General features: G+C 42.4%; 62 protein-coding genes and 1 pseudogene (1 of these 63 running past the window's edge). 32 read left to right on the forward strand and 31 right to left on the reverse strand.

Going from position 1 to position 57,671, the window contains the following annotated elements:
• Window positions 1–104: 104 nt before the first annotated feature.
• Window positions 105–299 carry a hypothetical protein gene (locus SLU01_RS13580; RefSeq protein ID WP_308507735.1) on the forward strand — a complete coding sequence of 65 codons (195 nt, stop codon included), beginning with the start codon at window positions 105–107 and terminating at the stop codon, window positions 297–299.
• A gap of 50 nt (window positions 300–349) precedes the next feature.
• On the opposite strand, the gene tatC is transcribed toward SLU01_RS13580, so the two are convergent.
• The 4 genes from tatC to SLU01_RS13600 are packed head-to-tail and all read right to left on the reverse strand — an operon-like array spanning window position 350 to window position 3,896.
• Entirely contained in the window at window positions 350–1,189 is an 840-nt protein-coding gene (tatC, locus tag SLU01_RS13585; protein ID WP_147059242.1) for a twin-arginine translocase subunit TatC, read from the reverse strand.
• A gap of 8 nt (window positions 1,190–1,197) precedes the next feature.
• Window positions 1,198–1,398, reverse strand: coding sequence for a twin-arginine translocase TatA/TatE family subunit (gene tatA / locus SLU01_RS13590; RefSeq protein ID WP_147059243.1), 201 nt, complete (start codon window positions 1,396–1,398; stop codon window positions 1,198–1,200).
• A gap of 18 nt (window positions 1,399–1,416) precedes the next feature.
• The gene (locus SLU01_RS13595) at window positions 1,417–3,129 is read right to left on the reverse strand and encodes a GMC family oxidoreductase (RefSeq protein ID WP_147059246.1); all 1,713 of its coding nucleotides are present in this window, start codon (window positions 3,127–3,129) and stop codon (window positions 1,417–1,419) included.
• 14 nt (window positions 3,130–3,143) lie between these two features.
• Window positions 3,144–3,896, reverse strand: a complete 753-nt coding sequence (locus SLU01_RS13600; protein WP_147059248.1) for a gluconate 2-dehydrogenase subunit 3 family protein — start codon at window positions 3,894–3,896, stop codon at window positions 3,144–3,146.
• 180 nt (window positions 3,897–4,076) lie between these two features.
• On the opposite strand from SLU01_RS13600, the gene SLU01_RS13605 reads away from it, so the two are divergent.
• Complete coding sequence (locus SLU01_RS13605; RefSeq protein WP_246110990.1) at window positions 4,077–5,048, forward strand: PQQ-dependent sugar dehydrogenase; 972 nt, start codon at window positions 4,077–4,079, stop codon at window positions 5,046–5,048.
• A 69-nt stretch (window positions 5,049–5,117) separates the two neighbouring features.
• Entirely contained in the window at window positions 5,118–5,936 is an 819-nt protein-coding gene (locus tag SLU01_RS13610) for a flagellin N-terminal helical domain-containing protein (protein ID WP_147059353.1), read from the forward strand.
• A 42-nt stretch (window positions 5,937–5,978) separates the two neighbouring features.
• Here the strand turns inward: SLU01_RS13610 and SLU01_RS13615 are convergent, their stop codons facing one another.
• Window positions 5,979–6,476 carry a general stress protein gene (locus SLU01_RS13615; protein WP_147059252.1) on the reverse strand — a complete coding sequence of 166 codons (498 nt, stop codon included), beginning with the start codon at window positions 6,474–6,476 and terminating at the stop codon, window positions 5,979–5,981.
• 135 nt (window positions 6,477–6,611) lie between these two features.
• Here SLU01_RS13615 and SLU01_RS13620 point away from each other — a divergent pair, with 135 nt between their 5' ends.
• Window positions 6,612–6,839, forward strand: coding sequence for a YczO family protein (locus SLU01_RS13620; RefSeq protein WP_147059253.1), 228 nt, complete (start codon window positions 6,612–6,614; stop codon window positions 6,837–6,839).
• A gap of 119 nt (window positions 6,840–6,958) precedes the next feature.
• Here SLU01_RS13620 and SLU01_RS13625 read toward each other — a convergent pair whose 3' ends face one another.
• The 3 genes from SLU01_RS13625 to SLU01_RS13635 are packed head-to-tail and all read right to left on the reverse strand — an operon-like array spanning window position 6,959 to window position 8,837.
• Complete coding sequence (locus tag SLU01_RS13625) at window positions 6,959–7,741, reverse strand: ABC transporter permease (RefSeq protein WP_147059255.1); 783 nt, start codon at window positions 7,739–7,741, stop codon at window positions 6,959–6,961.
• A complete protein-coding gene (locus tag SLU01_RS13630) occupies window positions 7,738–8,640 on the reverse strand; it encodes an ABC transporter ATP-binding protein (protein ID WP_147059257.1) in 903 nt (300 codons plus the stop codon). Before SLU01_RS13630 ends, SLU01_RS13625 begins: the two co-directional genes overlap by 4 nt.
• Window positions 8,637–8,837: a PLDc N-terminal domain-containing protein gene (locus tag SLU01_RS13635; RefSeq protein WP_147059259.1), complete on the reverse strand. Its 201-nt coding sequence runs from the start codon at window positions 8,835–8,837 to the stop codon at window positions 8,637–8,639. Before SLU01_RS13635 ends, SLU01_RS13630 begins: the two co-directional genes overlap by 4 nt.
• 288 nt (window positions 8,838–9,125) lie before the next feature.
• Between SLU01_RS13635 and SLU01_RS13640 the strand changes: the two genes are divergently transcribed.
• The 9 genes from SLU01_RS13640 to SLU01_RS13680 all read left to right on the forward strand — a co-directional run bounded on the left by SLU01_RS13640 (window position 9,126) and on the right by SLU01_RS13680 (window position 17,852).
• Complete coding sequence (locus SLU01_RS13640) at window positions 9,126–10,250, forward strand: TIGR04053 family radical SAM/SPASM domain-containing protein (protein WP_147059261.1); 1,125 nt, start codon at window positions 9,126–9,128, stop codon at window positions 10,248–10,250.
• Window positions 10,251–10,253: 3 nt separating this feature from the next.
• Window positions 10,254–11,669: a protoporphyrinogen oxidase gene (hemY, locus tag SLU01_RS13645; protein ID WP_147059264.1), complete on the forward strand. Its 1,416-nt coding sequence runs from the start codon at window positions 10,254–10,256 to the stop codon at window positions 11,667–11,669.
• A gap of 86 nt (window positions 11,670–11,755) precedes the next feature.
• A complete protein-coding gene (locus SLU01_RS13650; RefSeq protein ID WP_308507736.1) occupies window positions 11,756–12,664 on the forward strand; it encodes an EamA family transporter in 909 nt (302 codons plus the stop codon).
• A 102-nt stretch (window positions 12,665–12,766) separates the two neighbouring features.
• Window positions 12,767–13,306, forward strand: a complete 540-nt coding sequence (locus SLU01_RS13655; RefSeq protein WP_147059268.1) for an RNA polymerase sigma factor — start codon at window positions 12,767–12,769, stop codon at window positions 13,304–13,306.
• Window positions 13,299–14,033, forward strand: coding sequence for a hypothetical protein (locus tag SLU01_RS13660; protein WP_147059270.1), 735 nt, complete (start codon window positions 13,299–13,301; stop codon window positions 14,031–14,033). Before SLU01_RS13655 ends, SLU01_RS13660 begins: the two co-directional genes overlap by 8 nt.
• Window positions 14,034–14,170: 137 nt before the next feature.
• Window positions 14,171–14,530, forward strand: a complete 360-nt coding sequence (locus SLU01_RS13665) for a hypothetical protein (protein WP_147059272.1) — start codon at window positions 14,171–14,173, stop codon at window positions 14,528–14,530.
• Between the two features lie 65 nt (window positions 14,531–14,595).
• Window positions 14,596–15,786, forward strand: a complete 1,191-nt coding sequence (locus tag SLU01_RS13670; RefSeq protein WP_147059274.1) for an alanyl-tRNA editing protein — start codon at window positions 14,596–14,598, stop codon at window positions 15,784–15,786.
• Window positions 15,787–15,928: 142 nt separating this feature from the next.
• Complete coding sequence (locus tag SLU01_RS13675) at window positions 15,929–17,146, forward strand: glycosyltransferase (protein WP_147059276.1); 1,218 nt, start codon at window positions 15,929–15,931, stop codon at window positions 17,144–17,146.
• Window positions 17,115–17,852, forward strand: coding sequence for an HAD-IIB family hydrolase (locus SLU01_RS13680; protein ID WP_246110991.1), 738 nt, complete (start codon window positions 17,115–17,117; stop codon window positions 17,850–17,852). The genes SLU01_RS13675 and SLU01_RS13680 overlap by 32 nt, the downstream gene beginning before the upstream one ends.
• Window positions 17,853–18,013: 161 nt before the next feature.
• Here SLU01_RS13680 and SLU01_RS13685 read toward each other — a convergent pair whose 3' ends face one another.
• Window positions 18,014–18,982: a c-type cytochrome gene (locus SLU01_RS13685; RefSeq protein ID WP_147059280.1), complete on the reverse strand. Its 969-nt coding sequence runs from the start codon at window positions 18,980–18,982 to the stop codon at window positions 18,014–18,016.
• 202 nt (window positions 18,983–19,184) lie between these two features.
• Window positions 19,185–20,621 carry a proline--tRNA ligase gene (proS, locus tag SLU01_RS13690; RefSeq protein ID WP_147059282.1) on the reverse strand — a complete coding sequence of 479 codons (1,437 nt, stop codon included), beginning with the start codon at window positions 20,619–20,621 and terminating at the stop codon, window positions 19,185–19,187.
• Window positions 20,622–21,133: 512 nt separating this feature from the next.
• On the opposite strand from proS, the gene SLU01_RS13695 reads away from it, so the two are divergent.
• Window positions 21,134–21,472 carry a zinc ribbon domain-containing protein YjdM gene (locus tag SLU01_RS13695; RefSeq protein ID WP_147059284.1) on the forward strand — a complete coding sequence of 113 codons (339 nt, stop codon included), beginning with the start codon at window positions 21,134–21,136 and terminating at the stop codon, window positions 21,470–21,472.
• 52 nt (window positions 21,473–21,524) lie between these two features.
• Here the strand turns inward: SLU01_RS13695 and SLU01_RS13700 are convergent, their stop codons facing one another.
• Together SLU01_RS13700 and SLU01_RS13705 are read right to left on the reverse strand one after the other, a co-directional pair.
• Window positions 21,525–22,073, reverse strand: coding sequence for a hypothetical protein (locus tag SLU01_RS13700; RefSeq protein ID WP_147059286.1), 549 nt, complete (start codon window positions 22,071–22,073; stop codon window positions 21,525–21,527).
• Between the two features lie 112 nt (window positions 22,074–22,185).
• The gene (locus SLU01_RS13705) at window positions 22,186–23,331 is read right to left on the reverse strand and encodes an MFS transporter (protein WP_147059288.1); all 1,146 of its coding nucleotides are present in this window, start codon (window positions 23,329–23,331) and stop codon (window positions 22,186–22,188) included.
• 217 nt (window positions 23,332–23,548) lie between these two features.
• On the opposite strand from SLU01_RS13705, the gene SLU01_RS13710 reads away from it, so the two are divergent.
• Window positions 23,549–23,974: a GatB/YqeY domain-containing protein gene (locus SLU01_RS13710; protein WP_147059290.1), complete on the forward strand. Its 426-nt coding sequence runs from the start codon at window positions 23,549–23,551 to the stop codon at window positions 23,972–23,974.
• Between the two features lie 297 nt (window positions 23,975–24,271).
• Window positions 24,272–25,552, forward strand: coding sequence for an alpha/beta hydrolase family protein (locus SLU01_RS13715; RefSeq protein WP_147059291.1), 1,281 nt, complete (start codon window positions 24,272–24,274; stop codon window positions 25,550–25,552).
• Between the two features lie 54 nt (window positions 25,553–25,606).
• Here the strand turns inward: SLU01_RS13715 and SLU01_RS13720 are convergent, their stop codons facing one another.
• The 5 genes from SLU01_RS13720 to SLU01_RS13740 form a co-directional block, all read right to left on the reverse strand.
• The gene (locus SLU01_RS13720) at window positions 25,607–28,021 is read right to left on the reverse strand and encodes a heavy metal translocating P-type ATPase (protein WP_147059293.1); all 2,415 of its coding nucleotides are present in this window, start codon (window positions 28,019–28,021) and stop codon (window positions 25,607–25,609) included.
• Between the two features lie 134 nt (window positions 28,022–28,155).
• A complete protein-coding gene (gene copZ / locus SLU01_RS13725) occupies window positions 28,156–28,356 on the reverse strand; it encodes a copper chaperone CopZ (protein WP_147059295.1) in 201 nt (66 codons plus the stop codon).
• Window positions 28,357–28,428: 72 nt separating this feature from the next.
• Window positions 28,429–28,716: a metal-sensitive transcriptional regulator gene (locus SLU01_RS13730; protein ID WP_041072599.1), complete on the reverse strand. Its 288-nt coding sequence runs from the start codon at window positions 28,714–28,716 to the stop codon at window positions 28,429–28,431.
• A gap of 82 nt (window positions 28,717–28,798) precedes the next feature.
• Window positions 28,799–29,740, reverse strand: coding sequence for a cation diffusion facilitator family transporter (locus tag SLU01_RS13735; RefSeq protein ID WP_147059297.1), 942 nt, complete (start codon window positions 29,738–29,740; stop codon window positions 28,799–28,801).
• Window positions 29,741–29,761: 21 nt separating this feature from the next.
• Window positions 29,762–30,061, reverse strand: a complete 300-nt coding sequence (locus tag SLU01_RS13740) for an ArsR/SmtB family transcription factor (RefSeq protein ID WP_147059299.1) — start codon at window positions 30,059–30,061, stop codon at window positions 29,762–29,764.
• 253 nt (window positions 30,062–30,314) lie between these two features.
• Here SLU01_RS13740 and SLU01_RS13745 point away from each other — a divergent pair, with 253 nt between their 5' ends.
• The 4 genes and pseudogenes from SLU01_RS13745 (at window position 30,315) to SLU01_RS18270 (ending at window position 34,853) form a co-directional block, all read left to right on the forward strand.
• Window positions 30,315–30,959 (forward strand): NAD(P)/FAD-dependent oxidoreductase, encoded by a 645-nt coding sequence (locus SLU01_RS13745; RefSeq protein ID WP_147059355.1) that lies wholly within the window; start codon window positions 30,315–30,317, stop codon window positions 30,957–30,959.
• 655 nt (window positions 30,960–31,614) lie between these two features.
• A pseudogene (locus SLU01_RS13750) lies at window positions 31,615–32,739 on the forward strand (IS4 family transposase).
• 254 nt (window positions 32,740–32,993) lie between these two features.
• A complete protein-coding gene (locus SLU01_RS13755; RefSeq protein WP_147059301.1) occupies window positions 32,994–33,857 on the forward strand; it encodes an AraC family transcriptional regulator in 864 nt (287 codons plus the stop codon).
• A 519-nt stretch (window positions 33,858–34,376) separates the two neighbouring features.
• Entirely contained in the window at window positions 34,377–34,853 is a 477-nt protein-coding gene (locus tag SLU01_RS18270) for a transposase (RefSeq protein ID WP_246110992.1), read from the forward strand.
• A gap of 463 nt (window positions 34,854–35,316) precedes the next feature.
• Here SLU01_RS18270 and SLU01_RS13765 read toward each other — a convergent pair whose 3' ends face one another.
• Genes SLU01_RS13765 through SLU01_RS13775 form a run of 3 tightly spaced genes read right to left on the reverse strand, consistent with a single transcriptional unit; the run spans window position 35,317 to window position 38,278 of the window.
• Entirely contained in the window at window positions 35,317–35,667 is a 351-nt protein-coding gene (locus tag SLU01_RS13765) for a YxeA family protein (RefSeq protein ID WP_147059303.1), read from the reverse strand.
• A gap of 3 nt (window positions 35,668–35,670) precedes the next feature.
• On the reverse strand, window positions 35,671–37,524 hold the full coding sequence (locus tag SLU01_RS13770; protein WP_147059304.1) for an ABC transporter permease: 1,854 nt from the start codon (window positions 37,522–37,524) through the stop codon (window positions 35,671–35,673).
• Window positions 37,511–38,278 (reverse strand): ABC transporter ATP-binding protein, encoded by a 768-nt coding sequence (locus SLU01_RS13775; protein WP_147059306.1) that lies wholly within the window; start codon window positions 38,276–38,278, stop codon window positions 37,511–37,513. Before SLU01_RS13775 ends, SLU01_RS13770 begins: the two co-directional genes overlap by 14 nt.
• A gap of 146 nt (window positions 38,279–38,424) precedes the next feature.
• On the opposite strand from SLU01_RS13775, the gene SLU01_RS13780 reads away from it, so the two are divergent.
• Window positions 38,425–39,126, forward strand: a complete 702-nt coding sequence (locus SLU01_RS13780; protein WP_147059308.1) for a response regulator transcription factor — start codon at window positions 38,425–38,427, stop codon at window positions 39,124–39,126.
• Window positions 39,127–39,134: 8 nt separating this feature from the next.
• Window positions 39,135–40,514 carry a sensor histidine kinase gene (locus SLU01_RS13785; protein ID WP_147059310.1) on the forward strand — a complete coding sequence of 460 codons (1,380 nt, stop codon included), beginning with the start codon at window positions 39,135–39,137 and terminating at the stop codon, window positions 40,512–40,514.
• Between the two features lie 121 nt (window positions 40,515–40,635).
• Here the strand turns inward: SLU01_RS13785 and norA are convergent, their stop codons facing one another.
• Together norA and SLU01_RS13795 are read right to left on the reverse strand one after the other, a co-directional pair.
• Complete coding sequence (gene norA / locus SLU01_RS13790) at window positions 40,636–41,799, reverse strand: multidrug efflux MFS transporter NorA (protein ID WP_147059312.1); 1,164 nt, start codon at window positions 41,797–41,799, stop codon at window positions 40,636–40,638.
• Between the two features lie 184 nt (window positions 41,800–41,983).
• A complete protein-coding gene (locus tag SLU01_RS13795; RefSeq protein WP_147059314.1) occupies window positions 41,984–42,523 on the reverse strand; it encodes a YusW family protein in 540 nt (179 codons plus the stop codon).
• Window positions 42,524–42,923: 400 nt separating this feature from the next.
• Between SLU01_RS13795 and SLU01_RS13800 the strand changes: the two genes are divergently transcribed.
• The 7 genes from SLU01_RS13800 to fdxA all read left to right on the forward strand — a co-directional run bounded on the left by SLU01_RS13800 (window position 42,924) and on the right by fdxA (window position 48,082).
• Window positions 42,924–44,378, forward strand: coding sequence for an Msr family ABC-F type ribosomal protection protein (locus SLU01_RS13800; RefSeq protein ID WP_147059316.1), 1,455 nt, complete (start codon window positions 42,924–42,926; stop codon window positions 44,376–44,378).
• 287 nt (window positions 44,379–44,665) lie between these two features.
• A complete protein-coding gene (locus SLU01_RS13805) occupies window positions 44,666–45,193 on the forward strand; it encodes a methylated-DNA--[protein]-cysteine S-methyltransferase (protein ID WP_147059318.1) in 528 nt (175 codons plus the stop codon).
• A gap of 71 nt (window positions 45,194–45,264) precedes the next feature.
• On the forward strand, window positions 45,265–45,915 hold the full coding sequence (locus SLU01_RS13810; protein ID WP_246110993.1) for a helix-turn-helix transcriptional regulator: 651 nt from the start codon (window positions 45,265–45,267) through the stop codon (window positions 45,913–45,915).
• Window positions 45,916–46,051: 136 nt separating this feature from the next.
• Window positions 46,052–46,672, forward strand: coding sequence for a superoxide dismutase (locus SLU01_RS13815; protein WP_147059320.1), 621 nt, complete (start codon window positions 46,052–46,054; stop codon window positions 46,670–46,672).
• A 139-nt stretch (window positions 46,673–46,811) separates the two neighbouring features.
• A complete protein-coding gene (locus SLU01_RS13820) occupies window positions 46,812–47,306 on the forward strand; it encodes a flavin reductase family protein (RefSeq protein WP_147059322.1) in 495 nt (164 codons plus the stop codon).
• A gap of 38 nt (window positions 47,307–47,344) precedes the next feature.
• Window positions 47,345–47,821 carry a DUF1189 family protein gene (locus tag SLU01_RS13825; protein ID WP_147059324.1) on the forward strand — a complete coding sequence of 159 codons (477 nt, stop codon included), beginning with the start codon at window positions 47,345–47,347 and terminating at the stop codon, window positions 47,819–47,821.
• 21 nt (window positions 47,822–47,842) lie between these two features.
• Window positions 47,843–48,082, forward strand: coding sequence for a 4Fe-4S ferredoxin (gene fdxA, locus SLU01_RS13830; RefSeq protein ID WP_147059326.1), 240 nt, complete (start codon window positions 47,843–47,845; stop codon window positions 48,080–48,082).
• 115 nt (window positions 48,083–48,197) lie between these two features.
• Here fdxA and SLU01_RS13835 read toward each other — a convergent pair whose 3' ends face one another.
• From SLU01_RS13835 to SLU01_RS13850, 4 genes are read right to left on the reverse strand one after another with little or no spacing between them, the layout of a single operon-like run.
• Window positions 48,198–49,424, reverse strand: a complete 1,227-nt coding sequence (locus tag SLU01_RS13835) for an ABC transporter permease (protein ID WP_147059328.1) — start codon at window positions 49,422–49,424, stop codon at window positions 48,198–48,200.
• Window positions 49,417–50,349, reverse strand: a complete 933-nt coding sequence (locus tag SLU01_RS13840) for an ABC transporter ATP-binding protein (RefSeq protein WP_147059330.1) — start codon at window positions 50,347–50,349, stop codon at window positions 49,417–49,419. The genes SLU01_RS13835 and SLU01_RS13840 overlap by 8 nt, the downstream gene beginning before the upstream one ends.
• A gap of 8 nt (window positions 50,350–50,357) precedes the next feature.
• Complete coding sequence (locus SLU01_RS13845; protein ID WP_147059332.1) at window positions 50,358–50,891, reverse strand: DUF2812 domain-containing protein; 534 nt, start codon at window positions 50,889–50,891, stop codon at window positions 50,358–50,360.
• Window positions 50,878–51,210, reverse strand: a complete 333-nt coding sequence (locus SLU01_RS13850; RefSeq protein ID WP_147059334.1) for a PadR family transcriptional regulator — start codon at window positions 51,208–51,210, stop codon at window positions 50,878–50,880. The genes SLU01_RS13845 and SLU01_RS13850 overlap by 14 nt, the downstream gene beginning before the upstream one ends.
• Window positions 51,211–51,519: 309 nt before the next feature.
• On the opposite strand from SLU01_RS13850, the gene yiaA reads away from it, so the two are divergent.
• Entirely contained in the window at window positions 51,520–51,990 is a 471-nt protein-coding gene (yiaA, locus tag SLU01_RS13855) for an inner membrane protein YiaA (protein WP_147059336.1), read from the forward strand.
• Between the two features lie 54 nt (window positions 51,991–52,044).
• On the opposite strand, the gene SLU01_RS13860 is transcribed toward yiaA, so the two are convergent.
• Window positions 52,045–53,373, reverse strand: coding sequence for an allantoinase (locus tag SLU01_RS13860; protein ID WP_147059338.1), 1,329 nt, complete (start codon window positions 53,371–53,373; stop codon window positions 52,045–52,047).
• Window positions 53,374–53,805: 432 nt separating this feature from the next.
• Between SLU01_RS13860 and SLU01_RS13865 the strand changes: the two genes are divergently transcribed.
• Together SLU01_RS13865 and cdaS are read left to right on the forward strand one after the other, a co-directional pair.
• Window positions 53,806–54,189 carry a RidA family protein gene (locus tag SLU01_RS13865; RefSeq protein ID WP_147059340.1) on the forward strand — a complete coding sequence of 128 codons (384 nt, stop codon included), beginning with the start codon at window positions 53,806–53,808 and terminating at the stop codon, window positions 54,187–54,189.
• Between the two features lie 141 nt (window positions 54,190–54,330).
• A complete protein-coding gene (gene cdaS, locus SLU01_RS13870; protein WP_147059342.1) occupies window positions 54,331–54,948 on the forward strand; it encodes a sporulation-specific diadenylate cyclase CdaS in 618 nt (205 codons plus the stop codon).
• A 131-nt stretch (window positions 54,949–55,079) separates the two neighbouring features.
• Here cdaS and SLU01_RS13875 read toward each other — a convergent pair whose 3' ends face one another.
• The 4 genes from SLU01_RS13875 to SLU01_RS13890 all read right to left on the reverse strand — a co-directional run.
• Window positions 55,080–56,078, reverse strand: coding sequence for an LLM class flavin-dependent oxidoreductase (locus SLU01_RS13875; protein WP_147059359.1), 999 nt, complete (start codon window positions 56,076–56,078; stop codon window positions 55,080–55,082).
• Between the two features lie 55 nt (window positions 56,079–56,133).
• Entirely contained in the window at window positions 56,134–56,541 is a 408-nt protein-coding gene (locus SLU01_RS13880) for a MarR family winged helix-turn-helix transcriptional regulator (protein ID WP_308507738.1), read from the reverse strand.
• Between the two features lie 184 nt (window positions 56,542–56,725).
• Complete coding sequence (locus SLU01_RS13885; protein ID WP_147059344.1) at window positions 56,726–56,986, reverse strand: hypothetical protein; 261 nt, start codon at window positions 56,984–56,986, stop codon at window positions 56,726–56,728.
• 68 nt (window positions 56,987–57,054) lie between these two features.
• On the reverse strand, window positions 57,055–57,671 hold the 3' portion of the coding sequence (locus SLU01_RS13890; RefSeq protein WP_147059346.1) for an FMN-dependent NADH-azoreductase. Its footprint extends 28 nt past the window's final position; 617 of the gene's 645 nt are visible here — the last part of the coding sequence; the start codon falls outside the window, past its right edge; its stop codon occupies window positions 57,055–57,057.

Raw genomic sequence — 57,671 nt, forward strand, 5'->3', positions numbered from 1 at the left:
GGCCGTTCTTCAATTCAACGAGCCGATGGGCGGCGCACTGCAATGTTTAGTCTCTACCAAATCGGGAAAGTATTTTTTAAGTAGAAAAATAGGAGGTTTCGATGATGAAGAAAAAAATGGCCATGGCTGCTCTTGGTTTGGGTGCGGCGTATTTAATGAGAAACAAGGATGCTAGAAATAAATTGTCCAAGCAATTCGAGACGTTTGGATCCACTCCGATGAGGGGAGAAAAAACCGGGTCTCAGTCGCATTCCCGGACAGCGTCTTCTAAAAAAGGATTGGGCAGTCTTTTCAGCTAAGCGCACATAATAAAGGGAGAGGGCACGCATCTGAATGCGCCCTCTCCTTTTTATTCGTTGACCGCGACATTGCGCCTCTCCATATATAGGACGATGAAGATGCTCGCCTCGTACAGCAAGATCATCGGAACGAGTACGATGAGCTGGCTGACGAAGTCGGGTGGCGTAATCAGTGCCGAGACAACGGCCAAAATCAGATATGACCACTTCCTCACTTTTCGTAAGGTATCTGCTGTCAAGACACCGATTGCGGCTAGAAACATGGCGACGATTGGCAGTTCGAATAGGAGTCCGATTGGCATCGTCGTCATGAGCAGGAATTTTGCATATTCCTGAGCCGATACCATCACCTTGAAATTCATCGCCCCCAAAGAGACAAGGAATCCGTAGCTCAATGGATTGACCACAAAGTAGCCAAACGCTAATCCAGCGAGGAACAAGCAAAACATGACCGGTGAATACAAGCTGAGAAACTGCTGTTCCTTCGGATTTAGTCCCGGCTTTACAAATTGCCATATAAAGTGGCAGAGAAACGGCAGCGACAATCCGAATGCCAATGCTGTCGAGATGGACATATAGAAGACGACAACTTCCATCGGTCCGAGGACGATCAATTCGTGACCTCTTGTGACAATCGGAAACCATAGATTGACGGTCGCGAATACACCGATAAAGAAAGCGATGAATACGATTGCACTTTTTATAAGTTGCTTGCGCAAATCGGTCAAATGCTCGACTAGCGGAGGGTCTCCGGCAATTGAATCATCTGCCTTCACAAACGCCGCCTCATTTGTTTTCTCCACATCGCTCTTTTCAACGGCCTTGTTTTCCGTTATCTCCCTTTTATCAAGCGGGCTTATTATTTTCCGATGATCGCCATAAGGATCCATGTCTTCACCTACTTATGAAGATCCGTCTTATTCGGTAATTCCTTCTTCACTTCATCCTCATCTAAAATATCGCGGGCTGATTTTTTGAACTCCGCCAATGTCTTGCCAACCGCCGACCCGACTTCCGGCAATTTCCGCGGACCGAAAAGGATGAGAACGATGACTAAGATGATAATTAACCCTGGTACGCCAATAGCTGCTAAATTCATTGCGAAATTCTCCCTTTCTTAAACGAGAGACCCTCCCGTTTTGCTGTACTTCTGAATGGCTTCTGCTGTGCGATACGCCAATGCTCCGATTGTGCCAGTAGGGTTATAGCCGCCATTATGTGGGAAATTCCCCGCACCGACGACGAACAGATTTTCCGCGTCCCAATGCTGCAAGTACGTGTTAACAACACTATTGGCAGGATCCGTACCCATAATTGTTCCACCCGTATTATGTGTCGTTTGGTAAGGAACTATGTCATAATCGGAGATCGGATTTCCAGGTACTACGGTTTTTGCGCCCATTTCTTTCATAATCTCCGCAATCCGGTCTGTCAGGTACTTATGCATATTGCGGTCCTGTTCAGTGAAATTGTACGTCAACTGCAATAGCGGCACCCCATATGCGTCTCGATAGTCAGGGTCAAGCGACATGAAGTTTTCTTTATGCGGCATCGAAGCCCCTTGGCCGCCAATCGATAATGTTCGGGTATAATTTTCAATGGATGCTTTCTTGAAATCTGCACCCCAAGCCGGTACATCAGGAGGAATTGGATTTGTCTGAATCGGCCGGTTTCCGGTTTGGGTAAGTGAAATGCTTGCCCCGTGAATGAAATCGAGATCGGAATGGTCAAAACTGTCACCGTTGAAATCATCGATTGTCATTCCTAAAGCACCTGCACCCATAAACACATTCATCTGTTCATCAAAAAACCCGGTCACTCCCGGCAGAATTTGGTACCCATAGTTTTTGCCCAACGTCCCTCTTCCTGTGTCGGGATTATACTGTTCGCCGATTTTAGAAACCATGAGCAATTTTGCATTGTTCATTACATAACTTGTCAAGACGACGACATCGGCCGGTTGGATGAACTCCTCACCGGTTTGCGTATCCACATATCTCACGCCAGTCACTTTATTGCCAGACTTCAGGACCTCTACGACGTTGGCGTGGAAAGTCACATCGAAATTCCCCGTTTTCATCGCTGTCGGTACAACTGTAATTTCCGGGGATGTTTTTGCTCCATACTCACAGCCGAACCGTTCGCAAAATCCACAATATTGGCATGCCCCAATTGTCTGACCGTCCGGGTTTTCGTATGCTTCGGACAAATTGGCGGACGGCAGCATGTATGGATGGTACCCCAAGGACGAAGCGGCGTTTTCAAACTTTTTCAAGATTGGTGTCCTTTTCATTGGAGGCGTCGGAAAATCATTCGATCGTTTGCCCGCGAAAGGGTTTGTATTTTCTCCCGATATGCCTGCCGTCTTTTCGAATTTATCGAAGTATGGCTCTAATTCATCGTACGTAATTCCCCAGTCCTGCAATAAATAATCTGGTGAAAGTTTATTTTTCCCGTATTTTTGCTCGGTCATCGTCTTAATCTGAAAGTCGTACGGTAAAAAGCGGAACGTATGGCCGTTCCAGTGCGTTCCGGCACCGCCAAGATTCTCACCGAGAAGAAATGAGCCCAACTGCCGCATCGGAAGCGCACGCATTTTGCGGTTGTTGCGGAACGTGATCGTTTCCTTCGACAAATCTTGCATGAGCTCATAGCGGATCGCATAACGATATTCGTCATGTATCATTTGATAATCAGCTGTGCTTCGCGCTTTCCCTCTTTCCAGACCACGCACTTTCAATCCTGCTTTCGCGCATTCGGCGGCGATGATGCCTCCCATCCAACCGACCCCGACTGTCACGACATTTACTTTATCCAACGTTTTTGCCACTTGTCATCCCTCCGTCAGTGCTGCATCGTACTAATTGATTTTGGCTCGATTTTTTGAAACTTCTCATCTTCGATCATGTTGATGTAGGCCATTTGATGGCCTGGGAAGCCTTTCATTCTCCAGGCATCCATATTGTTGTTTCCGTTGTAGATTGGATCGGCATATGCGCCTTCCAACGTCGCTTGTCGAAGAACACGGAAAAAGAATTCCGAAGAAACGCCTTTCATCTCGACTTCATTTTTTTGGAATGCAGTGATGATTTCATCCATTTGACCTCCATCCAAATCGACAAACGGTTTTTGATAGCGTTTTTGCGCCTCTTCCTCCATCTTGGCAATCCCTTGTCTGAACATTTCAGCACGTGTCAGTCTGCTCTGGTAACCTTGCGTCGCTTCTCCTGCGAAAAACGGGCCTTGCATATATTCCCGTGTATTGTTGCCATAACTACCGGCCAATTGGTTGTCTATGAAATAGGGCACGCCGAGACCGATAGCTCCTGGTCCGAGGTCATCCTCCGGGAATATCCGCTCAACCGCCTGGGAGAGCACATTGAAATCAGCATGATTCGTAAAGAACATCAAGCCTTTGACCGAAGTTACATCATGATCCTCCGCATTCTTAGTTCCACTCTTCGTTTGAACGCCGTCCTTATTGACATTGTAGCCAACAAGACCTCCAATCAGCCCTCCTCCTACCAATGCTCCAGTCGCGATTCCTGTCGTTTTTAGAAAATCACGTCTCGACAATCCTTTTTGATCATCAGCCATATTATTTCCTCCTCCCTGTATATGCCAACTAGCATGTCCGTTTCCGTATGCATTTCATACAAAGTGAGCAATAATTATCCAATTACGATATATTGTTTGAAACAAGGCTTTTGAAAGGAGTTTTTTCTACTGAAACGTTTTGTTTTTATCATGACTCTCGTTATACTGTCTGGTTGTTCAATGAACGAAAAAACAGCTACCACTGCTACGATTACGAAACTGGCCACAGACTTGGAATCCCCTTGGTCCATTGCTTCGGACGGAGAGCGATTTTTCATTTCAGAACGGAATGGGGCGATTGTCAGGATTGAGGCGGATGGCAGTGCAATTCGGGAGGATGTGCATCTTTCCGAACCATTATCTAATGCCGCAGAGGCGGGGTTGCTTGGGTTTGTTTTTCAAGATGATTTTGATGCTTCGGGACGCGCCTATGCATACTACACGTACGACTCGAACGGGGTTCCCGTTAACCGGATTGTAATGTTGCAGTACGACGGCGGAAAGTGGAGGGAGACGGATATCCTTTTGGATGGGATTGAGTCGGGGCCTTTCCATCATGGCGGCAGACTTGCTCTGTCCCCGGAAGGAATTTTATTTGCCACAATTGGGGACGGGGCTGTACCGGAAAATGCACAGGATCCAGACTCGCTAAACGGCAAGATTTTAAAACTTCAGGTGGATGGCAGTTTTAGCATTGTCAGTTTGGGACACCGGAACCCCCAAGGGCTTGCCTGGAATTCAAAGGGAGAACTTTATGCTTCAGAGCATGGGCAGTCCGCAAATGACGAAATTAACCGGATTGAAGAGGGCAGGAATTACGGGTGGCCGTTGATTGAAGGTAAAAAGAAGTCAGAGGGAATGGAGACACCTTTACTCACTTCAGGGAAGAATGAAACGTGGGCACCATCCGGAATGGCATTTTACTCTGGACTTCTGTATGTTGCTGCATTACGTGGAGAGGCAATTCTAGTGATCAATCCGGAAGACATGAAAATAATTGATCGAATCGAAGGCTATGGCCGCATCCGAGACGTCTATTCCGATGGCGAGTCTTTATTTTTCATTACGAACAACACGGATGGCCGTGGAAGTCCTTCGGAGATGGACGACATTCTCTATCAATTGACTTCCTTTCAAGTTCGTAAAGAATAGCGCGTTCCATTAACTTTCTCCAAATTTTTCCGATAGTAACAATAGAGAATGGAAATGGGGTGGAGTGGCTTGCTTGGCAATTGGAATGCGATGGGGTTGAACATTCTTCGAAATATGGGGATGCATAATAATCAGGTGATGCGGTCGATGGAGCGGCTTTCTTCCGGTATGCGCATTAACAGAGCTGCGGATGATCCCGCAGGGTTGGCCATTTCTGAGAAAATGCGTGCTCAAATTCGTGGTCTCCAAGCATCACAACGCAATATCCAAGATAGCATTTCGCTGTTTCAGACGGCGGAAGGCGCGTTGAATGAAACGCACGCTATGCTTCAGCGAATGCGGGAGTTAGGTGTACAAGCGGCGAGTGATACTTTGACGGATGCAGATCGCGAATTACTTGATATTGAATTCCAGGAATTGAAGAAGGAAATCCAACGTACATCGACAGATACTGAATTCAATACGATCCCTTTGCTCGACGGATCACGCACTTCATTCAAAACGCAGGCGGGGGCAAACGCCGGCCAATCCATCGAGTTTTCCATTGGAGATATGGGCGTTGAATCGCTTGGGTTAAAAGATTCATCCATTGCTACGCGTGAAGCTGCCGACAAAGCGATTGGAGAACTGGACGGGGCCATTCAAAAAACTTCATCTGAACGTTCCCGGATGGGCGCGTATGTCAATCGATTGGAGCATGCGTATAATAACGCACTGACGATGGAGGAGAATTTGACTGCGGCCGAGTCACGCATCAGGGACGTTGACATCGCAAAAGAAATGATGGCATTGACGAACGCGAATATTCTACTTCAAGCAAGTCAATACGTTCTTTCATTGCATATGCAACAGGCTCAATCCGTCCTTCAGCTGCTGAAACAATCTTGAATAAAAAACGGGCTGTCTAGAAAGACAGCCCCAGTTCCTGGTTTACAGATTTTCGGTGTTGATCCGTGGAACGGAATCTCCATATTCATCTTTAGGTTTTAAAATATCGTCTGCAGGCAGCATTGTTCTTCGATCAATCATGGTTGCACCAATATCCCTTTCCGTATCTTCAACCTCTCCGCTGCCGCGTCCTTCATTCGGAACATCAGGTTCCACGTTATCGACAAAAATAGCAATTCCGCCATACTTCATGTCGTTATAAATGTTTTCTGCTTCCTCCCTTGAAAAACCCATCTCTTCGAAGTGTTTTGCCTGCTTTGGTCTGTCATCGAGAAAAGCCCCTTTAAAACGATCCAGAAAACCTTCTTTTCCTTGTCCATCCAAAGAAACAAAAGTTTGTCTGCGCAATTGCGCAAAGTCGTCATCTGTATTCGCAATGGCGGTAATTTGATCTTCCGAATAGCCAAGTGAAGTCAATTCCGTAATCTTATACAATGCTGCATCAATTTTATTTTGCGTACCAACGTACCGTTTTTCCATTTGTCAAAACACTCCCTTTTTCGCCTATTTCCCTTACTTTACCCTTACTTCCAGTGGAAAACACATATGTTTAGCTTCTTTTATTAACGTGAATATAAACAATAGAAGACCATGGAAGAAAGGAAGTGATTTCTTTTGAATAAGAAGAAACCTTTTACTTCAGAAGATCGAAAAGACGCACAAGGACGCTTTATGGACAACCCGGAGAATTTACGTACTGATAAGGAAAGCATCTACGATATGCACGAAGACATGCAGACGGTCGACCCGATACCATTGGAAGATTTGAAGATGGAGGAACATGAAGAAAAACATCACCATGAAACGAAAAACAATTCATCCAGCGAAGAAAAGTACAAATGAAAAGCAATGCCTCATCTACTTTCAAGAGAGAGGCATTGCTTTTTCCTTCGTCGTTCCCTGTCGATATTCCCCGGGAAATGTATTATTTTGTATTTATAAATTAAAAAGAAACGTTGCATTCATACAGTAGTTTTTGCCGCATTTCGTTTTGCAGAATTGATTCCTAAAAACATAAGTGCGCCGATAAGAACGACCGTAACGCCGATGCTCATCCAAAATCCCGATTGGTTTGAAATAGAAGAGAACATCATCGTGGCATACGTACTAACCTTCCATGGCGAAACAGTCCAAAAAGCGCCAATAACCGAGTCAATAATTTGGAGAATAAGCAAGACAACAATAGAAAGCCCCGCTGCTGCTCCTGTCGACAACCATGCACTAAAAAAGAGAACGACTGTTACAGCGAAAATGATCCACACACTATAGGTCGCTAAAAAAGCGAATACATCTCCCGCCGCCACCGGGTTGAACAAAATTTGAATATAGTACCATGCCGCGAAAAAACCGAGCCAAACACTGCCTAAAATAATCCCATTGATGACAATCCATTTACTTAGAAAATAACTTCCGAAAGACATAGGACGTACATAAAGAAGTGTTGCTGTCCCGTTTTTACGTTCGCTTGAAATGGTTCCCATAAAGGCAAGGATGATCACTAAGATGCCGATTGTCTGATATTGACTCATCAACGAAACAAAGATATCCTCTCCCTGGAATTGCGGCCAGTTAAATTGCGCCCCATCCGGCAAGTTCCCGACACTCTTCATAATTTCAGGAAGAAAATGATTCGTGACAGGCTCAAGAATTCCAAAAATGACAAACACGATGGGAATCCAATACAGTTTAAAATTGCGTACGTTCTCTCGCAATTCCTTTCGCAATAGCACGCTGAAGCTGTTCATCCTTCCATCACCACTTTCATGAAGATCTCTTCTAAGCTCGCTGTCTGCATTTCCAGTTTTCGTATCGAGAATTTTTTCGAGTGCAGTAATGCCAACACTTCCGATATGCCAACACCCGCTTTAACAGCATCAATAGTAGCCATTTTTCTTACCTTCGTTACCATCCATGGAGAAACCGTCTCAAATCTTACCAATTCTTCTTCAGTTTCAAACTCAATGAGAATACGTGGGTTTTCATACTTATTTCGAATAGAATCCAACGATCCATTTTCCACAAGTGTCCCTTTTCGCAGAAACAGTAATTGGTCCGTCATTTCCTCTGCATCATTCAAAATATGGGTGGAATAAAGGATTGTCGTCTCCTGCTGTAACTCCTTCAATAAATTCATCACTTGTCTGCGTCCCACCGGGTCGAGCGCCGATACGGGTTCATCCAGCAATAGCAGACCTGGTTTATGCACAATTGCTTGCGCCAAACCTAGACGTTGCTTCATCCCTCCTGAAAATGTTCCAGTCCTCTTTTTCATGGCATCTCCAAGACCAACAAACTCAAGCGTCTTCTTTGCATCTTCTAATGCTTGCCTAGCCTCTACACCACTTAACCGCGCTGCCATCTCTGTGAACTCAAGAGCAGACAGCCACGGAAAAAATTTCGGATATTGAGGCAGGAAGCCGATCGAAGACCGAATATCCGTTTTCGGTTGATTTTGGAATAAAATCGTACCATTCGACGGCGTGACAAGACCAGCAAGCATTGACAAAGTTGTCGTCTTCCCTGCCCCATTCGGTCCGATTAATGCAGTCGATGTGCGCTCCTCCAATTCAAAAGAAATGGAGTTTACAACACTTGGTCCCCCGTAAGTTTTTGTCAGGTTATTCACTTGCAATAATTGCGTCATTCTTGCCGCCTCCCGAAAATAAAGTACAAGATTGGCCCAATAAGGCTAGCTAGTAAAATAATAAAAATCCACATAATGAACGGCCCATTCGTCCGCCGATGCCGGATGATATCAATCAAAGCAACCATCATCAAAATAAGCTGGAGTACGATAAGTGGCAAAATAAGATTCCAAGGAATATTCGCTAGTTCAGCCATGCAAGTCACTCCTCTACTTGTTATATACACAGTATAACAAACCTGTTCTAATATGTATATAACAAATATCAACTTATTTCATCTATTTTACTCATTTGTAAACTGGCATAGACCAAGGGAACCTTTTTGAACGCGGGAAAATCTTATTTTAATGCGAATCACCTTTCAGGAGATGTGATAAATATCACAACAAGCATCCGCTATTTTTTTTATGATAGTCAAAGATGATTATCTCGATTACACCTTTTTCGTGTTTGCTTTATACCAATACCTTAAGGAGTGTTTTTCATGAATAATGTTTTATTCAAGGAAAGGAATCTTCAAATAGAACGGGACTATAATAAATATCCTTTCATCGTTATATGGGAAGTTACACGGGCCTGTGCACTTAGATGCTTACATTGTCGGGCGGAAGCGCAGTACAATCCAGATCCGAGTCAATTATCTTTTGAGGAAGGGAAAAAGCTGATTGACGAAATCGCTTTAATGGATAATCCATTATTCGTTTTTACAGGCGGAGACCCGTTGATGCGCCCTGATCTTTTTCAACTTGCCAAATATGCAATTGAAGAAAAGAATCTCCCTGTATCGATGACACCAAGCGCCACACCAAAAGTGACACGTGAAGCAATCCGCAAAGCAAAAGATGTTGGATTGTCGCGATGGGCTTTTAGTCTCGATGGTTCTTGTGCAGAAATTCACGACCACTTCCGTGGCACTCGGGGCTCTTTTGATCGAACAATGAAAGGGATTGAATACTTAAAAGAGCTTAATATACCAATACAGGTAAATACGACGATCTCTAACTACAATCTACATGACCTTGAAAAGATTGCTGACAAAGTGAAAGAAATGGGCGCCGTTCTTTGGAGTACGTTCTTCCTTGTCCCTACTGGCCGTGGCTTAGAAAAAGACATGGTTAGTCCGGAAGAACATGAAAAAGTAATGAAGTGGCTTTATCAGATTCAGCAAAAAATGCCCTATGGAGTAAAGACGACTGAGGCGCCTCATTACCGAAGGGTATTCCTACAGGAAAAACAACGGGCTGTTAGTGAAACAGCTAGACAGGAAACAAAAAGGGAAGACATTTTGGGAAGGGCCCCTCAGCCAGTAAATGATGGAGATGGCTTTGTTTTCATCAGTCATATCGGCGATGTATACCCGAGCGGATTTTTACCTATTGTTTGCGGAAATGTCCGAGAGCAATCCCTTACTGACATTTATCAAAACTCGCCAATCATGAAAGAATTACGGGACAAATCCTTGCTGAAAGGAAAATGTGGTGTATGTGAGTTCAATGAAATTTGCGGTGGATCAAGAGCGAGGGCATATGCCATGACAGGCGATTATTTAGACAGCGATCCTTCTTGTTCCTATATTCCAAAAGCCCTTCGCGATAAGGCCGGTGAATAAAAATTGAAGAAACATATTGTCGTTATCGGAGGAGGTATTTCTGGCTTAACCGCCGCTTACTATCTGAAGAAGCAGGCGGATGAGCAGAATATTGACCTAACCATTCAAGTCATCGAAAAGAGTGACGTATTGGGCGGAAGGATTCAAACAGTTGAACGGGATGGCTTCATCATTGAGAAAGGGCCTGATTCATTTCTTGCACGGAAATATCCGATTAACGAGTTATCAAAAGAGCTTGATTTAGAAGATGAATTGGTCGGCACCAATCCAAATGCAAGGGCAAACTTCATTTACCTCAATAAAAAGCTTCACCCCATGCCGATGGGTCTTGTACTTGGAATTCCGACAAAGATGACCCCATTTCTTAAGACAGGGCTTATATCACCGTTAGGTAAAATGCGTGCCGCAATGGATCTATTTCTTCCAAAGCATAATGGAATGTCTGACGAGTCGCTTGGACATTTTGTTGAACGTCGCCTTGGTAAGGAAGTGTTGGAACATATAACTGAACCACTTCTTGGTGGAATCTATTCTGGAAATGCCCGTACAATCAGCATTAAAGCGACCTTCCCACATTTTAAACAACTTGAACAGAAGCATGGGAGTTTAATCAAAGGAATGATGAAAAGCAAACAGCCAGCCCCGCTAAATAACCAACTGCCAGCTTTTGCAAAGAAAAGTATGTTTTTAACATACAAAAATGGAATGTGTACGCTAATTGATCGACTGACAGCGTCTATGCCTTCTGTTGATATCCTTACGAATTGTGGAGTTGAATCCATTATTCAGGATGGGCATCAATATAAGGTACTGCTCGATTCCAAAGAAACGATAACAGCGGACGGGCTCATCATGGCCCTTCCCGCTTCAGTCGCTGCAAAGCTCTTACCGAATATATCCGAAAACCGGTGGCTCGATAAGATCCGGTACGTTTCTGTTGCCAATATTGCGTTGGCATTTGATGCGGCTGCAATTTCCTATCCGTTGAACGGGACAGGTTTTGTCATCCCTCGTAAAGAAGGGCTCGATCTCACCGCGTGTACTTGGACTTCGTCAAAATGGTTACATACAGCCCCTATGGGAAAGGTTCTTTTGCGATGCTATGTGGGGAATGAACAGGCGCAAGACTGGGTTCAGTTGACCGATGAGCAGCTAATCCAAAAAGTTCGAGCTGACTTGGAAGAAATCATAGGTATTTCCGCTGAACCGCTGTTCAATGAAGTGACGAGGGCGATTAAAGCTATGCCCCAATATCCCGTTAATCATGTGGAAGAGCTTGCCCGTGTCAGGGAAGCGATGGCAGTGAAAAAACCAGGCGTCTTCCTTTGCGGGGCAGGATACGAGGGTGTCGGTGTTCCGGATTGTATCCAACAAGGCAAACAGGCCGCGATCAATATGATAGACTATTTACGGTCCTAATCAATTACGGTTATTCAACCAAAATAGACAACTGCACTAAATCCTTTAGTCCGTGTTATACTACTCGATGGACTGGAGGAAGTATGATGAAACAATGGATGTATCCCCTGTTTGTGATTATTGGAGCAAGCAGTTATGGAATTCTTTCTACGATTATTAAATTGGCCATAGAGGACGGATATACGGCTGCCCAAGCTGTGACTGGCCAATACTATATTGGGTTTTTATTGGCGGCGCTCATTTATCTTTTTACCCACCGTGCATTACCGAAATTCGGCGGCGGGTATACACTTTTGCTTGCAGGACTTTTCACCGCGATTACGGGAACCGTTTATGGGAAAGCTGTGTCCTATATGCCGGCTTCTCTCGCTGTCGTCATGCTTTTCCAATTCACGTGGATCGGTATGCTTTTTGATTGCATTGCGAATCGACGTTTTCCGAAACGGGTTGAAGTGATCTCATTGTTTTTCCTATTAGGAGGAACGATTTTTGCAGCGGGAGTCATTGATGCCGATTTGAGCGGAATCCCTTGGCAAGGTTGGATGTGGGGCATGATGGCGGCAGTGAGTTTCTCGGCATTCATCATGGTGAATCAGCGGCAGGTCGAAGGGATGGATATGGCTACGCGGTTATTATTCATGTCTTTCTTCGCGGCGATTGCCATCACGTTTTTCCAAGAACCACAAATCGTATGGAATGGCACGTTGCTTAGTGGGTTGTGGGTGTATGGATTGATATTAGGCGTCTTTGGCATTATCCTGCCTATCTTGCTTTTCTCTATCGGCATCCCGAAAGTCGGGACAGGCACGGCATCGATTTTAAGTGCATTCGAACTGCCTGTCGCTGTCACAGCATCGATGCTGTTATTGCATGAACGTATGACCTTTTTACAGATTATCGGTATTGTAATTATCCTGATCGGAATGACACTGCCGAGTATCGCTAACCGTAGAGTAAGATTGAATAAAGAAGAACCGGATCTCCATCATTTGTGAAAATGATGGGGATTTTTCTGTTGCCGCGAAAACTTTTGGCACAACCTGAGGGTATATATAGTAAGAGCAGCAAATTGGGTTGTTCTGAAAGGAGTGGGACATATGCAGCAAGACAATTGGATTGAACAAATACGAGCGGGCGACCAAGCCTCCTTCCAGCAGTTTTACAATGCATACGCGGATACAGCGATTCGAACGGCTTCCGCGATTACACGCAATCGGGAAATGGCAAAGGACGCTGTACAGGAAACGTTCATCCGTGTATATCGGCAAATTAGCAGTTACAATCCAACAAAACCATTCGATCCATGGTTTTATCGCATATTGACGAACGAATGTCTTCGTCTATTGAAAAGGGAATCTCCCCTTTCGAAATTTGAACTGCCTGATCCTGAGACTACCACTTCCCTTGCAGAGGAATCATTCGATCATTTATCTGATCTATATGATGTCATTCAATCGTTGGATGACATTCACCGTATTCCGCTCATCTTGAAATATATAAAAGGCTTTTCCGAGAAAGAGATTGCGGAAATCTTAGGGTTGAATCAAAACACTGTCAAGTCGCGATTATTCAAAGGAAGGAAGAATTTGCGCGAACAATTGCAGCCTGATGATAGGAGGATGGATCCTAATGAGTAAATTCGATGAACGTATAAAGGATGAGTTGGCCAAGAGGACAGACGAAGATGTCCATGATTTGAAGGATGAGATTTGGAATGAAATCAATCATGAATTATTTGAAGGCAGGCGAACTGGGATGAAACGAAAAAAACGATGGATACCTGCAGTAATGATTGCAGCAGCAGCGATTGTTCTGGCATTCACCTTACAAACGGAGCCTGGCTTAGCGCTGATCAAAAACATTAAGGATATGTTCGCACCTGAAAAGGAGATTATCCAAAGTATTGAGGGGCAAGACGAGCCGACCGAAGTGCATTTGAATGAAGGTAAGGATTCGGAGTATATCATTTATGTAGATGAAACCCGCTATAAAATGGTTAAAGGTGACGATGCCGATGTCATTACAACGATTGAACCGCTACCCGAGAAGTATCCTGAAGTAAGTATGGAGATTAAACAATACCCGAATGATCCTCCTGAAATACTTGCCAAGCAGATTGAAGAAGAATTGAAGAACGACTTTCCTGAGCTGCGGCCGATTGAGACTGTAACGGAACCAGTTGAAGGCTTTTGGCTTCACGGGCTGACTGAATCGAAATGGGACGGCAAAGTCATTGATGTCTATGTTGTTAGCAATGGACAAGATGGAAGCCTTGTCATTACGGAAAATTATTTCCTTGAAGCAGCTGAAGGGCATGGCGCAAGATTTTACCATATGCTAGAGAGTTTTGAAATTATCGATTGAGTGGAATTTGGGGAGGGTGACGTTGCGTTCACCCTTTTTTTTAATGATATGGAAATAGATTCATTTGTTGTCTATGCATATTTTATTGGAAGGTAGGGTATAGATTGTAATAGTAGATAGCAAGGGGGTTTACAGGTATGGATATCTTTATGGTTGTTTTTAATACACTAATTGTACTATCGTATATTATTTTAATCGCATTCATTACTCCATTCATCATGGGGTATATAAAAAAGAGGAACTATGATGTGTTCATCCAATTGATACCGATTTTGTCGATTGTCTTACTGAGCAGCATCGCCATATCTATGGGACTTGGCGGGTTCAAGGAATTGCTGTTCTTCCGGATAACGACTATTGTTTCGATCATCCTGCTCGGGTTCTTATTGTTCCTGACAGTCGCAATGCGGACGTTGTGGAAGGAAAAGTATGATTTATTAATCGAAAGGATCCTGTCGATTCGCTCAAAAAATGAACGGAGCTTCTCACTTAAATAAGTGGGAAGCCTTTTTCATTTTAGTGTACACTTATCGTAAATAGTTCAAGTATAGGAGACGTCAGCATGCTAAAAGACCGGTTTTATTATGAAGATGCTTATATGAAGACATTCAAGGCTCGCATTTTACAGAAAGGGAAAGATTCGGATCAACGCTCGTATGTTGTGCTTGATAATACCGCATTTTACCCGACAGGCGGCGGGCAGCCGCATGACACCGGAACGATCGGCGGGATATGTGTGATTGATGTGGAGGAAGTAGAAGGCGTGATCCGCCATTTTCTTAAGGAATGCCTTGATTCCGCAGGAGAAGTGGCAGGGGCAATCGATTGGGAACGCCGTTTCGATCATATGCAGCAACATGCAGGCCAGCATATTTTGACGGCAGCATTTGTCGACCTTTTCGGTTTCCAGACGGTCAGTTTCCATTTAGGCAAAGAGCTTGTTTCCATTGATTTGGATGTGGAGGATGTTTCGGCGGATCAATTGGCAGCTGTTGAAAAGCTTGCAAACGAGATCATTTTGGAAAATCGTCCGATTGAAACGAAATGGGTCTCGGAGGATGAACTTACCGAGTATTCATTGCGAAAACAATTGGCGGTGACAGATGAAATCAGGCTCGTTATTATACCTGAATTCGATTATAACGGCTGTGGCGGCACTCACCCGAATTCAACCGGACAAGTCGGAATGATTAAGATTTTATCGACTGAAAAGCAGAAACGAAAAGTGCGTGTCCATTTTGCTTGTGGCGGCAGGGTGATCCAACAATTGCAAAGGAAGCATGAAGAATTGTCGGCTGCCTCCAAATTGTTGAGCGCGCCCGAGGATGGCGTCAGCAATGCGATTGAGAAACTATTAACTTCGAATCGTACATTGGAGAAATCGCTTGAACACGCAAAGGAAGAATTGCTATCGTTCGAAGCGAAACGTTTAGTTGAACATAAAAACGGAATCGTTGTAAGGTATGCATTCACTGACCGAACCGTCCAGGAACTGCAAAAGTTGGCAAGACTTATTATAGCGGAAGATGAATCGATCATCGCCCTTCTTGTCGCCGAGAATGAAAATCACCTCCAGTTCGTAGCTGCCCGTGGAACATTGGCCAAAGCGAGCATGAAACAAGTCGCCGCTTCAGTATTGCCCCTTCTCAATGGCAAAGGCGGAGGAAATGATGCATTTGTGCAAGGTGGCGGAGAGCGGACAATGACTGGTGAAGAAATGCTGAACGTTATGGAAAATACACTAGTAAAATAATGAACTCCTCCCGATTTCAGAATCGGGGGGAGTTCATTATTTTATAAAGATTGCTAACTCATTTATGTTTACTATTTTACAATCCGGGTACATAAAGTCATTAGATACTAGGATGTTTCAGTATTTCGAGGGAGAGATTTATTTGAAGAAAAAAATAGTGTTCATTTCCGATCACGGAGACCCGCTTGCCCCTCTTGGTGGCGAGCAGGCTGGCGGTCAAAATAATTATGTTAAGCAATTGGCACTTTCTTTGGATAACAAAGGCTATACAGTAGATGTCATTACCCATTGGGCGGATGCGAATGCTCCCAAGATTGAGAAGTTCGGTTCTCGTTGCCGGGTAGTTCGAATCGCTGCAGGGGTGAAAGGCTATGTAGCGAAAAGCGATCTGTATAGCATGCTCCATGAATTTTATGACGATATAAGAAATCAAATCGATTTAGCTTCTTATGACATACTGCATACCCACTATTGGCTATCCGGACTTCTCGGGGCAAAAGCTGCGGAGGATTATGGGATACCTTGGATTCACACATCCCACTCGCTAGGTGCTGCAAAGGAACAGGCTACCGGTGTGAGGGAATATAAAAGGATGGCCGCCGAGCAATTAATATTGCAGCTGGCGGATACAGTCGTTGCTACTACCGCGACCGAGAGAAAGTTAATCAATGGCTTTGTTGAGGATCCGTCTCCTATCAAAGTTATTCCGATAGGGGTAGATAAAAGCTTCCAACCATCTGATCAAAAGGAAAAAGAGCGCCCTTATTTCGCATTTGCAGGCAGGCTTGAGGAGACGAAAGGGATTTATACACTGCTTCACGCTTTTAGGCTATTAATCGAGCGACATGAGCTTCCATCTTCCGCCAAGCTCGTCATTGCTGGAGGAGACGCGGACACAATCGATTTACAAAAAATGTCGCCGACTTGTCCAAACCTGAAGAAAGCAGTTTCAGGTTTAGAGAAGCATATCGACTTTATTGGAGCCCGCTCTCAACGTCAATTAGCAGAACTTTTCAATGCAGCGACTGCTGTCATTGTCCCTTCGACTTATGAATCGTTCGGAATGGTTGCCGCGGAAGCACAGGCATGCGGGAGTCCTGTCATCGCTTCAAAAGTCGGCGGTTTACAGGATGTCGTCCGTCACAGAGAGACAGGCATCCATGTGGAAAAGGAAAATAAGGAGCATTTGGCATTCGCCATGAAACTCATTGCATTGAACCGTGGATTTGCGCGTTCGCTCGGACGACGCGCTGCTGCTCATGCGCAACGAGAATTCAATTGGGAAACTGTAGCTAGAAAGATGGATGGACTATACGAGGTGGTTATACGTGGAAAACAAAAGGTACTGGCTGGCGACTGACTTAGATGGAACGTTCGTTGGTGATTCCGATGCGCTCGGAAAACTGCTTTATTTCTTTGAAGAGGCGGCGTATGAAGTAGCTCTCGTTTATGTGACAGGCAGGCATCTGGCTTCAGCCCAGTTGCTCATGGAGGAAGAGCGCTTACCGATACCGGATTTGCTTATAACGGACGTCGGCACATCTATTTATCAATCGGATGGGCAAGAGGACGCGGATTGGCGAGCAAGCATGCTGCAAGATTGGCAGCCCAATGAAATTGCTGAAATCGCCGCTTCCTTTTCAACATTAAAGAGGCAGCAGCTCCCCGATGACCGACGCGTATCTTTTACAGTAACCGAAGATTTGGGAGAGGTTGATAAATTCAGGAAGGCTCTTAATTCCCATGGCCTCCCCCATTCATTCATTTTCAGTTCGAACCGGGATATCGATGTGCTTCCTGGAAGTGCCGGCAAGGGGAGAGCTTTGGAATATGCACTCGATCAATATGCTGCAGATGACATTCAACTACTCATCGCCGGCGATTCAGGCAATGACATGGACATGCTTTCACTCGGTCACCCTTCCGTCATCGTCGGGAATGCCCAGCCTGAATTGCTGAACATGAAGCCATGTGAAAATCTCTTTTTTGCGAATGAACATTGTGCGGGTGGCATTCATGAAGCGTGGTTGCATTTTTACGGAGACCAACATAAGTTGATAGTTTGAGTTACCACCGATGCGCATGAATTTACTACCATTTTGAGAGAGTCTATCATCGCTTAACCATTTAACAGTTCCCTATCCTATAGCACCACAAAAATTGGCTGCCGCCCTGAGAAATCTCACTCAAGGTTGACAGCCAATTAATTATGGGTTCTTTTGGATAATTAATTCTTCCCTAGTACTTCATTCCAATCAATCGTTCCGTCTTTTATCTGGTCACGTTTTTCTTTGTTCATAATATCACTTGGGCGATCGCCTGCCGGCCAATCCTTATCATGGTTTTTCCATTCCGGCCGTTCTTGTGAAAGGATGAATGCAGCCAAATCGCTCGCTTCTTGGTCAGTCAATGTTCCTGCTGCTCCAATCGGCATGTTGTTTTGGATATACCCGGCCATTTTCGACATACGTGCAATGCCAGCACCGTCGTTGAATGATCCATCCCCCCATAAAGCAGGACCTGTATTCGATCCGGTACCCGTTCCATTATCCGCGTGGCAAGCGATGCACGACTGCTGATAAAGGACTTCCCCGTCAGCAATGTTTGGGACTGGAACGTCTTTCATATCGCTTTGATGGCGCCACGGCAATTCAGCGCCGACTGGAATTCCTTGTGAGATATACGTCAAATACGCAACCATTGCGTCCAAGTCTTCATCATCTTCAGCGAATTTCTGACCGTTCATGCTTCTTACCATACAGCCATTAATACGTTCTTCCAACGTAACAATTTGCCCTGAGCGACCGATATACATCGGATAGACAGAAGCCATTCCGACGAGGGAAGAAACTTCTTCGTCCATGCCCGCACCAGCATGACAGCTCGTACATGATAATTCATTGACCCGCGCCATACCGTCTTCTACACTTGACGCTTCACTTCGTAATACAGTGGATGTGTCATTTGTCAGTTCGTAACCTCTTAAAATCGCTTCTCCCAATGGGCCATCTGGTACATCATCCAAAGACGGTGGATTATGCACAACTCCCGCTACTTGTTCAGTTGGTGTTTCGGTAATAATTGGTGCTTGGTCGGCCTCTTTTTTACTGATCCCCAATTGATGGTTCATCGCACCGATGACCGCAAGCGAAACGACAACCAGGAATCCTAGAATGAGTGTTGTAGTGTTTCTCATTTCTATTACCTCCTTTTCTTACTCCTACAGTATCCGAATCATATATAGGGACTCAACGATTTTTCACTACGTTCTTAAATTTGCAATAACTTTATGGCGAATTAAGGAAAGATCATTTCACTTTTCACAAAAATAAAGAAATCCCTTGCCCATCAGTAGGCAAGGGATTTCTTTATCTATATTTTGTCTATCTACTAGACAATCAATACGCTCTCGCAAACCACACAGTATGCTTCGCGTCTTTTCCACAATTAATGCAAGTTGACTTTTCAGCAGGCGGATTGAAAGGTATGTTTCGTGTTGTGAATTTCGTTTCTTCCTTCACATGCTCTTCACATGCATCGTCGCCGCACCAGCCAGCAAGGATCCATCCAGGGATTTCGCCTTTTTCGGAGGAGTCTGCGATATGCTGTTTCAATTGCTCAATCGTGTCGATATGCGTGTGCGAATGCTCTGCACGGAATGCACGTGCCTTTTCAAGTAAACGCGTTTGCATCGTTTGCAGTTCCTGTTCGACGCTTGCAACGATATTCGCCAAGTTAACTGCAACCTTTTCGTCTTCGTCACGCGCTTTCATTAAAGCTTGATCATTTTCAAGATCACGTGGCCCAAGTTCAACCCGGACCGGCACTCCTTTTAATTCCCACTCATTGAATTTGAAGCCAGGAGACTGATCGGAATCATCCAAACGTACGCGGATGCCTTTCGCTTTCAATTCAGCGAAAACTTCATCCAATTTTTCCATAATAGCAGGGTTCTTTTTCCAAGGTCCAACCGGGATCAGTACTACCTGTGTCGGCGCGATACGTGGTGGCAACACTAGCCCTTGCTCGTCTCCGTGCACCATAATGACAGATCCGATGAGACGTGTCGAAGTTCCCCAAGATGTCGTATGGACGAATTCATGACGGTTTTCCTTCGTTAAATATTTGATATCAAACGCTTCTGCAAATTTCGTACCTAAATAGTGGGAAGTTCCGGCTTGCACCGCTTTCCCGTCCTTCATCATTGCTTCGATTGAATACGTATCAACTGCACCGGCAAAGCGCTCGGAAGGTGTTTTTTGTCCATCATAGACTGGAATCGCAAGTAGCTCTTCAACGACCTCTTTATAAATGTTCAACATTTGCATCGTTTCTCCGCGTGCTTCTTCTTCGTCAACATGCGCTGTATGCCCTTCTTGCCAAAGGAACTCCGAAGTACGTATGAACGGCAATGTCTTCTTCTCCCAACGGAAAACGTTCGCCCATTGGTTAATTAAGACCGGCAAGTCGCGGTAGCTCTTAATCCAATCCGAATACAAATGGCCAATCATCGTTTCAGATGTCGGACGCAATGCGAGGCGCTCTTCCAATTTCTCGCCCGCCGCCTCCGTCACCCATGGAAGCTCTGGAGAAAATCCTTCGATATGGTCTTTTTCTTTTTGGAAGAACGATTCAGGAATCAACATCGGGAAATATGCATTCCGGTGGCCCGTTTCCTTAAAGCGCTTATCCATTTCATCTTGAATATGCTCCCAGATTTCGAAGCCGTCCGGTTTGAATGCGATACATCCGCGAACTGGCGTATAATCCATCAAATCCGCTTTCTGGATCGTATCAATATACCATTTTGAAAAATCGTTTTTCTGATTACTCATCTTTATTTCCTCCCTTGCATAATAAAAAGCGCAAAGCTGTCCTCAAATAAGGACGTCTTTGCGCTGGATAGACGTGGTACCACCTTCATTCGGCCTAGCACTGCTAAGCCCTCGAACGTTTTGTAACGAAAACGACCCGGTCATGTTTGCATGACATCTCCGTGGTAGGGGTTCAATGAAAAGCGGTGGCATAGCTCTCAACAAGTTGCTATGCTTTCTGTCTCACAATTTCCATTTACTTGGCCACTTCTTAGATTCCATATTGCTTATAATATACCAAATAGTTTCAGGATATACAAATGCGTTTAGTTTTGCTCGAGTTCGGAAGGTTTTTGCGCGAGTTTATGGCTGTTTTGCTCGAGTTGGAGTGTGTTTTGCTCGGGTTCCGACTAGTTATGCTCACTTCGGGACTTTTGGCCCCCTTTAATTGCTCTGCGAACACCCCAAGGGCTTGGATTAATCCTGTTCTCTGCTATGATAGAATAAACACCATTGGATGGAGGATTAGAGTTATGGAAAACTTACCAAACTGCCCAAAATGTAATTCCGAATATACATATGAGGATGGAAATCTGTTCGTTTGCCCCGAATGTGCACATGAATGGACATCGGAATCCCAAGAGGCAGAAGCTGAAAAGACTGTTGTTAGGGATGCAAATGGAAATGTCCTGAACGATGGCGACACAATAACGGTCATTAAAGACTTGAAAGTGAAAGGCAGCTCAACTGTTGTCAAACAGGGGACAAAGGTGAAAAATATCAAATTGGTCGATGGTGATCATGATATTGATTGCAAAATCGATGGGTTTGGTGCGATGCAGCTGAAATCGGAGTTTGTGAAAAAAATCTAATGGAAAAGGCCGCTGATACTTGAAATTTCTAGGATCGGCGGCCTTTTCTTTTTCAATAATATTTCTTTGAAATCTCCACATCATATTCCTTCAATTTCCTTTCAATCACGGTACGCATAATCCGGATGTGCCCATTTTCAGGCAATGTCATCTCAGCGCCATCTTTAAACTGAAACTCGTACACTGGAAATCCTTTTGCCGCAAGATTGAACTTTACATTGTCTACCTCATTCCAGGCATAAGTATGGCGATCCGTCCATATTGACTCCCTAAAGGTGATCGAATCATCCGCGAGCACAGTGTATTTCTGAACTGCGCTCATAAAAAAAGCTACGCTGATAAGCACAGCTATCACGCTGCTGATTTTAGCAACCTTGCTAAGATTCAATATGAAGAGGACAAGCGATGATACGAATAAAAACAGAAAACCTAAAGCATATAATAGATAAGCTTTACCCGGTACAAAAACAACCCAACCTTCCGTCCCATGCATATTTGTCGCAATAAACGTCGGCAGCGGCAGCAATAGGAATGGTGATATTACTAAAATACCAATCGCAATCGCCATAAAAATATGCCGTGCTTCATAGTTTTTATACATACACTCCCCCCTCACTATCAGAATATACGCATCTGCCTCAAAAAGGATTCAAATTTTCAAAATACTAAAGACGAAAAAACACACCATCCGAAGATAGTGTGTTCTGTATCTGTTAATGCACTTTTGCATTATACCTTTTTGAAATGAACAACAAGATGAATCCAATTGTAATCATCGTAATAGCACTCGACAAAAATGGAAGACCAAGCGTTTCCGCTGTCGCTCCTGAAACAAATGAACCCACAACTGCCCCTAAAGAGAAGAATGCATAAAAGATGCCGTACGCTTTTCCGCGGTCCACTTTGGAAGATGCTTCTGCGACAATCTTATTCATCGAAGGGAAAACAAGTGCAAATCCTATGCCGTAAACGACCATCAACGACATGTTTATCCAGTAGATAGATACGATATTCAGCATGATATGGACCGATCCGATAATGAGGATGCCTACAATTGTCAGATTTACAGAAGAAGCCTTATCAAAAATCCGGTTCAATGGCGTCAAAAAGACAATGAGCGCGACAATGCCATATGTGCTTAACATCATCCCTGTCGTCGATGATGTCATTCCCATATCGGCCACTTTTAGCGGTAATGCAAACGCCAAAGTTCCATTACTAATCATCAATGCGAAGGCGGCAAGTGAAGCCTGTAGAACTAATGGATGCTTAAGAAGCGGCATGAATTCTTTCAGGTTAAACTTCCCTTTTTCCGTTGAAACATATGACTCTTCTATTAATTTATAAGTCAAAAGTGTGCTGATGAAAAACAAGATCGCTACTGAAATAAACACGTATTCCACTTGTGACCTTGCTGCCATCACTCCTCCGATTGCCGGACCCGTAATGGCTGCAATCCCTATACCGGCTCCTGTGAAGGCCATCGATTTCCCTCGAGTTTTCGATTTCGAGATGTCCCCAACATAGGCAAAGGCAGCTGGTATCAATATTCCGCCAGCCAAGCCATGGAAAAAACGGATAGCAAAAAGCTGATAGCCCGTCTGTGCAAGAGGATAGAACAGTAGAATGATGGCAACTAAAAACATACCCGTCAACAACATGCGCTTCCTGCCGTAACGGTCAATCCAATGGCCTCCAAATATATTTCCAACCATATTTGTCAGGGAATAAACAGCGACAATGCCTCCCGTTAGAACGTGGCTGGCGCCTAAATCCATTGCATAAGGCGTAATAATCGGCAGTTGGATGAATGTATCTAAGAACGAAACGATAATTAAAAAGAAAAGAATTCTGCTCATTACAATACCTCACTTATTTTCTTCCATTCTATTATACCATTAGCCCTATTATTCCGCTCCAACATTGGTTCATAGAATACTGACCCAGTCTTTGATGAGCAGACATATTGAAAGATTTCCTTCATTTGCATTTCAACACATGCTACCTTATAATTTTTATATAAAAACTAATTGGGGATATATGTATTCGAACCAATCGTGAAAGGAGAATAAATTTATGTTAAAAGTAACGGTGTTCGAACAACTGAAACGCGCGATGAAAGAGAAAGATACACTTTCAAAAGGGGTGCTCACTCTATTGAAGTCTTCACTGGACCTTACTGAAAAAGAGAAAGGCTCCGCGTTGACAGAGGAAGAGGAAGTCGCAATTGTAAACCGGGAAATCAAACAAACCAATCAAGCTTTAGAAGGCGCTGAAAAAGCGCAGCGCGATGATTTGATTGAACAAGAAAAGGCGAAGTTAGTATTACTAAAATCATTTTTACCTAAACAATTAAGTGAGGAAGAAGTCGTCGCCTTGCTAACAGAAGCAGGAGTAGTAAAAGGAATGAACATGGGCGACGCCATGAAAATCGCAAAGCCATTGCTAGCAGGAAAAACTGACGGCTCGACGATGTCGAAAGTTGTAAAGAGCCTGATCTAATTAACTGTTAAGTTTACATGCACTTCACTGATTTAAATGCTGAAAACGCATAAACACTAGGAAAAACGCATATCTTCTTTTAAATACGCATAAATCTCCCGAATGACGCATAAAAAATTATTTATGCGTTTTTGGATTGATTTATGCGTTTTTTGACCTCTTTATGCGTATTCCCGCCATTTTATGCGCAATACAACCTCATCCGAAATTAACTGTTTTCCAAGACGCATTATTCTTTACTCAATAAAAATAATCTGTTATATTATTCATATAACAGACGGAATTGAGGGAAGGATAATGAAAAAAAGTTTTCTAGCTTTTTGTTTACTAGCAAGCGCCATTTTATTAATCGCTGGTTGCAGTAAAAATGAAGATGACTCGAAAGGGATGGGTTCATTGGAAACAATTGAAGGTGAATGGAACGGATTTATCAGTATTCCGAATCAACCATTGCCAATCATAGTAACTTTTACGAAAGAAAATGGGAAAATCAGCATTCCTGCACAAGGTTTACATGACTTCCCACTAACAAGCGTGAAATTAAACGAAACTGAACTATTTTTTGATATGACGATTCCTGGACAACAGCTTGCCTTTGACGGCACGGTTGAACAAGAAAAAATTGAGGGGACCTTCACACAACAAGGACAGTCCTTTTCTTTCGAATTGACGAAGGGCAGTTTGGAAGAGGAACCTGACACAGGAGAAGCTGTCCAAGTTCAGTTGAAAGACGGGATGATGTCCGGACTTCTTGAAATACCCAAAGGTGATGGTCCCTACCCGCTAATGGTGATTATCGCAGGTTCCGGCCCGACGGATCGTAATGGTAATTCCCCGTTGTTGCCCGGTAAGAACAATAGTTTAAAAATGCTTGCGGAACAATTAGCGGAGGAAGGGATAGCAAGTATTCGCTATGACAAGCGAGGAATTGGTGAGAATGAAAGCTTAGGTGGCAATGAAGAAGACTTACGATTTGATAATTTTATCGATGATGCTGCCGCCTGGGTTCAATTCGCAAAGAATGATAATCGGTTTGCAAAGGTTGGCATCATCGGTCATAGCGAAGGTTCACTAATCGGTATGGTGGCTGCTGAAAAAACAGATGCCGATGCTTTCGTCTCCATCGCAGGAGTTGGAAGGCCGATCGATGAAGTATTAATGGAGCAGCTTGAACGACAGCTGCCTGTTAACTTGCTTAAAGAATCGGATGACATTTTAGTGAAACTGAAGCAAGGGGAACGTGTGGATAAAGTCAGCAGCGAGCTGCAAAGTGTTTTCCGCCCGTCCGTCCAGCCTTATTTAATATCTTGGTTGGAGTATGATGCCGCGAAGGAAATCCAAAAAATTAAAGCGCCTGTGCTCATTATTAACGGAACAAGAGATTTACAAGTACCTGTCAAAGATGCAGAACTTCTTCACGACGCCAAAAAGGATGCTGAGCTTGTCCTTATCCAAAACATGAATCATGTATTTAAAGAGGCACCTGAAGACCAAGAAGGAAATATGGCGACCTATATGAATCCTGATCTCCCCTTAGCCAAAGGATTGATAGATGCGATTACAAGCTTTTTAAAATAAACGATAGTAAAAACGAGCCATCCCTTCAATCCGAGGGTAGGCTCGCTTTTACTATCAATGTAATTTTACTCTTTGAAGTCTAAGTGCATTAAGAACAACTGACACCGAGCTGAACGCCATCGCAGCGCCTGCAACCCAAGGCGCAAGTAAACCGAGAGCGGCAACCGGTATACCGATCGTATTGTAGAAGAAGGCGAAGAACAGATTCTGCTTAATGTTTCGCATTGTCTTCCGACTCATGATAATTGCGTCTGCAACACTATTCAGATCGCCACGCATTAATGTAATATCAGCCGCTTCAATCGCAATATCGGTTCCCGTTCCAATCGCCATGCCGATATCCGCTACTGCAAGCGCCGGCGCATCGTTGATACCGTCTCCAACCATTGCAACTTTCTTCCCTTGTGCTTGCAATTGCTTGATTTTATCGCTTTTCTGGTCAGGGAGCACTTCCGCGATAATATGTGTCAAACCGACTTGCCGCCCGATCGCTTCAGCCGTTTGCTGGTTGTCTCCAGTCAACATTATGACGTCAAGACCGAGCTCCTGCATTCTTTGGATAGCTTCTTTGGACGATTCTTTCACTGTATCTGCAACCGCGACGACACCCGCAAGCTTCCCATCGATTGCAATGAGCATCGCCGTTTTTCCTTCGTTCTCCATTTTCTCCATTGTCGCTTCGATATTATCGAGAGCAATGTCTCGGCTTCGCATTAGTTTCCGAGTACCGGCAAGCACATGCTTACCAGCAACTTCCGCTTCAATTCCGTACCCTGGAAGCGCTTTGAACGTATTTACATCAATCAATTCAATGCCTTCTTCCTTGATGCCTGTAACAATTGCCTGTGCCAAAGGATGCTCTGATTGATTCTCAGCCGACGCGACCAATTGCAAGACTTCCTCATCCGCAAAGCCCTCAGCAACGATTGTATCTGTTAATGCTGGTTGACCTTTTGTAACCGTACCTGTTTTATCCAACACGACTGTGTCAATGGACCGAGTATTTTCAAGATGCTCGCCGCCTTTGAAAAGCAAGCCCATTTCAGCCGCTCGACCTGAACCTGCCATGATCGATGTCGGCGTCGCTAAACCGAGCGCACACGGACATGCGATGACGAGAATCGAAATAGTCGGGATGAGAGAAGATCTGAAATCGCCAGGTGTTACGGCAAAATACCAGATAAAAAACGTCAAAATCGCTATTCCGACAACAATCGGTACGAAAACGCCCGAAATTTTATCCGCAAGACGTTGAATTTCAGCTTTGGAGCCTTGCGCTTCTTCAACGACTTTAACAATTTGAGATAACGCGCTGTCTCTTCCAACTTTCGTCGCTTTGATCTGCAACGATCCATTTTTATTGATTGTCGCGCCAATGACGGAGTTGCCTGGGACTTTATCAACAGGAATACTTTCACCTGTAATCATCGATTCATCGATTGCTGATTGCCCAACGATGATTTCTCCGTCAACAGGAATCTTTTCACCCGGTTTGACGAGGATAATATCTCCTGCTGCCACTTCTTCAATCGGCACTTCTTGTTCGACACCGTCTTTTAAGACCCGAGCTGTTTTCGCTTGCAATCCTAATAGCTTTTGAATTGCTTGGCTCGTTTTCCCTTTCGCTCTCACTTCGAACAATTTACCGAGGACGATTAAGGTAATGATGACAGCAGATGCTTCAAAGTAAAGCTCCGGATGCCCTACACTCCCTGCAGCCATCCACTCAAACGTTAAATATAAACTGTAGAAATACGCTGCACTTGTACCTAAAGATACTAAAACGTCCATATTTGCGCTTTTATTTCGTAATGAAATAAATGCTGCTTTGTAAAACTGACCACCGATGATGAATTGAACTGGTGTCGCAAAAGCCACTTGCACCCAAGGATTCATGAGGAATTCAGGCAAGTAAAGAAACGATAAAAACTCGAAATGCGCTACCATCGTCCATAAAAGCGGTAATGTCAAAACTGCCGATAAAATGAATTTCCGATATTGTTTTTTAATTTCCTGCTCTTTATGGTCCAACTTTTCCTTACCGTCTGTTTTCGGAACCAACTCATAACCCATTTTTTTCACATTAGCCATCATTTCATTCGTGCTCGTTTGACCGCCATCATATTCAACTGTCAACGTTTCAAGCGCGAAGTTGACTGCTGCATTTGAAACGCCATTCATTTTATGAATGCGCTTTTCAATTTTCGTTGCACACGCAGCGCATGTCATACCCGATATATCGAATTCGGCTTTATCATGAATGACACCATAACCTAATTTTTCAATTCTTGCTGCAAAATCGTCTATATTTGTCTTTTCAGGATCGTAAACGATTGTTGAGCTTTCTAAAGCAAAGTTTACATTCGCCTTTTCGACGCCCTCTATTTTTGATAGCCCTTTCTCGATCCGGTTTGCACATGCAGCACATGTCATCCCGTTGATCTTCAAGGTTGATTCTGTGGTTGCCATTTGTATCCCTCCAATACTATATGGGGGTATATTTTTTTGAAAAAAGAAGGATTATACAGTTAACGTATAACCACTTCTACTACCGCTGTATACCCCCACGTGGTGTAAGCGGAAGATGCGATCATTGCTTTTGATTAAGCAACTTCATATCCTTGGTCTTCAATTGTTTCTTTAATTTGCTTCAATGTTTCTTCATTGTCGAATTCAACTGTTACCTCATTGTTCGCAAGGTCTACTTTTACTGATGAAACGCCTGTCAGTTCACCGACGCTTGACTCGATTGAATTAACGCAATGTCCACAAGACATGCCTTCTACTTTTAATAGTTCTTTCATGATGAAAAACCTCCTGTATTTGTTAGTAACCAAAGTATATTATACCCTATACCAGTATGTCAATCACAAAGATTATTTGGTCATCGTTTTCATGACACTCATAAGTTCCTGGATGGCTGCCTCACCATCTTGTCCTTTAATGGCGTTTACAACACAGTGGTGCGTATGGTCTTCCAATAATGCTAATGAAACTTTGTTCATTGCGGATTGAATCGCACTAATTTGATGTAAAATATCTACGCAATACCGGTCGTTCTCAATCATTTGATGGACGCCTCTTACTTGCCCCTCAATTCGTTTTAATCGGTTTAACAACTGTTGCTTATTCGGCTGGACAGTCTTTTTTGTCGTTTCTGACATATTATCACTCCTCAGAGTTCTTTATACCCCGTACCCCTATAATATCATTTGTCCGGAGAAAGAGCAATGATATCGGATAGTCTTAATGATGATGATGTCCTTCCGATGCTTCAGGCTTCATCTGACATAAAATCGAATCGTCATGCTGATGGGCAGACGTTTCCAATTGAATCGTCACATGATGGATATTTTGATGTAACAAGTCATGTTCTATACTTCGCAGCATTTGCTCACTTTCAACGATTGTCATTTGATCATCTACAACAGCGTGGCAAGATAACGCGTTTAGTCCGCTCGTAATAGACCAGACATGTAAATCATGAACGCTATGCACTCCATCCGCATTTCGAATTGTACTAAGGATATCGTTCATTTCGACATTTTGAGGCACGCCTTCCATCAACACATGCAAGCCGGATTTCGATACAAAATATCCGCTGCGCAAAACAAGGATTGCAACGATGACACTAGCCAATGGATCTGCCCAACCCCAACCGAAGAACATTATAAGCAATGCTGCGGCTATTGCTCCGACTGAACCTAACATATCGCTTAAGACATGCAAGTAAGCACCTTTCATATTCAAGTTCTCTTCCACATCGCCGCCACGCGTCATAATCCATGCAACTAAAATATTTACGGCCAATCCAATACTGCTAACTATCAACATTCCTGTCGTCGCCACTTCCGGTGGGTTTGCAAAACGTTGGATTGCTTCGTAAAAAATGAACAATGCAATAACGATCAACGTGACGCCGTTTAGTACAGCTGCTAATATCTCAAATCGCTTATAACCAAACGTCTTGCTTTTACTCGCTACTTTTTCACCTAACTTAAATGCAATCAACGCAATTGCCAATGAAATCGAATCACTTAACATATGACCGGCGTCTGCCAATAAGGCAAGACTGTTCGTCAAAAATCCGCCAACAGCTTCCACAATCATATACGAAGTAATGATGAGGAAAGAAATCAATAATACCTTTTTATTTGCACCATGTGTATGGTCGTGTTCGTGCCCCATATGGATACCCCCTGCATGTAATTAAGTATGCGTTGCGTGTTCAATCGCCTGTTTCAATAAATTCATAACGTGATGGTCATCTTCTGAATAGTAAAGAGTCGTCCCCTCTCTTCTAAACTTCACCAATCGAAGATTTTTTAAAAAGCGCAATTGATGAGAGACAGATGACTGACTTAAATTTAGCGTGTCAGCTATATCGTTCACTGAATACTCTTCTTCGCATAATAAATTCAAAATCCGAATTCTTGTAGGATCACTTAATGCTTTAAACGTTTGGGATACGACAAAAAGCGTTTCTTCATCCAAATGCTGTTTACTCATTTCAAGTCCCCTTTCACTGTATTTTCTTTATTTGCATATATGAGCATATACTCATATTATGATCAACTGAAGATAATGTCAATTAATAAATGTATTACCCCCCTATTTCTTATATCAAACAACTTAATCTTAAAACTTTAAGGGCCTATTTATTACTATTTCCTTGTGCAAAAGAGAGAATATATTTTGCATACCCTACCCGTGTATTGTACTATAACCTTATTGAAATTTTAAAGGAAAGGTGTGCAAAGTCATCGTGCAAAAAGAAAAAAAGGTGAAGTTAGCTGTTAACGGTGGAATATCATTCGGTGCAAAGTTAAACGCAAACCAATTGAGAGTTCTCGCTGACTATTTAGGTGATCAAGAGTTGGAATTAACGACATTCCAGCAATTATATATCGAAGTGTTCGAAAGCGATTTGGAATTCATTCAAAAGAAATTCAAGGAAGTTGAACTCTTCTGCTATCCTGTTGGCAATTATGTAAAAAGCTTGCGTCACTGCAACTTTTGCAAAGGTGCCGAGGAAGAAGGGATGCCCGTTGCTATCGAGCTGAATAAGCGAATTGCAGGTAGACCTGTCCCATTCACCCTTCGGCCTGCCTATACGGGGTGTCCGATCGGATGCGGAGAACCGCTCGTCAATGACATCGGTGTCATGAAATCGCGAAAAGGCTATGATTTGTATATTGGCGGAAATGCGAAAGGCGCTTATGCGAAAACAGGGACACTTATACTTGAGCAGGTACAGCCCGATGAACTGTATGAAGCAGTTGAACAAGTGATTGATTTATATGCGGAGAATGGCAAAAAACGTGAACCGTTCTATAAATTCGTCAACCGTTTTGGCGTGGAGAACATAATGCAATATGTAATGAATGACTCGGCTCAAATTGAGTAGATGTCTTTGAAGAATAAGGAAGAAGGCTATCCGGGTTTGGAGAGGCCACTGGAAAAGTCCAAATTAGTTGATTTCAGCTCCAGTCGGACGTTGTTATGGGGGTATCAATAATGGAAAAAATAGAAATGAGACTCCCAAGATGTGAGACGGCATACGATTCGCCCCATAATTAACAGTATAAATAGCATTAAAAAACGCACGTCTGTGCGTTTTTACTTGTCATAGTCTATTGTAGAGATTTGTTCGACAATCGCACCCAGATTCTTGAGCAGTGTCAAACTGTTGATTTCCGTTCCAGCCGGACGCTTTCCTGGGGGCGTGCGGTGAGCCTCCTCGGTCCGCTTCGCTCCCCTGTGGGGTCTCACCTGTCACGCTGATCCCCAAGGAGTCGCCGGCTTCCACTCCAATCAACTAAGTATCTGCTTTTTAATTCTAAACCACAAAAAGCTTTCCCTTATGCCATAAAGGCGCCCGATTCTTGAACATCGGGAAACATTAATATATTTTAATTACATTTTTTAATTAGCGTCGCATTAAAACTAAATACCAACTTACAGAAAACGTAATACCTTGTAATTAAAGCCAAGTACAAAAAAATCCTTTATAATAGTGGGCAGGTAGTAACCTATCCAAATCCAAAATAAAGGACTCACACATGGATAAGATTATACGAAAAACAGCATTTGAGCAATGGGCTGCCCCTATTTCTAACGAATTATTTGAAGACCAGGTAAAAACCCATTGTCTGGACTACTATACCAAAAAGCTGTATATGGCTTCGTTTACAAAATTGCTATTGTATGCACAACTTCATGAAACAGAAAGTTTACGTGCCATCAGTGATAGTGTCTTTTCGGAAGAACTGCAAGAAGCCACGAGTTTGGATTCCATTAGTTTCTCCCAACTAGGAAGACGTTTCCATCGAATCCCTACGGAATTCTTTCAAACTATTTTTCTCGACCTTGTGAGACAAATACATGAGGCCACGGATTTTCAGGCAGGACGCAAGACGACGACGCCTTTGAAAATTATTGATTCGAGTACTTTGCCATTGAATCTGAACAATCACCGTTGGGCGACATTCCGTAAAACCAAATCAGGCATCAAACTGCATCTGAGACTCATTTTCATGGAAGATGGCTGTTCCTATCCGGATCAAGCCGTTCTAACAAATGCCAAGGAACATGATCGTGGCCAATTAGAAATACTGATTGACGACAAAGATTGCATGTATGTGTTTGACCGTGGCTACTTGGATTATGAACGATTCGATCGCATGACGGATGAAGGATATTTCTTCGCGTCCCGTTTGCGTAAGAATGCGGTGGTGCGCTCACTCGAGCGCTTTGAACTGCCAGAGAATTCATCAGTGCAATCCGACGAAATGGTGGTCATCGGTACTTCACAGAACCGTTCTGAAAATGTGTTTCGTCTCCTTCAGGTGCTTGATTCCAAAGGGAATCAATTGAACCTGCTCACTAATCGATTTGATTTGTCCGCAGATGAAATTGCCGAACTGTACAAGTCTCGTTGGGCCATCGAACTGTTCTTCTAATAGATGAAACAGCATTTGAATATCATAAAGTTCTATGGTCAGAGTCAGCAGGGTGTACATAATCAAGTATACATCGCTATGATCGTATATTGCTTGAACGTACTCGCGCAGTTAAGGACAAACAGTAAGCGTACGTATTTACAGATCAGTCGTTATCTGAAGGCATCCTTATGGAAATCAGCACATATATGGCTCCGTAAAATCGAAGGAAAAAGCGTACCGTAACGTTAATGGTTTGTCTCTGTTACCCTAGTCAAAAGGTATAGTAAAAAAATGGATGTTCACTACCTGTATTCTGGTGTTTTCGTTTTTTCTTTTGAAAGCAAAAATAAATAGATGGAATATTGAAAGTTAATTTAAGCGACACTAGTGACATTTTTTGAATAATAAAGATTAAACAGTCCGACAATTTTAGATTAAAAATGTCGAGTGTGTTTATACCGGCTCTGATATTATGTATTCATGAAAGGAGGGATATGATGTTAAAAGAATTGAACCAAGTGATTGACTATATTGAAGTTCATTTAACCGATGACCTCTCTCTTGAAAGTATTTCCAATTATGCTGGGGTTTCCGATTACCACTTGAGAACGGTATTTTTTCATCTTTCAGGCATGACACTAAATGAATATGTAAAAAACAGAAAACTATCGGAAGCAAATAAGGATTTATTGAGTGGAGAAAAGGTAACAGATGTTGCTTTTAAATATGGTTATCAATCAATGGACGGTTTTACTAGGGCATTTAAAAAATGGTATGGTTTTTTGCCTTCAGATGTAATAAAAAAAAGAGTAAGCAAATCATTTCCCAAACTTTCATTCGTAATTACTGTAAAAGGAGGAATATCTATGGAATTTAGAATCGAAGACAAACCAGCGTTTAATCTAGTTGGTGTAAGTAAACGTGTCCCTATACAATTTGAAGGTGTGAACAACGAAATAGTAAAGCTTGCAGAAAGCATAACAGAAGAACAAAGAAAAGAAATGCATTCTCTTCAAAATATAGAGCCTTATGAAATTGTTAATGCTTCTTACAACGCTGACGAAAATTTCCTAAAAGAAGAAGGGGATTTAACCCACTTGATAGGTGTATTAACGTCTAAAAATCAAGTCAGCAATTTTTTAGACGTTGTGCCTGTTGAAGCTTATACTTGGGCAGTATTTCCAAGTGAAGGGCCATTTCCATCTACGTTGCAGGATACAATGGCAAAAACCTATTCAGAATGGCTTCCTTCTTCTGATTACGAAGTAATCAATGCTCCTACTTTTTCTTTCACTAAAATGGATAAGCATAAAAAAGATTATGCTTATAGTGAAGTTTGGCTTCCCGTGCGAAAGAAATAAACAATAGTAAGCATTATATTGAGGATTAATGCAGAGCAACGCAGATTCAGCGTTGCTCTTTTAAAAGTATATTGTAGTCTACAATTACATAAGGTGAAACTAATTATTAGTACAATCAATTCAATAATATGGCTCCGTTTATTGAAAAAGCCGACTACTTATATCACTATTTTATCACAAAATCATCTGTTCCCTTCAACTGGAAAAGGAGATCAGGCATAATTACAATCGCTTGCACGCTTTCCTACAGTTAAGCTTTCCATTATTTGAAAAGGTGTTTTCGAAGAGCTCAGCCATGTTTTTAAATATCGTTCAGCTCTATCCGCACCCTCCATGTTTACATAAGCTTTCTAAGGAAGATCTCGGCAGCCAGATCAAAAAGGCGACCCGTAAGGTTATATCTACTCAAAAAGCGGAGGAGAAAGCAGCTTTACTAATCACCGCCGCGGAAAATTCGTACTCAGCTATCAGGTCGGAAGAGTACGTTGCGAACATTTAAAGCACTATGCAAAACGTATCGTGGACCTTGTAAACCAGAAAAAAGATATCATCAAACAAATGGTGGAATTATCGAAGGAAAGAGTGGATTTCCAAGTGCTCGTGTCATTTCCGGGAATCAGAGAAAATACAGCCGTAAGAATCACTGGTGAATTAGGTGACATTCGACGCTTCAAGAATCCAAAACAGATCAATGCATACGCAGGGATTGATATTCAACGACACCAATCGGGCAAGCTTCAGTATCAGGACCGGATTAATAAACGAGGAAATCGAAGATTGAGGAAAATCCTTTATTTCATGGTGATGTCGATGATCTCCTTGCGGACAAAGACTAATAACACAATCGTGGATTATTATGATCAATTGAAAAAGCAACCTCAGAGTATGCCTCATAAGGTTGCGGTAATCGCATGTGTGAATAAGTTCCTGAAAGTCGCATTTCAACTTATCCAACATGACGTCCTGTATCATTACGAATCAGCCAAAGCTTCGTAACAGGATAGCTTCACTATAGCACATATGACCTTGCGAAAAACAGATATTCGTCAGGTCTATTTGGCATATTCATTTTTAATTATTTTAGGAGAACCTGTTGCTTGGAGTGCAGGCGCCGACTCCTGCGGGAATAGCATGAGCCTTGAGACCCCGCAGGGCGCATGCCTTTCGCGACCGAGGAGGCTCAAGCCATGCCCGCGGAAAGCGAGCGCCGTAACGGAAAGCAACAGCCTGTTGACATACTATCCATCTTTAATTCATTCATTCAAAGTCTCAAATAAATTAGTAAAACACTTGACTACAGGTAAGAACGCGTCCGCCTGAAGCGGAAATCAACGTGTCTTACTATACCGTTATTAGGCGTGAATTGTATGTTGATAAGTGTGGTAGTTGTAGCGCATTTCAGCATTTTCTCCCCATCAACCGAACCCGTTAGGATTTGGATAGCCTCTTCTTTTCATTTTTAAAACTTCACCTTATCCGGGATATCTGATGGCTGCACTTCATCATAGGAAGTAACCGCATTGCCTTTTTTCAAATACAACTTCAAATATGCCCCTTCTTTTAACTCTTTCGCTGCGGAAAACTCCACTTCGATTGACTCACCATTTTCTTTATAGGCCGTGCCCGTATACAAATACCTTTTTATAATTTCACCCGAATCCAACTTTGTTTCTTCGACCGTGCTTTTCGCCGGGATTTGATAGTAAGCATTATCTTTTCCCATTCGATTGAAGTCCACCGTCGCCAAGGTAACGATCGCTCCGATTAGCAAAATAGCTAATACACCAACAGCAATTAAACCTTTTTTCATCTATTATCCCTCCGAATAGCTTCTTCTAATTATTTTGTTGAAGTTATAAACTGTAGCAATATAATAAATCGCATAGATTAACGTGTAAGCGACCATCCAAATGACGACTGGAACTAAGAAATCCATCATGAGCAAGTTTGAGACAGCCGTCAACGCAACGCCTCCATGAAGAAGTCCTAAAAGTAGAGGTGCAATGAAAATGACACCGACTTGCCCGCGGATCGTTCGCTTCATATCTTTGTTCGACACACCAATTTTGTGGAGAATGGCGTATTTCGCCTTATCTTCTTCTGCCTCCGTCATCATTTTAAAGAAAATGATGCTTCCTGTAGCGACAAGGAAAACAAGTCCTAAGAAACTTCCTATGAACAGTAGAGCTCCCAGTGACTCGATGGAGCTATTGTAATCAGCTGTTGCGCTTGAAAAATTCTCTGTCGACGCCGCCAATTTATCGGATACTTCGCGCTGTTTTTTGTAATCGATAACGTTAACAGCTTGCAGCAACTTCTCATCAGAATCCATTTCCTCGTATAATTGATCCGGCACTACTATCGCATTTGCGCCTAATGTCCCTACATTGAATAATGCTTGATCAAAAAACTTCGCAACTTTGTAATCGGTGTCGTTAATATTGACAGATTCCAATTTGTCGGACCATCTTTCATCAAAATAGGCATCAATTGCGAAAACTTCACCTTTCTGTAGCTTTTGAACTTCGGGCCACTCTAAGTTCTTTGCCAACGTTTGATAAGTAGACTCATCAATGACAGCGTATTCCATCTCATAAGAAGCGAGCGGAACGCGGATCATTTTGCTGTTAAACGAAACTTCCGATTCGATGATCGCGGGGTCAATCGTCTGCTGATCCCCCTCCCACATAAAAGTGTAAGGCATATACATTTCCACATTTTTTTCGGCATTATAATAAACCCCGAATACTGCTCCGCCTGAAGTGATCGTCGTTGCACTCAACACAGTTATGATCGTCAATGTTTTCGCGTTCCCCCTAATACGGTAAAGCAACTGGGAAGCAGTCATCATATGAAGACCTTTCCATGCCCAGCGCGGATTTCTTTTCAACGCGGACAATACATATACAAGAACGCTATGGAACAGTAAATACGATCCAATTACAGTCAACGCGATAATAATGATTGGCGTCGCCAGCCCCAATGCTTGCCATACTTGCGAATCCATTAAATCTTGCAAAGCAATTACATATGCAGCAGCCAATGCCAACACACCTAAAAACACTGTCACGATACGCGCTTTCGGTACTTCTTCACCCTTTTTCTCTGCATGGAACAGGTCTATTAACTTGAAACGGTAAATCACCCGGTACCCCATCAATGAAGTAACTAAAAAGATGATAAAAAACACAATAACTGTATTAATGAGCGCGCCTGTTGAAAATGTAAATCCTGCGACGACATCAAGTCCCATCAGCTTCAATAATATACTTAACAAAGCGCGGGAGAGCAAAAATCCTAACACTACCCCAATGATGAGTGATAACAACCCGATTACCATGTTTTCAAAAAACAGAAGACATCCGATTGAACGCTTCCGCACGCCAAGCAAGGAGTACAGTGCAACTTCTTTTTTCCTCTTTTTCATGAAAAAAGAATTGGAATACAGTATGAAAATCGCAACAAAAATCATAAGCACAAATGCAGCTGCGCCCATCACTCCCTGAATCTGCTTAGATGTTGCAGCTGCCCCGCTAATATCATTGCTATATTTCAAGGTCGCAAATGTAAAGTAGATGAGGATGGAAAATACAGTAGATCCGATGTAAAGCGAATAGCTTTTCATATTGCGGCGTATATTTTTTACCGCCAAATCAAATAACGTCATTCGTTTCACCGCCTACTTGCGATAGCTCATCCAAAATCATTTGGAAAAATTCCTTGCGCGTCTTCCTTCCACGCAGTATCTCTTTCGACAGCCGACCATCTCTTATGAATAAAATGCGGCGGCAAAAACTGGCGGCATACGCATCATGCGTTACCATCATAATCGTCGCTTCATGCTTTTCGTTCAGCGCGCTCATGCTTTCCAGCAAATCCGTGGCCGATTTCGAATCCAATGCGCCGGTCGGTTCATCCGCAAAAATGATTTTCGGTTTGGAAATCAATGCACGGCTTGCTGCTGTACGCTGTTTCTGGCCGCCCGAAATTTGATAAGGATATTTATCGAGCAAATTAGAAATGCCAAATGTCGCTGCAATTTCTTCCACACGCTCTTTAATGACTGCCGGTTTCTTCTTTGCAATCGCAAGCGGCAATAAAATATTTTCACGAACTGTTAATGAATCCAACAAATTATAATCCTGGAAGATGAATCCTAAGTGGTCGCGTCTAAAATCCGCAAGCTTCTCTTCATCCATTTTTGCGATATTGTCCGGTCCGATTAAAATATCTCCGCTTGTAGGTGTATCAATTGTTGCTAAAATATTTAGCAATGTCGATTTCCCCGCTCCTGAGGGACCCATGACACCGACGAATTCTCCATGGTCGATTTCAAATGAGATATTTTCAAGCGCATTGAATGTATTCGTACCTTTTCCATATGCTTTTTCAACATTTTTCACAAGTAATAATGGCTCCATTTATTCGCACCTCTTTCGTATGTCCTTACTATACTCGGCGAACCTTAAGCTGAATTTACTCCTGCCTTACATTATCCTTAAATATGGGCGAGGTGCGGTAAATTGCATTATACTTGAGCAAAGAAGCTTGAAAGGATGTGCGCGATTTGACAAAACCACGAATCTTAATCGTAGATGACGAAAACGATTTGCGTCATTTAATGAAAACCGCGCTTAGGAAGGAAGGCTTTACGGAGATTGAAACCGCGGGCTCCGTTCAAGAAGGTTGGAATCAATTCGAGTCATTTTCACCCGATATCGCAATTTTGGACATCATGCTTCCGGACGGGGAAGGGTATGATCTATGTAGAAGGATTCGGGAAGTTTCCCATATCCCAATCTTATTTTTATCGGCAAAATCTGACGAAACGGATAAGATTTTGGGACTAGCTCTCGGAGGCGATGATTATATTACGAAACCATTCAGCCCCAAGGAAGTCGCCTTCAGAGTAAAAGCTCAGTTAAGACGGGCAGGCTATCATGAAGCAGAGATGGCTTCCCAACCAAAACCGCTTTCTATTGGCCCGTTTTCAATGAATAAAGAGGAAACTGAAGTGATGAAGAATGGGGAAATGTTGGAGCTGACCGCTAAGGAAATTGGATTATTGGCTTGCTTCATGCATAACCCGAACCAAATTATAAGCAAAGAGACGCTTTTTGAACGTGTTTGGGGAGAAGACTTTCTTGGAGCGGATAATACATTGATGGTCCATATTCGCCGTCTCCGTGAGAAAATTGAAGATCACCCATCAAAACCAATCTATCTTACAACAGTAAAAGGATTAGGATATAAATTCATTGTGAAATAGGTGATTCGATGAAATGGAAGTTGACAGTTCGATACTTATTTTCAGTCCTAAGCATTGTTTTTATCGTCGTTTTCGTCAATCTATTTGTCTTGGTTGGCATTCTTTATTACCAACAGGTGAATGGCAATGACAACTTAACTGCCGATACTGGTGAGAATTTCACCCGTCAATTTTCCCGCTACCTATCGATTGAAGACGGACTGCCCGTCATTTCGGATGAAGGAGTCCAAGCACTTCAAGAATTTGGCGGATGGCTGCAAGTTTTAGATCAAAACGGACAGGTCGTCACCGCTGCTCTGTCACCTGCAGATGCACCTACACACTATAGCCCAATTGAGCTCGTACATATATACAAATATATGGACGACCAATTTACAACGTATTACATTGGCCAATTTGAAGAATACAGCTACCTATTCGGCGCCAAAGATTCTGAGGAAGAGCGGATTATATTCATGTTCAACATGAAATCTTTCCTATCTTATGTGTCAAAAGCATTCGTTGGCATTACAATTGCCGATCTGTTTATCGCAATGCTCGTCGGATTGCTGTTCAGCATAATTATTACAAAACCAGTCTCGTATATGATCGACCGGATCTCCCAGCTGAAAGAGCGTAATTTTGCCATTCAGAACATGAAACGTCAAGGTATTTTCAAGCCGGTATTTTCAAATTTGAATTCCGTCTCCGAAACATTACAAGCGCATGAAGAAGAGCGTACAAAGCTGGAAAAAATGCGTGAAGAGTGGATAAGCAACGTTTCGCACGATCTGAAGACGCCCCTTGCATCTGTTCAGGGCTTCGCAGAATTGCTGCGTGAAAAAGATGTGACAGAATCGGAACGGGCAGAGTATGCAGAAGTCATAGAGCGGAAAGCAAAATATATGAAAGAGCTATTAGATGATTTCAATTTAACGATGCGCCTGCGCAATCAAGAAATGCCGCTCAATCGCGAAGACACCCGCCTGGAAAGCTTTGTACGTGAACTGGTCATAGACGTGTTGAATGACCCGAAATATTGCGATTGCGCACTTTCCTTCAACAGCGACGCACCAGATCTAAAGTGGAACATTGATCGTCATCTGATGAAGCGGGCAATTTTAAATTTCGTCAACAATGCGATCATCCACAATGATCATGACATCCAAATCACTGTCAGCGTAACAGCAAATGGAATCACAATCGAAGACAATGGAAAAGGCATTTCGAAGAGGGACATGAATCAGATTTTCGATCGCTATTACAGAGGGACAAATACGGAAGATATCCATGGCACCGGTCTCGGCCTTGCCATCTCCAGAGACATTATAGAAGCACATGGAGGATTTATTACCTTGACCAGCGAAATTGGAAAGGGAACTAAAGTGAGGATTTGGATAGAAGAATGAACAAAAACGTCAAGAACATACATGGGTACATGAATAACTGAGGACACATGAAAATACAGGTGAGGGATCATGTCCCGGCACCTGTATTTTTTATCCTCATTCAGTTCATTTCAAAAATCCATCATAACGTCACATGCTTTGGCTTTTTCCAAAACAGAGCTAAACCAGTGCCTATCAGTAGAACAATTGCTGCGAAATAGTAAGGATAATTCAAGTTGAGGTCGAATAATTCGCCTCCAATAATCGGACCGAAAATATTGCCGATACTTGTAAATGTAGAGTTCATGCCCCCCACAAATCCTTGTTCATTGCCAGCGATCTTCGATAGATAGGATGTGATGGCCGGACGCATCAAGTCAAAGCCTACAAACAAAATGAAGGTCGTAAGTAAAATGGAGATGTAGGAGCTGACAAAGGTCATTAATATGACGAGAACTGTCGATATCCCCATTGAATACCGGATAAGATTTATTTCACCCATTATTTTTGTCAAACGATCAAACAATGCTACTTGTGCAATGGCCCCGACAAGCGCACTTCCTGTAATGACAATTGCAATGTCCTTAGGCGTGAAGCTGAATTTGTGGTCGACGAAAAGGCTGAAAAGCGACTCAAAAGCAGCAAGTCCAAACGACATGACGAATATTAAGATAAAAGCAATGAAATACATCGGGATGAAAATCCGACGCAACCCCGTTTTCTGACCTTCCATCGGCCCCTCTTCAGGCACGCGTTCTGGTTCAGTTAGGAGGATGATTGACAGAATTGCAGCAATCGCTCCTAGTACCCCCGCTGAGTAAAACGGCACACGCGTACCGATCTCCGCTAAAAACCCACCGAGCCCAGGCCCTATAATGAAACCTGTACTAATCGCAGCAGACATATAGCCAAGCGCCTTCGCTCTACTTTGCGCAGTTGTGATGTCAGCAATGAAAGCTGTTACTGCCGGCATGATGAAGGCAGCACTCACACCGCCAAGCATCCTTGAAACAAAAAGCACTTCGACTGTTTTACCATATCCAAATAAGAATTCCGAGAAACCGAATATAAATAAACCGATTACAATCATAATTTTGCGTCCGTACTTATCGACCCATCGGCCCGCAAATGGAGATAAAATGAGTTGTGTAATCGCAAAGGCAGCTACCATATACCCCACGACTGCCCCACTGATTTCCAATTCATTCATAATTGTTGGCAGCACTGGAATGACTAGCCCAATCCCTAAAAAGGCAATAAATAAATTCATTAATAATATCGCCAATACGACTTTTTTACTCTTCATACGTAATCTCCTCTGATTTTCTGCAAGGTGACAGGCACCATGACTGATGGATTTTCTCACCTTTTGAAGATTATAGCATTTTTTTCTGCAAAGTCTTCCATTAAGCGTTCTCTATGCTTGCAGATAAAAAAAGGTGCCTGCCACCCAAACAATTTGAGATTGTTTGGGTGGCAGGCATCAAATATTATTTCTTATCTTCAAACTCCAGTTTAGTTCCGTCATTGAATCGAAGTTCTAGCTCAAACTTTGTATAGTCAGTCGGTAGATTAAAGATAGACAATGTTTGCGATATGGCTTTGTCTTTTGTTGTTTGTTGTGTAATGCCCAACTGCTTCACAAGCGGGTAAAGCTTGTTGAATGCTTCGGCGCCGTTAATATCTACAAAATTTAAAGAGTCTTCTATTTCAGCTTTAATCGTTCCGTCTTTTCTCTTTTCAATTTCCGCTTCGTATTCCGTACCATCCGCATACTCGACCTCTAATTCAAATTCCGCGTATTCCAGTTCCTTCATCTGTGTCTGCATATCATCCTGGTTCGATACATTATCTTGTCCCACTTCGGTCGAATCTTCTTGATCATCATTGGATGAATTCCCTTCATTCTTCACACTTGTACCGTTTTCCGTGACAGCGGGCTCCTGATTTTGGTTCCCTTTGTTCTCATTACAAGCGATAAGCGTAAGGGACAGCAATAGTACGAGTAATGACATACCGATTTTCTTCATATCAACAACCTCCGATTCTCTTTATCCATTACCCAATCCAGAGGGTTTTATTCATGAATTGACTTTCAAACAAGAACTATATAAGATGAAAGTAATTAGAAAGGAGCGATTGAGACATGGCATTTTTACAACTATATTGATTCCTACATATGATAGTGTAAAGCCGCCTTTTAGGACGGTTTATTTATCATGTGTACGGGTTTGATAAGTTGTAGAATCTCTATCGTTCTACGGAGTATCTATACCCATTTTCAAGTACACAGGATCTCTGTGTACTTTTTTCGTTTGGAGGGAGAAATGATGATGACATTATTATTTTATTGATACGGGCTTAGTACGTTAAGCTCGTATCGATCCTAGCTATCGATACGAAATCATAAAAATTTCGGAGGTAGCGAATATGGAACAAGTTTGTTTTGTGTTGAAAAGTATTGAAATGACTTATTTGGATAAAGAGATATTGAAGATAGATAGCTTGGCAGTACACCAATTTGACCGAATTGGAATCGTCGGCAAAAATAGTGCCGGCAAAAGTACACTTCTAAAACTGTTGGCAGATGAAATACAGCCGACCCGCGGAAACGTCTTACGGCATGTGGATTGCGGGTATTTTAAACAGCTGGAGCCGGCCTCTGGCGAAGGTGCGGACGATGCGCTGCTCGGCAGATTAGCGATACCCCATAGCTCCGATCGATTGAGCGGCGGAGAGCAGACAAGGCTGAAGCTTGCGCAATTGTTCACAAACTATCACGAGGCGTTGCTGATCGATGAGCCGACTACACATTTGGATCAGGATGGAATCGAATTTTTACTTGACGAACTCCGATATTATTACGGGGCTCTCGTGTTAATTAGCCATGACCGCGCTGTATTGGATGCGCTCGTCACGACAATTTGGGAAGTGCATGAAGGTGAAGTGCGTGTCTATACGGGGAATTTCAGCGACTATAAAGTGCAGAAGGAGCTTGAGCAGGAACAACAACGTCAAGCACATGAACAATTTCTTAAAGAAAAAAAGCGTCTTGAAAATGCTGCCGAAGAGAAAATGAAAAAGGCGGAAAAAATTGCACAGGCAGCAAGTATGTCGAAAAGAGAAGCGAAAGCGAAAGCAAATCTCATGTTCGAAACGAAATCAAAAGGCACAAGTGAAAAGGCAGTGCATCGCGCCGCAAAAGCAATTGAACATCGCATGGAAAAACTTCAAGCCATTGAAGCGGTTCAAGAGGATAGACCCATCGTATTCCGGCAATCAAAAGCATTGGAGTTGCATAATAAATTCCCGATTATGGCCGATCGACTGACGTTAAAGGCGGGAGATAATGTGTTGCTCGAAGATGTAAGCTTCCAACTGCCATTAGGGAAGAAAATAGCGATAACAGGGGCAAATGGCATCGGAAAAAGTTCATTGCTCCACCATCTTGCAAGCCACGGTGAAAGTCTCACCATTTCACCAAAAGCGCGTATCGGTTATTTCCGTCAAATGAGTTATCAATTTCCTGTGAATGAAACAGTTATGCAATTTTTGAGCAAGCGATCCGACTACGATCAAGGTTTTTTAAGAAGTGTATTGCACGCGATGCAATTTACGGGGACGGACATTCAAAAAAGCGTGCTGTCTTTAAGTGGAGGCGAAGCGATTCGTCTGCAACTTTGCCAATTGTTTTTAGGTGAATATAATATTTTATTGCTAGATGAGCCGACGAACTTTTTAGATATTCACGCGCTAGACGCATTAGAGCAATTTATTAAGGGGTACGAGGGGACGATTATATTCGTTTCGCATGACAAGACATTTATCGAGAATACAGCTGACTTGCGGTATGTTATTCGTTCGAAAATGATTCATTTGGAGTAAACGATTTAAATAATTTTTATGTACTACCTATTCCAGTGGATGTTTCAGCTAAACGCTCAACTTTCACTTAGGGAATCGTAAACTCGCTTAAAACCTGCAGATAACGTATAAATCTCGTTAAACACGCTTAAAGCCTAAACAGCTTTTTATGTGCATTTCTATTGATTTATACGTTTCTCGCGGTTTTATGTTTTTTGTAGTTTTTCTGTATCCTGTGTTGTCATATTTTCATTTTCAGCATTTAAAACGGTATAATTAACATAATAATCGTATGCAGGAGGTATGAAATGGTAAAAGCAAATGAAAATTTCATTTACTGGACGCTCTTAAATCATATGGAATGGAACATTTATATGGCAGCGACGAAGGAAGGACTATGCTACATCGGCCCCCAAAATACCTCATTCGAAGAACTCACCGTATGGGTGAATAAATGGCTTCCCAACCATCAGCTATTAGAAGATGAGGCTGTACTACATCCCTACGCAACTGAATTGGTTGATTATCTGGAGGGAAATCGGAAAGAGTTCACAATGCCACTAGATCTGTACGGAACCGAATTTCAACAATCGGTCTGGAAGGTCCTGCTGGAAATTCCATTCGGACAGACGGTTACGTATTCAAATATTGCAGAAAGAATCCAAAAACCGCAAGCTGTTCGTGCGGTCGGGACCGCAATCGGCGCCAATCCAATCCTCATCACCGTTCCTTGTCATCGCGTCATCGGGAAAAACGGGAAATTAACAGGCTTCCGGGGCGGTTTGGACATGAAGAAACAATTGTTGGAGTTGGAAAACCCACCTACAAAAGCATAAGAAAGGCCATTGAATAATTTTCATGCGGCGTTAATAATGATATGATTAGTATTTAAATCGGAGGTTGTATAGTGAAGACAAACCGTTTAACTACAAAGGAAAAATTGCTTGATATATTGAAGAAAGAACATGAAATGACTGTAAACCAAATGGCGAAAGCGTTAGGGATTACTGAAATGGCCGTTAGAAAACATCTGAATGTTTTAGAAAGAGACTCTTTTATCCGTGTCGCTGAAGTAAGGCAACCGGTAGGTCGGCCAATCCAAGTATTTTCATTAACAACCCAGGCGGATGAACTCTTTCCTAAGCAGTACGATAATCTTGCAGTTGATTTTTTGAATGACTTATTTGAAATTCAGGGGAATGAAATCATCACTCATTTATTTGAAAAACGTGCTAAACGATTAGCTGCGAATTACTCATCTTACATGAAGCCAACTCTTACAAATGAAGAGATGGTAGAGAAGTTAAAAGATATCCAGATTGAAAAGGGTTATATGGCTGATGTCGTTAAACTTAGCGACCACCAATTTGAACTCATTGAACATAATTGCCCGATCTTTGAAGTATCTAAAAAGTACAAGCAAGCATGCCATTGTGAAACGAACATGTTTAAAGAAGTGTTACATACAAATGATGTGCAACGTACTAAATGCAAGTCTGACGGAGATAACCATTGCCATTTCCTCATCAAGTTCGAAGACGATGAATTATCCGTGTAGTTGCTTAAGATTAATTTTGCGGTGGGCAACTCGGTTGACTTCTGTCGCTTGCTTACCCTATTATCATAATAGACACTTTATATACTAAAAGGTTTATAAAGTATATTAAGTGAACAAGCATACAGGGGGAATTTAAATGTCTACTTTTACACTTCCAGCATTGGGTTATGGTTTTAACGAATTGGAACCTGTGATCGACAAACAAACAATGGAGATTCACCACGGTAAACATCATCAGACCTATGTAAACAATTTGAATGCTGCATTGGAAGGGCAAGAAGCAACAAAAAGCAAGACGTTAGAAGAGCTTCTGTCGAACTTGGATGCCTTGCCTGCGTCTATTCAGCAAGCGGTTAGAAATAATGGAGGCGGACATTTAAACCACTCTCTATTTTGGGAGATTCTCAAGTCCCCTTCAGAGAATAATTTACCAACAGGCGAATTGGCCGAAGCAGTAAATAAGACATTTGGCAGTTTCGAAAAGTTCCAAGAAGAGTTTGCAAAAGCTGCAACTGGAAGATTCGGCTCTGGATGGGCATGGCTGATTGTTAATAAAGATAAACAACTTGAAATAACAAGCACCCCAAATCAAGATAACCCCGTCATGGAAGGTAACACAGCAATCTTAGGGTTGGATGTTTGGGAACATGCTTACTACTTGTCTTATCAAAATAGAAGACCTGAATACATTTCAAACTTCTTTAAAATCGTTAACTGGGATGCTGTCTCTAAAAAATATGATGATGCATTGAATTAAACATCAATAAAACAAGGTAAGGGGCTATCCCGGCCCTTATCTTGTCTGTTATAAAGGAAAAACATCCTTGAAAGATTATGATGAGCGTTCGAGTGAGGAATTGAAGAAACAACTACTGTTTAAGGAGTGAAATGAACAAATGGATAAGGTCAGTGCATTTAAAGAGACAATGGCAAATTACCCCACCGGCGTTACTATTGTTACAGCAGTCAACGCTGAGGGCAATCCAATAGGTTTGACAGTTAACTCTTTCGCGTCAGTATCACTCGATCCCATGCTTATATTATGGTCAATTGATAAAAAGAGCGCTTCGTATGATGCATTACAAAAGGTGCAGTCTTTTGCCGTCAATATATTAGCAGAAGATCAAGCGGATACCGCCTTATTGTTCGCAAGCCGAACGAATAGCAAAGAACGCTTTGAAAATTGCAATTGGAAACTTTCAAGTCTTAACCTTCCTATCATCACCGGAACAGCGGCCGCCCTGCAATGTAATGTGTATAACCGAATTGAGGCAGGAGATCATACCATCCTTATTGGAGAAGTATCCGATATTTATGTTGAAAAGAAATCACCGTTACTTTATCACCAACGAAGGATGGGAGCATTGCCAGCAAGTTTCCATGAACAATAATAACTTCTACTCGAGACTTGCAGTGGAGGTTTAGCGCCGTGGGTTTATTACATACATTAACTATCAATCTATTACTCCCAATTAAACGTAATTACTTCCAACTGAATCGGATTAAAACAAAAGACTTTTTTATGTATATACTTTTCCTTCACCTATTGATTTCATTACCGAATGGGATCCGGCTAATCAGCACTTCCATAGGTAATGGTAATTTTGCAAAAGAAGCTTTATTAATCTTGTTTGTTTACCCATTGTCCATCACCCTTTTAGGAATTAGCGGAATTTCTCTTCTTGCACTAGTTGGTCTGATCATCAAAGCAGTTGCCAAAAGAAAGTTAGTCTATCAACTTCTATGGAAAATGACTGTTTACGCATTAACTTATCCAGTTATGCTCTATGCCTTTTTTGACATAATCGGCATAAGACACAGCCTTATAAGTTTAGTGGGATTTATCATATTTACAACCATGCTCCTAAATATTGTGCTAGCATATCCTAAAATCAGGAAGACATAGATGAAGAAAGGGGTCAAAAGAATGTCATTTGTTATAACATCAGCATGCATACATGAACAAGCGGGGATTTGTGTGGACGTTTGCCCAGTAGATTGTATCGTTTTCGGAGATGACCAATTTCTGATTGATCCGAATCGTTGTATTGATTGTGGTGCCTGTGAGACAGTATGTCCAGTTGAAGCCATCTATTTTGAGGAAGAGGTCCCTGCAAAAGAATCTGCCTCCATCCTTAAGGCAAAAGAATACTTTGGTGTAGCATAGAAGTTGTTCGCATCCAAGGATACGCCGAAAATGCATCATCAGGTTGATTTACAAATACCCCACTGTTATTACGCTTAGAACAGTGGGGTTTTGTTTATTTAATTAGCTCTCAAACCTATGCCCATAACCATTTCCAAATTTCCTTTGGTGTCGCATTTTTTCCATACATTAAAATTCCGATCTTAAACACTTTCCCCGCGGCTTTCATCATGAGCCAAATCGTAGCGAACAGGATGACTGCACTAATTCCAATTTCCACCCAAGGCCATTCTTCGAGTAATGACAGACGCATCATCCAAACCGCTGGCGAAGTGAACGGGATAAATGAGAAGACTTTTGCGATGATACCGCTCGGATCTCCAATAATTGGTGCAATGAAAATAAGCGGGACAAACGGCAGCATCATGACAAGACCTTGGAAATTGCTCGTTGCGGTCATGTCTTCCACTGTCGCACCGATTGCAACGAAAATAGCGGCAAATAGTAGGTACCCTGCAACTGCCAATACAACCAAAACCAATAGTTCTGGGACAAATAAGTACTCGAGAATCGGCAAGTCGCTTTTCCAAACGAAAATCGGTAATCCAATTGCTAACCAAACAACGACTTGTGTAATTCCTAACACGAAATAGCCAATAATCTTTCCTTGCATCAATTCAACTGGCGTTACGGACGACAAAATGATTTCCGCTACTTTCTCTTTTTTCTCTTGGGAGGCGGACGTGAAAATCATCATCCCTGTCATCACACTTGAGAACAATATAATCGCTGCAAATACACCTGGTACAATCCTCTTTAACGGATCATACTCACCCGTAGGCATGTTCTGGCCACTTTCCGCATTTCTCCATTCCACCTGTTCGATGGAAATTCCTTTTGCAATCGCGGTTTTCTGCTCTTCCGATAAATCAAGACGATTGAGCTGCAATTGACGTAAAGGGACTTCCAGCGCATAGGTTGCGTACATGAAATCCTCATTGACATCCTCAGTTTTATAGACAGGTACGACCCCATCATCTAAAGCTTTTTCAGTGAAAGCCATATACACCGTATTTTCCTCATCGATTACCCGCGTCCGCATTTCCCCTTCTTCCATATCCGTAAAATGGACATTCCACTGTAATTGTTCCTGATCTACAAGTTGCTCAACATCTTTCGCAACCCCCAGCTCATCTGCAATAAAAACCTCAACCGTCTTTGTTGAATCCGAATCGCCAAAAAGTTGGGGGATGAATAAGAAAAACGCAAACATTGCAGGCGTCACTAACAACGAAATGAGGAAAGATTTATTCTTCATATTCCGATTGATCTCCCATTTGGCGACTTTGAAACTATTACGCATAACTAGCATCCCCTTCTTTGACGATATGTTGGTCTGTTGCGATATCGATAAATATTTCATGCAAGGAAATCCGGTCGATGGATAGCTCATCAATCGACAATGTTTCCGGTAATCGTCTCAGCCACAACGGGACAACTACGTCTTGATTTAAATAGATGACCGCCACATTCCCTTTTTGCTCCACTCGACTTACATTCGATAGTCGTTCCAAGACCGATGCCTCATTATTCCCCCGAATTGTACACTTAAAGTTCGCGTATTCGTTTTTAACGTCAGCCATCGTTCCTTCAATCACCCTTTGACCGCGATGGATCATAAATAAACGATCACAGATTTCTTCAACCATATTCATTTGGTGGGACGACAATAATATAGCTGTCCCGCTTTGCGCAAGTTCCTTAATCTCATTTTTGAAAACATCCTGGCTAAGAGGGTCTAGTCCCGAGAAAGGTTCGTCTAAAATCAACAACTCCGGCTCATGAATAATCGAACCGATAAACTGAACTTTCTGCGCCATCCCCTTCGATAATTCCTCAACGGAAACTTTCTCTTTCCCTTCTAGACCAAGCTTTTTTAAATAATGAAGTGCTCGCTCTTTTGCTTTTTTAATCGGATAATCTTTCAGTTCAGCTAAATACAAAATCATATCCATTACTTTGACATTTTTATAAAGTCCACGTTCCTCAGGCAAATACCCGATTTTATGACGAGGAATTTTTCCAGCTTCACATTGGTGAAACTTCACTGTGCCTTCATCCGGATAAAGAATCCCCATAATGCTACGGATTGTCGTCGACTTCCCAGCACCATTCGGTCCGAGAATCGCCATGATTTCCCCTCTTTTCACTTCAAAGGAAATATCTTTTATGATCTGTCTTTCTTTGAAGGCTTTCCCAAGTCCTTTAACGGATAATATAGTTTCCATTGTAATTTTCAGCCCCTTTTTATTCTGTTGTATCGATGAAACAATGTTGCCAAATACGTCATAGTGGCAGGAAACGCCAGTATAAGAGCAAACATAAAGCTCCATTTGCTGATCGTTTCAATGATCCCGGAAGTCAACGTCATCACCAACCATAAAATGACTGTTGTTGTTACGGTATAGATCATCATCTTTTTAACTGGTGCTGCTAGACGATTGGTTTTATCTTGCGCGGACTCTGGATCACTGTAAATTGGCACAGTTCCCTTTTTCGCCTTAAAGATATGCATATTATAGTCTGAACAAACATGCGTCCAACTGGCAAATGAGAACATCTCGAAGTATTCATCCACTTCATCAGGCTCCAACAGACGGTAATCAATGCTATAAATCACATCTTCACTTTCTCCTTGTTCCAACTCGTAAACTCCAAAACGAAACTGTTTCAAATGCCAGCCCCGTAATGCTTTTCGTCGAAGCATATTCATATCAGCTGCTTCAGAAAATGCTAATCCCCATGATGCCACACGCTTAATGTTCTTCATCGCACACTTCCCTCCTCTCAAGACCTTTTTCCGCCATCTCAATCATCACTTTTCGGCGTGCGATATCAGCTTCTAACGTTTGCCGCCCTACATCCGTTAACATATACACCTTTCTGCGTGAGTCCGACTCGTCATGCAAAACGATAAGCTGCTCCTTCAGCAATTTTTTGATGATCGTATACAACGACGCCGGTCCAATCACAAATGACCCTCCTGTCGTTTCCTCGACTAAACTCATCACTGCATATCCATGCCGTGGCTCCGTCAATGAAGCCATAATATAAAAAACAGAATCCGTTAAAGGCTCAAATGATTTCATTGCGACCTCCCGTGTATCACTTTGTGATATATCTAATTATGTTATATCACAAAGTGATATAACATGACAACCATAAATATTATGTAACTCTCCTGGAATCTAGCGTATTCCTAAATTAATGAGCACTTCAACGGGCAACAGGACTTACCTGTGCATCATCTAAGCAAATAACTGAAGTAAATACTATCAAACAGTTAATTTACACTACGTAGGAAGAAGAGGATTAGGAGAAAAGGTTGATTATTCCAAAATCCGTTGCCGGTTCATATCTGTTTGGATATGATAATCTAAAGGGAAGGAGAATTTTCAATGAAGAATGATATTGAAGATTTATTTGAACGGGAAAAACGCGATGAGTCAAAGCCAAAACTGGAAAGAAAAGACGGAGAGCCTACGGCAGCTTTCAAAGGGGCTTCTTGGGCGGCATTACTAATCGGGATATCAGCTTATCTCTCGGGGCTGTACAATGCAGGAATGGAACTGAATGAAAAAGGCTATTATTTCGCTGTATTAATTTTCGGTCTTTATTCCTCGGTGTCCTTGCAAAAAGCGGTAAGGGATAAAGAAGAAGGAATACCAGTAACGAATATTTACTATGGCATCAGTTGGGTTGCAATCATTATTTCTATTTTATTAATGGGCATCGGTTTGTACAATGCCGGAAGTATTGTCTTAAGTGAAAAAGGTTTCTACGGAATGGCTTTCGTGCTCAGTGTATTCGCAGCAATCACTGTACAGAAAAATGTCCGGGATACACAGAAAGCAAAAGAACGAGATTGAAAAAGCCCCGTTCCAAATTTATTGGAACGAGGTTTTTTTTATAGTGATATGTTATTACTTTGTTAGCTGGCCATTGTCGAATACTACTTCACCACCGACGATTGTCGTTTTCACTGCACCTTTATACGTCTTGCCGATATAAGGAGAGTGTTGATGACGGTAATACAAGTCCTCTTTTTTCAATTCAAAGCTTTCGTTCAAGTCAACGAGTGTCAAATCCGCATCATAATCGACGGCAATTGTGCCTTTATTCGCTAGTCCGAATAGCTTCGCCGGGTTTGTTGCAGTCAACTCGACAATCTTTTCCAACGGAACATTACGTTTAAAATACCCTTCTGTAAAGAGGATATTCAACGAGGATTGTGCGCCTGAAATACCGCCCCATCCGTCGAAAATATTATCTTTAATCACTTTCATGGATGCCGGAGCTGGTGAGTGGTCAGAGCCGATTGTCGTAATTTCGCCATTGGCAACCGCTTCCCATAAACCATCCACTTCTTCCTGATCTCTTAAAGGAGGAGCACATTTTGCGATGACGCCTTGCTCTTCGATATCTTTCACCGTTAATGATAAATAATGCGGGCATGTTTCAACAGTCACATCTACACCGCGCTCTTGTGCAGCCTTAATCACTTCAACGACTTTTCGACTGCTTGCATGGACGACATGAAGCTTACACCCAGTCAATTCTGCGTAAGAAATAATTCTTCGTACCGCTTCAATTTCCGAAATGATCGGACGCGATTCGACATAATCCCTCGCTGTCACTTTGCCGGAATCCAATTTTTCTTTAGCAAGCATTTCACACATCACTGTACTTTCAGCGTGCACCGCCAAAATGGATCCTAACGCCGCAATCTCTTTCATTCCTTTATAAATCGTTTCATCGTCAACATTATGGAAATCATCGATACCGCTCGGTGACATAAAGGCCTTGAATCCGATGACGCCATTCTCATGAAGTCCTTTCAAATCAGCGATGTTCTCAGGTACAAGTCCACCCCAGAAATATGGGTTCACGACAGATTTTTCAGAAGCAGCTGACCGTTTCAGCTCAAGGTTTTCTTTATTAATGGTAGGAGGCGTACTATTTAACGGCATATCAAAAAACGATGTCGCTCCACCGGCAGCCAAGCTTCGGCTCCCCGTCTCCAAGCCTTCCCACTCCGTTCTTCCTGGTTCATTAAAGTGGACGTGTGTATCGATCATGCCTGGCAGGATATGTAGTCCGTCTGCATTTATCTCCCGGGCAGCTGTTGCTTCAAGCGGTTTACCAACGGATACTTCTTTAATCTTGCCATCCTTGATAGCGATATCCCCTTTGGCAGTTGAATCCGCTGTTACAATTGTCCCGTTTTTAATAATTAAATCGTAAGTAGCCATGAATGCTCTCCTCCAGATTTGAATTTTATCTTTCACTTATCGAATAAGTGGTGGTAGTAAATATTATACCAGACAAATAAAGGAATCACGGGTGATTATGCCTGTATCGACAACTCATTTGTTCACATTGTACAAACCGTCCTCTAATTACTTTTATGTTTTGTTCATCTTTGTCAAATTGTATGTTTAGCTAAACTGCCTTTATTATTCACTTAGTTTGAATTTCACATCTCAAGAATTATCAATTCCCGAAATCAAATCATTTCAAACCCTTACTACTTATATAGAAGACATTCAAATTCTATACATTATGTATTGTTTAGGCTATGATAGTAATTTACCCGGGCAGCATAGGTCTTTCATTTTTCGGGTTAGTACCATTTCTGGTTGGTTGTCCAATCGACGGTCAATTAATGAAGGAGGAATATTGAGATGGCTAGAATTGCATATGAAGTAAAGGGCGCTACAGCATCAGGTCCCTATTCAGCTGCGGTGGACGCAGGTGAATTAGTTTATTTATCCGGGCAAACGGCGATGAACTCCGTTTCGGCAAAGGATATGACGGGTGATATTGCAGGGCAAACAAAGCTGTGCTTTGATCATTTATTTGAGGCTTTGGAAGCAGCTAACCTGACACCTGATGACGTTGTAAAAGTAAATGTATATTTAACGGATATGAATAATTTCTCCGCAATGAATGATGTATATGCAACAAAATTCTCCAAACCTTACCCCGCCCGGACATGCGTAGCTGTATTAGCACTACCGCTCGGAGCAGAAGTAGAAATCGAACTGATTGCAAAAAAGCCTAACTAAATTTAATTTCCAAACCCACAGCCCACCGATGGATTCGCATCGAGTGGGTTGTTTTATTTCATCAAACCGGTGAAGTGATTAAATAATTCCCCTGAGGACAAACTTCAGATACGACAGATTGATATAAGGGAGATGCGTTTATTGGATAAAATAAATTGTGATTTTTCACCGATGAAAGAAGTGCTAAAAGACGACATTCGCCGCCTAATCGCAAACTTGCAAAATAATATAGAAGCTATCGTCGATGAGCAGAACTGTCTCCTCGGTGATTTCGAGAAAATAAAGGAAGAGTTTTTATCAATTGAAATGAAAGCCGCCACATTCTATTTGAATTGTTATCTATCACCTTTTACGGATAAATACCCTGAACTGTCGACGACTGTACAAAACATGTCGAGATTGAAGCATGGTGGTTTAATTGTCATCAAACGAGAAGATTCCCTTGAGTCCTTATTGTCGCCAGGTATTTCAATTGGAGCTGACCTGACACATACCTTGCTTGAATCCATCTTCTATCCCGGAAGTCCGCTTCACGATGGCGCCGTCTTAGTGAATCAAAACCAAATCGTTTCTGCCACAAATGTCCTTCCTTTGTCAGGTAGATTTACAGGCGATAAAAAAATGGGCACACGGCATCGCGCCGCTTTAGGTTTAACTGAACAAAGTGATGCGCTTGTCCTTGTCGTATCGGAGGAAACAGGAAGGGTTTCCTTTGCATTCAAAGGGGAACTGTACCCGGTTACGACGTGGGTTGGGTAGGGGATTGAAAAAAAACCATAGATCTGTTACCCGTGGACTTGAAATAAAAGATTTTCATCTTCCATTATGAAGCCGGCACGAGGTAAGTTTAATCCACAACTTACATCGTGCCGGCTTTAATGTTCTATGAATCAAGCCTTCAACAATTCACGTGCCAATAATCGATATACATTCAAACGCTTCTCTTGTGAATGAGGAATGCTGACGATCATCGCCTCGTCAAAGCCGTATTGCTCTTGTTCCTGTTGAAGCACCGCTGCAATTTCTTTCGCGTCACCGACTAAATGGATTTTTCGGTTCTCTTCAATCGTCATGCGGTCCATTTCCGTCAATGGATAATCGCGTGCCTCTTCAGGTGTCAAAAATGATGTCATTCGCCCTTTCATGAACAATAAACGCCAAATATCCTGGGGCATCGCTTCGAATTCGGCTTCTTCCTTTGTTTCAGCGGTTGTCACCATATAGGAGACGTTGATTTCCGGTTTCTCCATAAAAGCAGAAGGCTTAAAATTCGTTTTATAGGCGTCTAAAATAGGTTTCGACATTTGCCCATTGAAAAACTGAGCGAACGAATAGCCGACACCTCTAATTCCAGCTTGGATTGCGCTATTGCCAGTCGAACCTAACAGCCAAGTTTCCGGCAACACAACATTGGATGGAGTGGCGATTGTCTGATTGTATAAATTATCAGCCGGCACTTCATCATTGATCAACTGCAGCGCGGTATCAAACTTCTCATACATATTATTCAATAATGGTTGACGCCCCTCGGATAAAGCATAAATGGCGCGCTGATCTCCGCCTGGAGCCCTACCCACACCGAAGTCAATCCGACCTGGCGAAAAGGCACTTAATGTTTTGAACACCTCTGCCAATTTTAACGGGGAGTAATGCATCATCATCACTCCGCCTGTGCCAATTCGAATGTTGTTCGTTTTTGCAGCCAAATGGGCCGCCACTACTTCCGGAGCTGAACTTGCAAAATCGTTTGTTCCATGATGCTCCGCCATCCACATGCGATGATAGCCTAACTCGTCGCCTAAAACTGCTAACTCTGCCGCCTTTTTTAGAGCGTCTACCGCGTTATTTCCTTTTGTAATCGGCGCTTGATCTAGTATACTCAATCTCATTTTCATAACCTCTCAATCTTTTCATTAACATGCTAATTTTTTCTAAAAACTGAACCTATGATATATTCCCAGCCATCTTTGTCAAAAGTCTTTTTAAGATGAGCAACTCCTCGGATGACATTCCCTCCAGCAACTTATCCTGTTGCTTTTGCCATACTTGTTCAATCGGCTCAATAATGTCATGCCCCTTTGCCGTCAAAAAGACTCTGTTTACTCTCGCATCCAACAGATCGCGCTTTCGGTAAATTAGCCCGTAATTCTCCAATGTCTTTACCATGTTTGCAATCGTCGGCGGTTCACAGTTCAAACGTTCACTTAACTGACTTTGTGTAATCCCATCTTCTTTTCGTAAACGGCATAGTAACTGATCTTGCCCAGTATGAAGGCTTAACTGGCGCAACATTTCCGAGTAACTCCTGCGCTTTTTAGTCGATATGTCATCAAGAAGTTCCCGAATTTCCACTTCAATCAATGTTTCACCTTCTTATTCGAATAAGTGATTAGCATGCTAACCATATCGTTAGATTGTTTTCATTTCAAATAATTTGTTCGATAGACACAGCACTCCTATTTTTGAAAGTCTTGCCTGCCTTACGAATCACGGCAGGCCAACTGAATTTTAAGGTCTCGTACAACTAACACTATAATCATTCTTTCTTAGACGGACGCTCTCTCAACTGTCTTCGATTCTCTGCGACAATACGATCAAAATAAGAAAGTTCAGCCGCTTCCTGTTCATCCCGTTTTGGATTCAGCTGTGCCTCCTCAATTTTCTCCTCTTTTAGCATGCCTGTTTTCTGCTTTTGTGGAGGTTCAATCGCTTGAATGGAAGTTTGCTCATTTTGGAATGGGAGCAGTACGGACAAAGGTTTCAAATCCACTCCAATCCCTCTCATGTTTGTCGACAAAAAACGCCCCTCCCTGAGTTTACAAGGGAAGAGGGCGTATTTCATATTAGTTGCTTTGTCATGATGGATTACGCGTGAACAACCATTTCTAGTAAACGGTTAGCAGAAGCTTTTACTTCTTCCATACCTTCCGCAATGATTTCTTGCGCTTTATGAGGTATTGCATTGTGACCTTCGATAATCACTTCATCAATGATTTGCATCCCGAAGACGCCGCCGAATACGTTGCGCATATAGTTGACTGCCATTTCCATCGGTGCTGCTTCCGGAGCTGAGTAAAGACCTCCGCGCGCATTTAAAAAGATTGCCTTTTTATCCGTCAACAAGCTGACCAAATTGCCTTCAGCGTCATATTTGAATGAGAAGCCTGCAGCATATATATAGTCGATAAATGTTTGCAACTTAGCTGGAATTGTTAGATTCCATAATGGGAATGCAATGACGACTACATCTGCAGCCGAGATGGCATCCATCGCTTTTTGTTTTGCAGTTAATAGGCGTGATTCAACATCCGTTAACTCTCCGCCGTTTTGAACTTTCCCAAAAGCGTTAAAGATCTCTTGACCAAAATAAGGTGTATCTTCTTCAAAAAGATCATAAGTTGTTACATTTACGTCTTTTCCATCCATTTCATTCATAAATGTTTCATACATCTTACTTGAAACCGCTTCTGAAGCGGGGCGGT

It is taken from the genome of Sporosarcina luteola (assembly GCF_007991495.1).
Taxonomy (GTDB): domain Bacteria; phylum Bacillota; class Bacilli; order Bacillales_A; family Planococcaceae; genus Sporosarcina; species Sporosarcina luteola.

Excerpts from the sequence above, each read along its gene's own strand:
- SLU01_RS13850 (WP_147059334.1), bottom strand. The coding sequence starts at position 51,210 with ATGAAATCATTTGAGCCTTTAACGGATTCTGTTTTTTATATTATGGCT.
- SLU01_RS13840 (WP_147059330.1), bottom strand. The coding sequence starts at position 50,349 with ATGGAAACTATATTATCCGTTAAAGGACTTGGGAAAGCCTTCAAAGAA.
- SLU01_RS13815 (WP_147059320.1), top strand. The coding sequence starts at position 46,052 with ATGTCTACTTTTACACTTCCAGCATTGGGTTATGGTTTTAACGAATTG.
- copZ (WP_147059295.1), bottom strand. The coding sequence starts at position 28,356 with ATGAAAGAACTATTAAAAGTAGAAGGCATGTCTTGTGGACATTGCGTT.
- fdxA (WP_147059326.1), top strand. The coding sequence starts at position 47,843 with ATGTCATTTGTTATAACATCAGCATGCATACATGAACAAGCGGGGATT.
- SLU01_RS13875 (WP_147059359.1), bottom strand. The coding sequence starts at position 56,078 with ATGAGATTGAGTATACTAGATCAAGCGCCGATTACAAAAGGAAATAAC.
- SLU01_RS13670 (WP_147059274.1), top strand. The coding sequence starts at position 14,596 with ATGCTAAAAGACCGGTTTTATTATGAAGATGCTTATATGAAGACATTC.
- SLU01_RS13735 (WP_147059297.1), bottom strand. The coding sequence starts at position 29,740 with ATGGGGCACGAACACGACCATACACATGGTGCAAATAAAAAGGTATTA.
- SLU01_RS13695 (WP_147059284.1), top strand. The coding sequence starts at position 21,134 with ATGGAAAACTTACCAAACTGCCCAAAATGTAATTCCGAATATACATAT.
- SLU01_RS13755 (WP_147059301.1), top strand. The coding sequence starts at position 32,994 with ATGTTAAAAGAATTGAACCAAGTGATTGACTATATTGAAGTTCATTTA.
- SLU01_RS13805 (WP_147059318.1), top strand. The coding sequence starts at position 44,666 with ATGGTAAAAGCAAATGAAAATTTCATTTACTGGACGCTCTTAAATCAT.
- SLU01_RS13835 (WP_147059328.1), bottom strand. The coding sequence starts at position 49,424 with ATGCGTAATAGTTTCAAAGTCGCCAAATGGGAGATCAATCGGAATATG.
- SLU01_RS13820 (WP_147059322.1), top strand. The coding sequence starts at position 46,812 with ATGGATAAGGTCAGTGCATTTAAAGAGACAATGGCAAATTACCCCACC.
- SLU01_RS13770 (WP_147059304.1), bottom strand. The coding sequence starts at position 37,524 with ATGACGTTATTTGATTTGGCGGTAAAAAATATACGCCGCAATATGAAA.
- proS (WP_147059282.1), bottom strand. The coding sequence starts at position 20,621 with ATGAGTAATCAGAAAAACGATTTTTCAAAATGGTATATTGATACGATC.
- SLU01_RS13655 (WP_147059268.1), top strand. The coding sequence starts at position 12,767 with ATGCAGCAAGACAATTGGATTGAACAAATACGAGCGGGCGACCAAGCC.
- SLU01_RS13740 (WP_147059299.1), bottom strand. The coding sequence starts at position 30,061 with ATGAGTAAACAGCATTTGGATGAAGAAACGCTTTTTGTCGTATCCCAA.
- SLU01_RS13605 (WP_246110990.1), top strand. The coding sequence starts at position 4,077 with ATGAACGAAAAAACAGCTACCACTGCTACGATTACGAAACTGGCCACA.
- SLU01_RS13625 (WP_147059255.1), bottom strand. The coding sequence starts at position 7,741 with ATGAACAGCTTCAGCGTGCTATTGCGAAAGGAATTGCGAGAGAACGTA.
- SLU01_RS13715 (WP_147059291.1), top strand. The coding sequence starts at position 24,272 with ATGAAAAAAAGTTTTCTAGCTTTTTGTTTACTAGCAAGCGCCATTTTA.
- SLU01_RS13860 (WP_147059338.1), bottom strand. The coding sequence starts at position 53,373 with ATGGCTACTTACGATTTAATTATTAAAAACGGGACAATTGTAACAGCG.
- SLU01_RS13615 (WP_147059252.1), bottom strand. The coding sequence starts at position 6,476 with ATGGAAAAACGGTACGTTGGTACGCAAAATAAAATTGATGCAGCATTG.
- SLU01_RS13800 (WP_147059316.1), top strand. The coding sequence starts at position 42,924 with ATGGAACAAGTTTGTTTTGTGTTGAAAAGTATTGAAATGACTTATTTG.
- SLU01_RS13720 (WP_147059293.1), bottom strand. The coding sequence starts at position 28,021 with ATGGCAACCACAGAATCAACCTTGAAGATCAACGGGATGACATGTGCT.
- SLU01_RS13635 (WP_147059259.1), bottom strand. The coding sequence starts at position 8,837 with ATGGCTGAACTAGCGAATATTCCTTGGAATCTTATTTTGCCACTTATC.
- tatA (WP_147059243.1), bottom strand. The coding sequence starts at position 1,398 with ATGAATTTAGCAGCTATTGGCGTACCAGGGTTAATTATCATCTTAGTC.
- SLU01_RS13705 (WP_147059288.1), bottom strand. The coding sequence starts at position 23,331 with ATGAGCAGAATTCTTTTCTTTTTAATTATCGTTTCGTTCTTAGATACA.
- SLU01_RS13865 (WP_147059340.1), top strand. The coding sequence starts at position 53,806 with ATGGCTAGAATTGCATATGAAGTAAAGGGCGCTACAGCATCAGGTCCC.
- SLU01_RS13685 (WP_147059280.1), bottom strand. The coding sequence starts at position 18,982 with ATGAGAAACACTACAACACTCATTCTAGGATTCCTGGTTGTCGTTTCG.
- SLU01_RS13700 (WP_147059286.1), bottom strand. The coding sequence starts at position 22,073 with ATGTATAAAAACTATGAAGCACGGCATATTTTTATGGCGATTGCGATT.
- yiaA (WP_147059336.1), top strand. The coding sequence starts at position 51,520 with ATGAAGAATGATATTGAAGATTTATTTGAACGGGAAAAACGCGATGAG.
- SLU01_RS13665 (WP_147059272.1), top strand. The coding sequence starts at position 14,171 with ATGGATATCTTTATGGTTGTTTTTAATACACTAATTGTACTATCGTAT.
- SLU01_RS13580 (WP_308507735.1), top strand. The coding sequence starts at position 105 with ATGAAGAAAAAAATGGCCATGGCTGCTCTTGGTTTGGGTGCGGCGTAT.
- norA (WP_147059312.1), bottom strand. The coding sequence starts at position 41,799 with ATGAAGAGTAAAAAAGTCGTATTGGCGATATTATTAATGAATTTATTT.
- SLU01_RS13650 (WP_308507736.1), top strand. The coding sequence starts at position 11,756 with ATGAAACAATGGATGTATCCCCTGTTTGTGATTATTGGAGCAAGCAGT.
- SLU01_RS13785 (WP_147059310.1), top strand. The coding sequence starts at position 39,135 with ATGAAATGGAAGTTGACAGTTCGATACTTATTTTCAGTCCTAAGCATT.
- SLU01_RS13660 (WP_147059270.1), top strand. The coding sequence starts at position 13,299 with ATGAGTAAATTCGATGAACGTATAAAGGATGAGTTGGCCAAGAGGACA.
- SLU01_RS13630 (WP_147059257.1), bottom strand. The coding sequence starts at position 8,640 with ATGACGCAATTATTGCAAGTGAATAACCTGACAAAAACTTACGGGGGA.
- SLU01_RS13845 (WP_147059332.1), bottom strand. The coding sequence starts at position 50,891 with ATGAAGAACATTAAGCGTGTGGCATCATGGGGATTAGCATTTTCTGAA.
- SLU01_RS13600 (WP_147059248.1), bottom strand. The coding sequence starts at position 3,896 with ATGGCTGATGATCAAAAAGGATTGTCGAGACGTGATTTTCTAAAAACG.
- SLU01_RS13765 (WP_147059303.1), bottom strand. The coding sequence starts at position 35,667 with ATGAAAAAAGGTTTAATTGCTGTTGGTGTATTAGCTATTTTGCTAATC.
- SLU01_RS13710 (WP_147059290.1), top strand. The coding sequence starts at position 23,549 with ATGTTAAAAGTAACGGTGTTCGAACAACTGAAACGCGCGATGAAAGAG.
- SLU01_RS13775 (WP_147059306.1), bottom strand. The coding sequence starts at position 38,278 with ATGGAGCCATTATTACTTGTGAAAAATGTTGAAAAAGCATATGGAAAA.
- SLU01_RS13730 (WP_041072599.1), bottom strand. The coding sequence starts at position 28,716 with ATGTCAGAAACGACAAAAAAGACTGTCCAGCCGAATAAGCAACAGTTG.
- SLU01_RS13795 (WP_147059314.1), bottom strand. The coding sequence starts at position 42,523 with ATGAAGAAAATCGGTATGTCATTACTCGTACTATTGCTGTCCCTTACG.
- SLU01_RS13640 (WP_147059261.1), top strand. The coding sequence starts at position 9,126 with ATGAATAATGTTTTATTCAAGGAAAGGAATCTTCAAATAGAACGGGAC.
- tatC (WP_147059242.1), bottom strand. The coding sequence starts at position 1,189 with ATGGATCCTTATGGCGATCATCGGAAAATAATAAGCCCGCTTGATAAA.